The following is a 46,138-nucleotide window of genomic DNA, read 5'->3' as shown; positions in this document are numbered from 1 at the left end:
ATGATCGAAGGCGTCTCCAACAGCGAAACCAGCCTGCTTTTAAGCAGCGTCTGACAAGCACCGGCGACGAGCCACGGCTGTCGTTTCACGTTCGAAACCGCAACGCACGCCGGCAGCAGCGGAAATCTTCAACGATGCGATCCTGAGCCCTTCGTCGCGAACCGCTCGGTTAAGGGCGACCGACTCATAAATCCCGATAATTGGGATTTCTATACTGTATATTGACACAAAAATCTTACTGCCCATGATTGACGGCACGGCTGCAAAAAGGCTGTGGCGCATGAAGGGGACATCGAACAGGCATGCTCGACATCTTGATGATCACGGGCGGTGAAGTCTTTTCGCCAAGGCACATCGGCCGTGCCGATATCGTGGCCGCGGGTGGGCGCACGCTTGCGGTCGGCAGCGATCTTTCCGGCCTTGCGGGCGCCACGCATATTGCCGCCGACGGTATGCGGGTCATTCCCGGACTGATCGATCAACACCTGCACTTCCTTGGCGGCGGCGACGGAAACGGTATTTCCGGCCGCGTGGCCGAGCTCGACGCGGCGACGATCCTCGCCGGCGGCACCACGACTGCGGTCGGTGTTCTTGGCGTGGAAACCGTTACCCGAGGGCTTCTTCTGTTGCTGCGCAAGACGCATGAACTGCGGGCCGCAGGGCTTTCAGCCTTCATGTACACAGCGGGAATGCCGCTGCCCGCCGAAAACATGCTCGGCACGGTCTTCGCCGACGTGTCGCTCATTGATCAAGTAATCGGCGCAAAGACTGCAATTTCGGAAGCGCTGCATCCGAACGCCGATCCGGCGCACCTCCCGGCCCTTGCCGGAGAACTTATGCGCGCGCGGGCGATGACCGGTAAGGCGGCGGTGCTTCATTGCCATATCGGCGGGCTTGCGAGCGGGCTCGAACCGCTTTTCGGCCTGCATGAACGCTTCGGCATGCCGCTTTCCCAGGTCCTGCCGACCCATGTAAACCGGATCGCCGCCTTCTCTCCGGTTTTCGAACATGCGATCCGTTTTACCCGCATGGGCGGAACGATCGACATGACAGCCTGCGTTTCGCAGCTCGACGGCAATCCGACCGGCGTCGACGTGCCAGATGCCGTTCGGCTCTGCCTCGAGCGCGGCGTTCCCATCGGGCGGATCAGCTTTTCCTCCGACGCCAATATTCCGGTTGCCAAACGCGACGCAGAAGGTGCCGTTATCGGCTATCGGGTCGCTCCTTCCGACATTCTCTATCGCGACCTTATGCGGCTGGTGCACGAGGCGGGACTGCCGCTCGAAACCGCGTTGCTGCCGGTCACCGAAAATCCGGCCCGCATTCTCGGCCTTTCTGGCCGCAAGGGTGCGATCCGACAGGGCCACGACGCCGATTACGTGGTGATCGATGAACAGGACCATATCCGCTTCGTGATCGCCGGCGGAAAAATCGTATTCAGGACGGACTGACACCATGGTGCGATACAGCAATCTCGGCGCCGGGCTTTTGCCCGACGCTCCGGCCGACCAGCCGGCCATCGTTGATCTCGGCGTCGCGCCGCCACGCACGCTGACCTACGCCGGTTTCGACGCGCTGTGCGATGCGGCGGCGCGCGGCTTTCGGCGGCGCGGCCTGATGCCCAGCGATCGCGTGGCCGTAATCGCGGCCAACAGTGCCGACTACCTCGCCGCCGTCTATGGTGCACTGCGAGCGGGCCTTGCCATCGTGCCGATCAACACCAAGCAGCCGGCCGCGACCATTGCATTCATGCTGAAGGAAAGCGCCGCGCGCCTCGTAGTCCATGACGAAGCCAATGCTGCGCTGGTGCCGGACGGTTTCACCAGCCAATCCATAAACGACGGCGCTTTCGAGGCCTTTTGCGATCCGGGTCCTTTCGAGATGGTGATCCCCGGCGAAGACGATATCTCGATGATCATCTACACTTCCGGTTCTTCCGGTACGCCGAAGGGCGTGGTGTTTTCCCATCGCGGGCATCTGTGGGGCCTCGACCGGCGCACCGATGCCAGCAGCCCGAGAGGAAGGCGCACAATCGTCGCCGCGCCGCTCTATCACCAGAACGGGCTTGCCTCAGCACAGGCGACACTTGGCAGCGGCGGCAGCGTGTTGCTCCTGCCGCGCTTTGAGACGAAGAGCTTTATTCGCACCGTCGCCGATTACCGCGTAGAGATGGTCACCGCCGTGCCGACCATGATCGCCATGGCGCTGAAGGAAAAGGCGCTAATCGAGAGCCTCGACTTCACGCATGTCCGTCTCGTGCGCATCTCTTCCGCGCCTTCGACGCCCAAGCTGATCGAGGATATCCGCGCGATCTTTCCCAATGCCGCCGTCGTCAACGGCTTCGGCACCACGGAGGGCGGACCGATCTTCTTCGGGCCGCATCCCGACAGGCTGAAAACGCCGCCGATGTCGGTCGGCTGTGCGCATCCGGACGTGGAATTGCGGCTGATGGAAAACGGCCAGGAAGTGGACCGACGCGGCGAGCTTGAAATCCGCAGCCCCGCGCTGATGCGCGGCTATCTGAACCGTCCGGACCTGACGGCCAGGGTGATGACCGAAGACGGCTTCTACCGCACAGGCGACATCTTCGAGCGTGACGCGGACGGTTTCTTCACCTTCGCGCGCAGGGTGGACGACATGTTCGTCTGCGGCGGGGAAAACATATTCCCCGGCGACGTCGAGGCAATGCTGATGCGCCATCCGGCGATCCAGGCGGTTTGCGTGGTGCCGGTGCCAGACGAGATCAAGGGCTTCAAGCCGGTAGCCTTCGTCGTGCCGCGCGCCGGCGAAACGGTCGACCCGGAGGACGTCAAGCGCTTCGCGCTTGAAAATGCACCGGCCTACCAGCATCCGCGTCGGGTCCTGGTTCTCGATGAATTGCCGCTGGCCGGCACCAACAAGATCGACCGCAAGCGACTTGCCGAACAGGCGCTGGCCGCTCTCACCGCAAAAAAAACAAAAGGGCAGGAAAAGGGATGAAGGCTTTCTATATTCGCGAACATGGCGGACCGGAGGTACTGACCTACGCAGACGATTTCCCGACACCTTCCGCGGGGCCGGGCGAGGTCGTCATCCGTGTGCGCGCCACGACGCTGAACTATCACGATATCTTCACCCGCCGCGGCATGCCGGGCATCACGCTCAACCTGCCCGTCATTCCGGGCCTCGACGTCGCCGGCGAGATCGCCGAGATCGGCCACGGCGTTGAAGGCTGGTCTGTAGGAGACCGCGTGGTCGTCGATCCGATCAACCGCCGGGAACGCGGTGTGGTCGGCGAAACGATCAACGGGGGGCTGGCGGAATATTGCCTCGTCCCCGCCCATCAACTGATCGTAATCCCCGACGGCGTCGATTTCGACACAGCCGCGGTCATGCCGACGGCCTATGCGACCGCCTACCGGATGATGTTCACCAATGGCGCCGTGAAAGCGGGCGAAAAGGTCGGCATTCTCGGTGCAAGCGGTGGCGTTGGTGTGTGTTGCGTGCAGCTTGCCAAGATGGTCGACGCGGAGGTGGTGGCCTTTGCAAGCTCGAATGAGAAGCTTGCACGGCTTTCTGCACTTGGCGCCGATCACACCGTCAATTACCGCGCGCAGGACTTTCTGGAAGCCGTCCACGCGCTTTATGGCAAGCCGAGCCGGCGCGGAACGCGCGCAACCAACGGGCTCGACGTGATCGTCAACTATACCGGCGGCGACACATGGGTGAAGTCGCTGAAAACGCTGAAGGTCGGCGGGAGGTTGCTGACCTGCGGCGCAACCGCCGGCTTCAACCCGGTGGAGGATATCCGTTATATCTGGGTGTTCGAGCTGAAGCTGCTCGGCTCCAACGCCTATATGCGCGAGGATATCGAGGCCTGCCTTCGGCTTGCCGCCGAGGGGCGGCTGACGGCGGAGATCGATGAAATCTATACGCTCGAAAATGCTGGCGCGGCCTTCGCCCGCGTAGAAGACCGCAACGTCATCGGCAAGGTTCTGATTCGGCCATGAGCGATACCGCCACGATTGAGAAACTGACGCCTTTTCTCGCCCGTTCGCCCTTCGTCGCCTTCATGGGGATCGAGTTGGCTATGATCGGTGCGGACGGGTTAACGCTGACGGCCCGCTATCGCCCGGAATTTGCTCGCTCTCCGGGTGACGAACCGCAATGGCATGGCGGCGTGGTCGCGGCGCTGATCGACACTGCCGGTGATGTCGCGCTGATCGCAAACCTCGATTTCGCGCCGCCGACGATCAACATGCGCGTCGACTATCTACGCCCCGCAAAGGGCGAAATGCTGCGCGCCGTTGCCAGCATTCGCAAGACCGGCCGCTCCATCGGCTTCGTCGATATCGACGTCTTTGACCCGCAAGACCGGCTGGTCGCGATCGGTCGCGCGAATTACGCAACGACGGCGGGCTAATCCGGCGGACCGCGCCGTGCGAAACCACTTCACCGGCGTGATGTTCAAAGGACCGGCAGCGTCTCCAGCCGTTCGGTTTCCAGCAGACAGCGCATCTCCACTGTGTCCGTCCTGCGAGCAAGCGTGGGCGCAGTCTCGTCGCAGACCGGTCCGATCCGTCGCGGACAGCGCGATGCGAAGGCGCAGCCGGCGGGCGGCGAAAGCCGGCTCGGAATCTCGCCCCGGATCGGCTCCAGCGCGCTGCCGAGCGCCCGGCGCGGCGAGAGCGCGGCCTTTACCAATGCTTCGGTATAAGGATGATAGGGCGGCGGCAGCAGCGGATCGGAAAGCCGCCGGTTTTCCACGATCTGGCCGAAATACATCGTATAGATGCGGCTAGCCACCGAGCGGATCAGATTGATGTCGTGGGTGATGAACAGGTAGGAGGTGCCGAACTGTTCCTGCAGTTGCGCAAGCAGTTCCATGATCGATTTCTGTACCGTGACATCGAGACCAGAGGTGATCTCGTCGCAGATGACGAGCTTGGGCCTGGTGATGAAGGCGCGTGCGATGGCCACGCGCTGCTTCTGCCCGCCGGAGAGTTGGAAGGTGTAGCGGTCGAGGAGGTCGGTTGAAAGCTGGACCAGCTTCGTGATCTCCTCCACGCGTGTGGCGAGTTCTGCCGTCGGGACTGCACCAAGCAATTTCAGCGGCCGGGCGATGAGGTCGAAAACCTTGATGCGCGGATTGAGCGAAAGGTCAGGATGCTGGAAGATCATCTGCACGTCGCGGCGATAACGGCGGTCGAAACTGTCGTGACTGCCATAGCTTGTATCGCCAAGCCGGACCTCGCCCACAAACGGATTGAGACCGGCAAGCGCCCGCGCGATCGTCGATTTGCCGCTGCCGCTTTCGCCGATCAGTCCGACGGTTTCGCCACGGCCGATGTCGATATCGATGTCGCGAACAGCGCTGACTGAACGTTTCGTCGCCCAGTTGAAGCGGCCGGATTTGGTCTTCATTTCGTAGTTGACGGCGAGATTGCGGATTTTCAGCAATGTTTCCGGCGTTTCGACGAGGGTCGCGCCTAACATGGCGGTCGCATTTTCCGGTTCCGGCACGCTGGCCAGCAGCTTCTGCGTATAAGGATGGCGCGGCGCCGTGATGATCTGCTCGACCTGCCCTTCCTCGACGACGACGCCATGCTCCATCACATAGGCCCGGTCGGCAATCTGGGCCATGATCGAAAGGTCATGGGTGATGTAAAGGATCGCGACGCCGAGGCTCTTCTTCAGTTCCTGAAGCTGTTCCACAAGGCTCGTTGCGGTGGTGATGTCGAGCGCGGTTGTTGGCTCGTCCATGATCAGGAGCTTGGGATCGGTGACGATCGCTGCGGCGATCAGGGCGCGCTGCTTTTCCCCGCCCGAAAGCTGGTGCGGATACTTGTCCATCATCGTTTCGGGATCGGGCAAGCCGACCCGGCGCAGAAGCTCCACCGCCCGTGTATGGACTTCGCGCGGCGAAAGCGCGGTGTGCACGCGCACGGCCTCTTCCACCTGATGGCCAATTGTCAGCGTCGGGTTGAAGGACGTCGCCGGGTCCTGAAACACGACCGACATGTCCGAGCCGCGCATCCGGCGCAGATCGCGCGAAGTCAGGCCAGAAAGATCACGGTCATCAAAGACGATACGCCCGCCGCTGACCCGCCCGTTACGGGCCAGATATTGCAGGATCGAATAGGCGAGCGTGCTCTTGCCGCTACCCGATTCGCCGACGACGGCAACGGCCTCGCCGGGCGCAATCGTCAAATTGATATGTTTCAATGCGTGGAACGTGCCGCTTCGCGTTTCGAAATCGACGCAGAGATCCTCGACGCTCAAGAGATTTTCCATTGGCAGTCCTCAGTGTCGCGAGCGGGGGTTCAAGACATCGCGCAGCCCGTCGCCGAGCAGGTTGAAGCCGATGGAGACGACGGCGATGCCGAGGCCGGGCCAGATAACCAGCCAGGGCGAACGCAGGAGATATTGCCGCGCCTCGGAGACCAGCAAGCCCCAGTCCGAGGCCGGAGGCTGAGCGCCTAGCCCGAGATAGGAGAGCGTGGCGCCGAGCATAATCGCGAACGAGATGCGTATCGTGCCCTCGACGATGACCGGCGCGATGACGTTCGGCGCGAGTTCGCGCAACACGATATAGCGGGTGGTGTCGGCGCGCGACTGCGCCGCCTTGATATAATCCGACTGCTTGATGCTGAGCGTGGTGGAACGCGCGACGCGGGCAATCGACGGTGTGAAGGCGACGGCGATCGCCAGAATGGCATTACCGGTCGTCGCGCCGATCGCGATCACGATCAGCATCGACAAAAGCAGGTTCGGAATGGCGATGAACGCGTCGACGAAACGCATGACGATCTCGTCGAAGAGCCCGCCAAGATAGCCCGACGTTATGCCGATGATGGCGCCGGCCAGAGTCCCGATCAGGGTTGCCAGCACGCCGAAGCCGATGGTGGTGCGCGCCCCCGCCAGAATGCGCGACAGCGTATCGCGGCCGAACTCGTCGGTACCGAACCAGTGTGCCGCACTGGGCGGCGCGAGGCGCGTCATATAACTGAATGCATCGGGATCATAGGGCATCAGTGCCGGTCCGAACACGAACAGGAAAAGGTTGAAGCCGCAGGCGATCAGTCCGAGACGGCCGACCGGGTGGGCCCAGAGCTGTCGGAAGACCTCAATCATACTGAACCCTCGGATCGAGCCGCGCATAGATGATGTCGGCGGCGAAATTGGCGAATGCGTAGACGGCGGCAATTACGGCAGCGGTGCTCTGGATCAGCGGCAGGTCGCGGTTGGAAATCGCGAAGATCATCAGCCGGCCAATGCCCGGATAGGCGAATATCTCCTCGATCACGAGAACGCCGCCGAGCAGATAGCCGATGTCGAGCGCGATGATGGTGATTGCCGGCAGCAGGCTGTTGGGCAGTGCATGGCCGAAAAGTACCTTGCGCGGCGAAAGCCCCTTGAGCACGGCGGTGCGTACATAGTCGGAAGCGAGCGCGTCGACCATTTCGGAGCGTACCAACCGCGAGATATGCGCCATCAGGATGAAGGTCAGCGAGAGCGCCGGCAGCGCCAGATAGCGCAGCGCCTCCAGTACGCCGTCCTCGGTGAAGGACGCATAGCCGCCGGCGGGAAAAATGCCGATCGCCGGGCCCGCGAGAAAGGTCAGAAGCAGGCTGGCGGTAACGAATTCCGGCAGCGCGATGCCGAGATAGGAAAACAGGCTGACGATCAGATCGACCCAAGTGCGCTGGCGCGCGGCGGCCAATACGCCAAGCGGCAGCGCGATGCAGACGACGATCAGAAGCGACGTCGCCGCAAGGATCAGCGACCGTCCGAGTGCAACGGACAGCACGTTCCACACCGGCTGCTGAAGCGCGACCGAAGTGCCGAGATCGCCGGTCACAGCATGGCCGAGCCAAGAGAGGTAACGCGTCAGCACCGGCTCGTCGAGGCCGAGACGAGAACGCACGGCAATCAGATCTTCCGGCGTGGCGTGATCGCCGAGCACCATCGTCGCGGCATCGCCGGGCAGCAGATTGACGATGGCAAAAATGATGATCGAGGCCAGCAGCACCACCAGAAGGGTGCTGAGCAGGCGCCTGATCAGGTAATTTGCACTCATGAGATGCGACCCTCGTCCCAAAGCTAGCGGGGGTGTTCCGGCAGGTCGGCAAGGCCGCGTTCGTGCAACGCAAGCGGACGAGCCGGGCCGTTGGTTTCTCAGGCTGGGCGTTCCGGAGCACCTTGCCGCGAAATGAAGTCGCGCGTGTGTCCAGCGATTCTTTCGCGCTTGACCACGGCGTGAAGGGGCCGGCAACCGGGCCGGCCCTCAATCCATGCTCGAAAGATCAGCGCTTGGGCGCCTCTTCCGTCAGCCAGGTCCGTTCCAGACGGTGCGTGTACTGCAGCGGGTGCATTTCGTAGTCCTCCACATAATCCCAGTTGGCCGCCAGATAATCTTGGTAGAACGGGATGATGTAGGGAAGGTCGCGATTGGTCAGTTCCTGCAACTTCTTGAACAGTTCCTTGCGCTTTTCCGGATCGATCGTCTGCTGTTCCTCGGCGACCAGCGCATCGAACTCCTCATTGTGCCAGCCGGTGTCTTCCCAAGGCGCATCGGAGGTCATCAGCGAGGTGTAGTAGGCATCCATCGTCGGCTTCATACCCCACGAGGCAACATAGGCCGTTTCCTTCTTCCAGACCTTTTCGAGATATTCGTCATAGGGAACGCGGCGAACGTCGATATTGAAGCCGGCCGCCTTCGCCATTTCCTGGATGGCGAGCGCAACCTTCATGCGGCCCGCCGGGCGGTCGGCGGTGTAGATGGTGAAGGAGACGCCGTCTTCGTAGCCGGCTTCCTTCAGAAGCTGCTTCGCCTTTTCGATGTCGCGGGTCGGCTTCTCTTCCTGGTAATAATAGGGATAGTCGTCCGAAAGGATGTTGTCGTAGGCGACGCGGCCGTAGCCGTCGAGGACGATCTGGACCATCGCCTCACGGTCGAGCGTATAGCGCAGAGCCTGGCGAACCTTGATGTTGTTGAGCGGTTCGCGGTCGAAACGCATCGTCAGGCTGTAGAAGCGTGAGGTGGTCTGGCGACGCGGCTCCACGCCATCCAGCTGCTCGAAAACGACGAAGTTCGCGTTGTCCGTTTCCAGCATGGCGTCAACTTCCTTGTTCTGGAAGGCGAGCGCCTCGGAGTTGAGGTCGGGATAGTGCAGAACCTCGACGGCATCGACATAGGGGAAAGTCTTGTCCCAGTAGTTCTCGTTGGGAAGGAACTCGATCTTGCGGTCGAGGTCGAATTCGCCGAGCTTGAACGGGCCGCTGGCATCGGCCGCATTGTATAGTCCCTCGACGCCCTGTTCTTCGAGGACCTTGGCCGAAACGATCTTCATGCGCGAATCGCCAATGGCGACTGGCAGGTCGACATAGGGCGTGGCGGTGACGATTTTGATTGTCTTGTCATCGATGATTTCCATCCTGTCGATCGGGCCGATCGTGGAGCGCGAGCCGGAACCCGTTTCCGGGCTCAGGACCGCCTCGATCGAGGCCTTGACGTCGGCAGCCGTCACCGGCGCGCCGGACTGGAAGGTCGCTTCGGGGCGCAGATGGAAGGTGAATTCTGTTGCGGTGTCGTTGATGTCCCATCTTTCGGCCAGATCAGGTGCCGCCTGCAGGCTTCTGTCGACGCGGGTCAGGCCACAGTAGAGCATTTCGGCGATCAGGAAGCCGGTATTGTTGAGGCTGTTGAAAGGCGAGAGATCCTTGGGACGGTTCTGGACACTGATGCGCAGGGTCCCGCCGCGTTCGATCTCCTGAGCTGCCGTGCGCAGCGTGAAGAGGCCATTGGCGCCGATCAGCGCGACCGAACCGCCCAGAAGTTTCAGTGTACTCCGACGATTCATGCTGATGCCGCCCTTGGTTTCTTTTGTCATTAGCTTTTCTCCGTCATTGCCGCGATCTCGACGAGACGCGTCGTGGTTTTTGCTGTTCGTCCTCTGGAAAAAAGAAATCAAGACTCCGCGCTCTTGTCAACATTCGGGAAAGATGTTTCAATTATTGGGATAAATGGGTGGCGAGTCGCGGGTCGTCACGAGATTCTAGGCGTCGATGCAAACGTCCGTTGCCTGTGATTGACGCTAGGAATGGAACCCAACGCACGGGAAAACAGATATGAGTCTCGTTCTGAGCAAAGCCCTGAATCTGATCGATCACGTGGCCGGCGGCTGCGATACGCTTGCCGACCTTGCCGAGGCCAGCGGCCAGTCCCGAAGCACCACGCACCGGCTTCTCGCGACGCTGGTCCAGCACGGATATCTCGATTATTCCGAGCGTCGCTATCAGCTCGGCTACAAGCTTTTCGAACTGGGCGAACGCAAGCGGGAGACCTTCGATTTCGTCCGCCGCCTGCGTCCGATCGCAGAACGCTATGCGCAGGAAACGCAGGACACGATCCATCTGGCGCTGCTCGAAGGAACGGACATCGTCTTGGTCGAGCGCATCTTCGGCGAGCGGCAGTTGCAGCTTCGTTCCTATGTCGGTATGCACAACATCGCCATCACCACTGCTGTCGGCAAGGCGCTGATCTCGCAGCTTCCCAACGAACGCTGGCCGGAATTCCTCGCAACCGTTCCGACCCCCTATCCGAAAACGAAAGACGAACTGCTCGCCGAGCTGCGGCTGGCGCGCTATTCCGAGGTCGCGATCGACTTCGACGAGTGCAATGCCGGCACCTGCGGCATCGCGTCGAGCTTCGTTGCATCGGGATCGCTGCGCGTCGCTTGCTCGATAAACGGGGCCACCGTCTATTTCGACAAAGAGCGGATGAAGGCGCTGGCGCCGACCGTGAAGCAGTTGGCCGCCGACCTCGCCGGCGCATTGCATCCCTGAGCGGTAAGATTGTTGCCGTGCGGCGCTGCGTTTTACGTCACGCGAATGCAGGGGCAAACCCGTAGGCCGGCCGGTTTACGCGCCCCCGGCCAGAGCCTGGCTGGGGAGGCATGGCGATCGAAATACCTTTAGAAGTATCCGTCTTGATCAAGACGGATACTCTAGACGGCAACCTCATTGCGCAATCCGAGGCCCCTGCTCGCGCTCCACGCCCGGCGTCAGCCGGCCGCTTTCTCGCAATCCTCGTAATGAGCGGCAATCTCGCGGCCTGTGGCCATCCACACATCGTCATACTGTCGAACGTGCTGCAGGAAGCGATCGAGGATGTTGATGCGCATCGGTCGGCCGGTGACCTGAGGATGCATGACCATGGTCGTCACCCCGCCCCACGCGCGGGTCTGGTCGAACTCCTCGCGCCAGATCGACAGCACGTGATCGCTGCCAAACATGGCGCGCGGGCTGGTGCGATGGGTGAGGCCGTAGCTCCAGTCGTCAAAGCTGTAATTGACCGGAATCTCCACCGGTCCAGCACCGCTGGCCAGAACGTGGCGATAGGGACGAATATCGTCGCGAAACGAACTGGAATAGCGGATGCCGCGCGACTTCAGCAGCTCCATCTGTTCCGCACAGGTCTCGCCCCAGGGGGCACGATAACCGACGGGCGTGATGCCGAGACGGCTCTGCATCGCCTCGATCGCCCTGTCCATCTCCGAAACCAGCACCTCGGTCGACGCCGTGTCGGGCCGTAAGTGCAGATAGCCGTGATGCGCGATCTCGTGGCCCCCGGCAAGGATCGCCTCGCACGTCGCCGGATGGGCATCAATCGACCAGCCGGTGACGAAGAAGGTCGCCTTCACGTCGTGGCGGGCGAGCAGTTCGAGGATCTTCGGAATGCCGACGCGCGCCTCATAACCACCATACGACATGGTGATCAGCCGTTCGGCATTGGTCGGGTCGGAGCCAAGCCAGACCGATTCCGTATCGACGTCGAATGCGGGAAAGAGGGCGCATTTCGCACCGTTCGGCCAAGGAAACTCCGGTGCGGGCGGCGCGAGATTGGCGGGTACGGGCTTGAGCAGGTCCATAAGGCTTGGTCTCCTGAAAAGAGTCGGACGGAAAACCGGATGTTTTTCCGCGTTTTTACTTGGTAGGCCGACAAGCCGCGCTTTGCATGATGCTTGTCAGCACGATCGATACCGCCGACTGGGTCGGGTCGACTACGACAAGCCCCGTCGCATCTTCAACCGCGGCGATATAACGGGCGAAGCCGGCGCCGGCGAGCACGATCGCCTGGGCGGCATATTCGTCACGCAGCTGAAGTCCGGCATCGATCAGCGCCTTTTCGACTTTTTCCGGGTTCTTGAGGTCGCCATAGTCGAGGCTGAGGCCGCGATGTCCGGCGTGGCGCTCTGAAAGCCCGACCAGCCGCAATTGCCGCAGGAGCTTGCCGCCGGGCCCTCCGGAAACCGAGATCGTGCCGAAGCGGTCGCCAAGCGCCGCAGCGGCGGCAAATCCCGCCTCCCCGATGCCCACCACCGGCTTTCGGGTCAACCCGCGGGCGGCATAGACGCCGGGATCGGAAAAGCAGGCGACGACGAAGCCCGCAACATCCTCGTCTTTTGCCGCGCGTCCGATGTGGCGCAGGATAGCCGGCGCCGCCTCATCGGAATCGCGCGCGGTGGAGATGCCGTTCGGCCCGTCGGCGAGCGTCAGACAGGAAAGCGACGGCAAACCGGGGCCTGCGAGCCAGGAAAGGCTGAACGCCATATCCTCTGTAATGCCGGTATCGGATCGGCTGGAAGGATTCAGTATTTCGATGCGCATACCGCTATTTCCCTGTTCCGGTCGCGCGCTTGCCGGAAAGTGCCTCGAGCGCGCGGAGATCGGCGATCGTGGCGCGTGCGCTTTCGATCGCGTCGGTAACCTGATGGCGAAGCCGGATCAGCTTTGTCCAGAGCAATTTCTCCTCCATCGAACCTGGTTCAGCGGCCTCGTAATCGTCGAGGCAGTGAAGTAGCGGCACCGGTTGAAGCAGAAGGCTGGAACCGTAGCTGTCCTGGCTGTATTTGCCGACCGCCGTTTCGCTGACGAAGGTGAGCTGCCGGGCGACGCGTATGGCGACGCCGTTCACCCGTTCAAGCAGTGCATTGGTTAGCGTCTCGTCCGCGAGCATCGCATCGAGCCAGGCGATTTCAGGTTCCAGGCGGTCGAGCGCCGGCAAGATAATTTCGAGGTTCGACTGCTGGCGGCTCTCTTCGAGGGCAGCGGAATAGCGTGCGCGCATGTCGGCAAGGCGCGCGGTGAAGCGCAAGGGCAGTGCTGGTGAGAGCACCAGACCTTCAAGCGCCCGCGCGGCCCAGCCGGCATCAGCCTGCAGCGAGGACGGGTCCAGCGCTTCGATCGTGTCGAACGGTGTATGATTGTACCAGCCGAGTGTGGCGCCATGATATTCTGAGACGACATCAGGCGAATAGCTGTGACGGCCGGTGATCGCCGGGACGCCGACCCCGAAAAAAGACTGGTCGCCAACGCGGCGCAGCGGTAGGACCTTGCACGGCAGCGCCGGGCCAAAGACGGCAAGCGATGTCCTTTCGGCGAAAGCGCGCAGCTCCGGGCAGCAATTGACGTGGAACTCGCGCGCGCCCCTCATGCCGACGCTGTCGATATTGAGATAGCCGACTGCATCGCGGTTGATGCGCTCCCACTGGCTGTCGACGAAATAGGACGAACCGGCTGCCTCGGCCACCTCGTGCCCGTTCCAGGCGATGAAGACAATCGAACGGCGGAGCGCGTCGCGGTGGCCGGCGAAGCTGCGTGCCAGTTCCATCATCACCGACATGCCAGCGATATTGTCGGTCACGCCCGGCGTCCATGCATCGAGATGGCTGGAGACGATGACGAAACGGTCACGCTCCGGCGCGCCTTCCGGCGCCGTGAGCCACGAAACCGGCTGGTGCAGCGTGCGCCAGACGCGGTTGGCCGTCAGGCGGAAGTGGATTTGCACCGGGCCGGCGGCAAGCTTCTGGCGTAGCGCGAAGCCATCGGTACGCGAGATGCTGATGCCCGGCAGGCGCGGCATTTCGCCGATATTTTCCGGCGTCGGATTGCCCCAGACCGATTTCAGTCCGCGCCACGGAATTTCAGTGCTGTCATCCTTGCCCCAGTTCATCAGCAGGATGGCGCGCGCGCCTTTGGCCGCTGCGATGCGCGCCTTTTCCGGCGTCGCCGGCGCGTAGGACACCTCCGCCAGCACGATCTTGCCTGTGACGCTCTTGCCTTCGTAATCGTCCAGACCGCCGGGACCGACATCGACCAGCTCTGCCGTGATGCCGGCTTCCGGCGTCGGCTCGACATGCAGGCATGGCAAGGAGGCAATCTCCGCGCCGTCGGGTCCGTCCAGCGCGACGAAGGACGTACCGATGTCGCTGTCATAGGTCTCGAAGGGCATCAACGCGGCATCCAACCCGTAGCCCTTCATCTGCTCAACGACATAACGCCCGGCCTCAAGGTCACCGCCGCTGCCGCTCTTGCGGTCGGGGAAGTGCGTGCGCATGTGATCGACATGTTTCATGATGTTGTCGAAGTCGATCGCGGACGGGTTGTCCTGAGGCATCGGGTATTCCTTAGTCAGTCTTGGATGCGAGAAAGCGGCGCGCGAAATCCAAATAAACGGATCGCACCTTCTCCAGCTCGATGAGGTCGACCCATTCGTCAGGACCGTGCATGTTGCCGCCGGAAGGGCCGAAAAGCAGCGTCGGAATGCCGGCCCGGCCAGCCAGTATATTGGCGTCGGATACGCCCCGCCCGATCTCCAGACGCGGCTCTGCGCCGAGAACCAGACGATAGCTCGCGGAGAAGGCATTGACGAAAGCGAGATCGCGATCGAGCAGATAGCCGTCATAGCTGGGCGACCTGGCTGTGATGTCGAATTTCGCCGGGCTTGCGAGGCTGTCGGCAAGATCGCGGATCAGCGACACAGCGCCTTCGGCACTCTCGCTTGGCAGGAAGTGCCAGTTGATGGTGAAGCGGCAACGGTCCGGCACGGAGATAGAATAGGTTCCGTCACCGCTTTCGATGCCGATCACGCAATGGCTGGGCGTTCCGAACGTTGGCTCTGCCGTCCGTTTCAAGTCGCCGATCAGCGCCAGCAGGCGGCCAGCCTCGATAACGGCATTGATGCCCTTTTCCGGATGCGAGGCATGGGCAGCAAGCCCCTGCACCTCGACCACAAGATTGACCTTGCCGAGCGCGCCGATGACGACGTCGGAAAAATGCGGTTCGCACATGATAGCGCCATCGATCTGGCCGCAATTGGCGACATGGGCTTCGGCGCCCCGCGAATAGGCTTCCTCGTCGGAAAGCGAAGCAAAGATAAACCTGCCCGCCCAGTTCGTCCGCATACGATACATGTCGCGAGCCGTCAGCATAGCAGCGGCGAGCCCGCCCTTCATGTCCATCGTTCCGCGCCCGTAAAGCCGGCCCTCGCCGATCACGGGAACGAAGGGATCTCGGCTCCAGCCATCACCGACTCCGACCACGTCGCAATGTCCGCCGATCCAGAGCGTCTGTCCGGGACCGGCGCCATCGATTTCGACCACCACGTTCACCAGCCCATCGGCCGCCGGCTCCAGACGCGTGGCAATTCCTTCAGCGCCGAACCAATCCGCGATGAACGCCTGAACGGCGGCTTCCTGGCCGGAAAGGCTTTCAATGGAAACCAGTTCAGCAACGAGCGCTGCGGTCTCGCCTTCTGCCGGTCGGGCGTTGTGGTCGGCGGCTGCGCTCATGCAGCAACCTCGCGAGTGAAGGGATATGTGCCTTCGGGCAGGACGATATAGCCCTCCTCGACGCCGATCAGCACGTCACCGATCGCCCATACATATTCCACGCAGCCGAGCATGTACTCTTCCATCAGCGCCGTGTTGCCCGGCATGAAATAGACCGAGGAAATGGTCTGGCGCTGCATCGCATGACCGCAATCGCGGGTATAGGCATCAACGCTCATTCCGTTGGGCAACAAACCAGCGGCGCGCAGTTGCCCTTCGAGCGGGCGCAGGCAATCGACGCCGATCGCATGCACATGCGCACCTGACATGCCGGGGCGGATGCGGGGGATAAGGCCGTCGATGAGCGCCGCCCGCAAGCCCTCGTAAATGCCGGTCAGTTCCGGCATTGCGCAGACGGTGCGCGCGATATCGGAGACGGCGCGCACGCAGCCGGCGCTGTCGCGCACAACAATCCCCTGATCGAAGGCGACTGTCCGGTCGTCAGATCCGACGGGATAATTCGCAGCCGTTGCCGGCAGCAATGTGCGCGCGCCGGAATGGATGACGTCGAAATAGGTCGCGGTACGCCCGCCAAAGCCAAAGCGTGCCGCAAATTGTCCGATGGCAGCCTGGCAGACATCCGACAGATCGCGCTCGGTGACTTCGCTCCCGTTGCGCTGCGCAAGACAGGCGCGCGCCGCCGCCATGCCCTCGATCACCGCATTGCCGGCCAGAATGAAATAGCCGAGATCATCGCCGGCGCGGCAGTCCTGAAAACGGCGAAGCACGGCGTCGCCCTCAATGAGCTCGATCCCTGCCGTGGTGAGCACCTGCCAGAGACCGGCGCCCATGTCGTTCTTCTGCGCCGCCACCGCTCCCAGGCCGGAAAGAACCTGCGAAAGCGGCCGGGGCAAGCCGTCGGACTCGAAGCCGTCACGATCGAGTGAGGCAGATGCACAAACCAGAATATCCGGCGATCCAGCGATATAGACCGCAATCAGGCCATGCATGCGAGCGACGATGTCCGGCAGGCCGGTGAAGGCTTCCACCTCATGAGGCGCGGTGATGCAAAGCGCGCCGATGCCACGATCGGCGCAAAGCCCGACAAGTGGCGCGAAACCGGTGGCGCGCGCGAAAAGAGCAGCATTCAGCGCTTCGCCATGGTCGAAATCAGCGAGATAAGGAGCAAGCGGAGCGCAATCTTCCGCACGCGTGGAAATCCACTGCGCCTCGATGTCCGCGATCCTTCTGCGATAAATATGGAGAACAGGGTCTGCCGTGACGCCACTAAAGCCAATCGTTGACGAAGCTACGAGCATTTCATAGCGCGCCTGCGGGATCGACGGTTCGCAGACCAGAGCCGTGGTTCCTGCGGCTCCGAGGACGGCTTCTGCGAAGGTGAGCGCGGCAGTATCGGCAGCGATATCGAAGGTGAAATAGCGACCATAGACAACGGTATCCATACCGACAGGCAAGGCTCGCGCGGCCTCGGAATCCGCATCGGAAATGACGATCGTGCGCCTATGTTCGTTCTCGACGAGAACCGGCGTTACGCTCAGGGGAGCGCCACGGTAGATTCCTGGATAGGTAAGCTGGTCGATGAAGGCTTGACCGGCCTTTCGGGCGATCTTTTCCATGTCTGTGCACAAATATGCGGGCACGAGCTATCCTTCATTCCAACTGCAAACACTCATCCGGCAGGTCCTCATGATCCCGGATGCACCAATCATTCACGGCTTTTGGTTCATGTCAAATAATAGAACATCTATCCCATATAATGGGACATGAAGTGTCTCACCGGCCACTGTCAGCCGCGTCCTCAGACGCGCCGGCCTCTCTCGGAGGAAGGACATTGCCCCAGCCGAACCGATCATACGTTATGAATATGGCGGACCGGGCCGCCCGATTCATCTCGACATCAAGCGCATCGGTCGCTTCAACCGCGTTGGCCACCGCAACACAGGCGACAGGACCGGCCAGAGCAATTCACGCGGCATCGGTTGGGAATACTTTCATGTTTGTATCGACGATGCATCCCGGATCGCCTTCACCAACATCTTCGAGAATGAGAAGGTTGACAGCGCCATCACCTTCCTAAGGGCAGCCGTCGCTCATTACGGAAGCTTCGGCATTGCGGTGAAGCGCATCATGACCGAGAACGGCTCGTGCTGTATCGCCGAAGCCTTCGCCAAGGCCTGCAAGGCGCTCGGTCTGAAGCACATACGCACCAAACCATAACTGCAGAGGTCGCCGCAGAAGCTCGACAAGAATTTGGCATCTCGCGGTCGACGCTACTTCGCCTTGCAGCCAGGTTTCGAAAGACGCGACGCATTTCCAGCCTCAACCCCGGAAAACGCGGCACGCAAGGCGCCTTTTGGCCGGCTGGGGAGGTCTATGCCAGTTCCAGCCGGATAAATTGTTCCGGCGGCGCTCCCTCCTCGCGCATCGTCTGGCGGATGAGGGCCAGCATACGCTCACGCTCTTTGACATCGGTATCCCAAAGGTTCTCGCTCTGAGCCGGATCCTTCTTGCGGTTGAATAGAAAGTTTTCGGTAGTCCGCAGATCCACCGGCATCGGGTATTGCCACATGGGCAGATCGACCGAGGCGTCGAAATAGCCGGAGGCAAGCGGCTTTCGCGGCATTTCGCCGGCGCGTTCCGGCGTCCCGTTGTCGACCAGCATGGTTTTGGCCAGGAAGGTTGAATAGACGTTGAGGGGCCTGTTTTCCTCCTCCGCCGGCGATTTGAACAGCGTATAGGCGCCGTCGGTGAGGCACACGCCCTGGCCGAACGTTCCGTAAAGCACCACGTCGCGATCGGTATCGCCGCCGCCGACGGCGGGAACCAGACTGCGGCTGTGGCGGGGTTCTGCCGAAGGCGTGACACCCGCTGCGTCGAGCACGGTCGCAAACAGGTCGACGGTCTGGCTGAGGCCGGGTTGGCGGCTGCCGCCAGCCGAAAGCTTCGGGTGGTAGATCATGAGGGGAATGTTGGCGTGGGTGTCGTAATGCGGATACTGCTTGCCGAACACGCCACGCGCGCCGAGATCATGGCCGTGATCGGTGGTGAGCACGATCACCGTATCGTCCCACAGATCGAGTTCGTCCAGCTTGTCGAGCAAGTGGCCGAGCCAGCGGTCGGCCATGGTGATCTTGGCCTCGTATTGCGAGCGCAGGAACTCCAGCTCCTCCTCGGAGGTCTGGGCCATGAACTTCCGGAGGTTCTCGTAGTTTTGGTAAGGCGGCCAGATATTGTAGCGGTCGCGCTTTGCGGCATCGTCGGTATAGAGCGAGGCATAGGGTTCCGGCGCGTCGAAGGGCTCGTGAACATCGAAGCTCTCGACATGGAGGAAGAACTTGCCCTCCTTTGCGTGCTTGTCGAGCCAGTTGGCGGCGCCGGTGAAAACCTTGGCCGGGAAATAGTCCTCCTCGCCCGTGAAGTCCTTCACGTTGGCATAATACTGGCGCACCGCTTCCTCGCCACGATATTCGGCGATGCGGGCGGCCCAGGCCGGCAGCGGCTCGTTGCCATCGTAGGATTTCCAGGGGTCCATCTCGTGGCCACGCACGAATTCGATGGAATCGAAGGCTTCGATATAGCCGTTCGCCTGCTCTTCCCAGTAGTGGTAGTGGTCGGTGACGACGGCGGTGCGATATCCGCCCTTCGACATCTCCTTCGGCAGTTGCGCGTCGAACACCTCCATCGGGCCCCAAGGACGCCACAGGAAATCCTTGCGGCCGCTCATGATCTCGCGCCGCGCCGGCATGCAAGGCAGGCTGCCGACAAAGTGGTTCTCGAACACCGTCGCCTTTTCCGCCAGCCGGCTGATATTGGGCGTTTTCACCCGGGTTTCGGGATTGTAGGCGGCGAGCGCGTCGCGGTTCACGCTGTCGATGAGGATGGTGATGATATTCATGGCGCGAAACATCCTTTCACGGGAGAAGCTGGAACGGCCCGGCACAGGGGCCGGACCTGAAAAACACTAGGCCTCGATGCGGTTGCCGGCGGCGTCGAACAGGTGGACTTCGTTGCTGTCGACTGAAAGCCCGGCGACGGAACCCTGGTCGAGATCCACCTCGCCCTCTGCCTTGACCGTGAACGGCGTGCCGTCCGAAAGGTGGCCATAGACCACGCTTTCGTCGCCGAGATATTCCACCATGTCGACGTTGAGCGCCGGAAGGCCGTTGCCGGCCGGCTCGAGGCGGGCATGTTCGGGGCGGATGCCAAGCTTGGCTGAGCCGGCCGCGCCACCACTGACGGCGAGGCTGAGGCCGGAGGAACGGAAGCCCGACGCGTTCATCTCGCCGTCGATGAAGTTCATCGCCGGCGAGCCGATGAAGCCGGCAACGAACAGGTTGTTCGGGCGCTTGTAGAGTTCCTTCGGGCTGCCGACCTGCTGCACATGGCCGTCCTTCAGCACCACGATCTTGTCGGCGAGCGTCATCGCCTCCACCTGATCATGGGTCACGTAAAGCATGGTCGCGCCGAGGCGCTGGTGCAGGTCGCCAAGCTCGACGCGCATCTGCGAGCGCAGCGCCGCGTCGAGGTTCGACAGCGGCTCGTCGAACAGGAACACCTGCGGATGGCGCACGATGCAGCGGCCGATCGCGACGCGCTGGCGCTGGCCGCCGGAAAGGGCGGCGGGCTTGCGATCGAGCAGTGGTTCAAGCTTCAGGATGCGGGCGGCCTCGTTGACGCGCCGGTCGATTTCCTGGCGCTTCTCGCCGGCGATCTTCAGCGCGAAGCCCATGTTCTCGGCGACCGTCTTGTGCGGATAGAGCGCATAGGACTGGAACACCATGGCAAGCCCGCGCTTGGCGGCGGTCACATGGCTGACATCGCGTCCCCCAATCAGGATTTCGCCGCTCGACAGCGTCTCGAGGCCGGCGATGATGCGCAGCAGCGTCGACTTTCCGCAGCCCGACGGACCGACGATGACGACGAATTCGCCCGGATCGATGTCGAGGTTGATGTCGTGCAGCACCTCGACGGAGCCGAAGGACTTGCGGATGTGATCGAGCTTCAGCGAGCCCGCTTCGGTAACGGTATTCATCATATCATCCTTTCACGGCGCCGGAGGTCATGCCGGAGACAAGCCGCGTCTGCAGCGGAATGAAAAGCAGGAGGGCGGGAAGCGTGGTGACGGCTGAGGCCGCCATCACGGCCCCCCAATCGACGGCATCCTCGCCGAAGAACAACGCAAGCCCGAGCGGCATCGTCTTCATCGCGGTCTTGGTCAGGAAGGCGAGCGCGAACAGATATTCGGTCCACATCAGCAGGAAGGAATAGGTCGCGGTCGCGACGATGCCGGGAACCATCAGCGGCAGCACCACATGCCAGATCACCTGAAGGCGCGAGCAACCGTCCATGAAGGCGGCCTCGTCTAGATCGCGCGGGACCGATTGCAGGTAGCCGACCATCAGATAGACCGAGAATGGCAGCGCGATTGCAACATAGCAGAAGATCATGCCGACATAGGAATTCAGCAGTCCGAGCTGAGAAAACAGCACGAACAGCGGCGTCACCAGGATGATCCACGGAAAGAGCTGCCCGAGCACGACACTGCCGAACACGATCCGTTTTCCCGGAAACCGGAAGCGCGAGAACACATAGGCGGCCAGCACGCTGATCGCGGTCACGATCAGGACGGCAGTGATGCACATGAACAGGCTGTTGAAGATGTAGGTGCCGAAATCGGCGCGCCAGATGGTCTTGTAGTTCTCAAGCGTCCATTCGGCCGGGCCGTCCGAAAACAGCGTGGCATTGGTCTGGAACGAGGCGATGAAGATCCAGGCGACCGGGGCGACCAGAAAGATCAGCACAAGGACGGCTGCGACAAGCGAAAGCCCGTCGCCGAGAATGCCGGCGCCTTTCGGGGATGCGTGTTGTTTGCTCATCACATGATATCCGAGAAGTTGCGCAGCGCGACGTAGCGGAAATAGAGCAGGCCGAAGACCATCATGACCGCGACCATGACCATGCCGACGGCCGACGACAGGCCGAGTTCGAAATTGACGAAGCCCTGGAGATAGACCTCGGTCGCCAGCACATTGGTGAAGGTGCCGGGCCCGGCGCCGGTGGCGAGCCAGACATAGACGAAATTGTTGAAGGTCCAGATCGTCAAGAGCAGGCCCATGATCACCAGCGTCGGACGAAGATGCGGAAGCGTGACGTGAAAGAAGCGCTGGAGGGCATTGGTGCCATCCATTTCTGCCGCCTCGTAAAGGTCCTTCGGCACGCTCTGGAGCGCGGCCGCAAGCGTCAACGTCACGATCGGAAGCGTGTTCCAGGTGATGATCAGGATCAGCGCCGGCCATACCCAGGTGATGTCGGCCAGAAACGCGATCGGCTGCTTGATCAGGCCGAAATCGAACAGAACCTCGTTGATGAAGCCGGTGCGCCCGTCGAGAAGCTGACGCCAGACCACCACGGCGACGATCGGCGGCGTCGCCCATGGCAGCAGCATGGCGAGCCTGAGCGGCGTCGTCAGCCGGAAGCGGCGGATTGCCGGCGATTCGATCAGGATCGCCAAAAGCAGCCCGAACACCAGACGGATGCCAACCGAAACGATGGTGAGCCAGAACACCGTGTTCCAGATCACCCGGCGGAAACCGTCGCTTTTCATGAGTTCGGCATAGTTTTCCAGACCGATGAAATCGCCGCCCTCGCGCAGCGAGAGCAGGCTCAGATCGGTGAACGAGACCCGGAAATTGAATACTGAGGGCCAGATATAGAACAGCGCCAGCACGGCAAAGGCCGGCAGCAGCAGCATTGCGATGAACAGACGCTGCGACTTGTCATAGCTAAACATCAATTACTCCAGAGAGCCTTGCCGGAGGTTGCCGCGCGGAGCCGGCAGGCCCCGTTGAACCGGGAGCCTGCCGTCCGGGAGGATGGCTTTGCCTTAGTCGTCCAGCATCTTCTGGATGCCGGCGAGATAGGAGGCGGCTGCCTGCTCGGGCGTCTTTTCGCCGATGAAGACCGAGGCAAATTCGCGTCCGGCATCGGCCTGCATCGTGCCGATCGGCGTCAAGGGGTTGGCATAGGGTCCCCAGCTTCGGGCGTGCGGTAGCTGCTCGGTGTAGCCCTGCATTTCCGGTCCGAATTCGAGCTTGCCGAGAAGCGCCTCATTGGCCGGAAGCTGAACCGTCAGATAGTCGGAGAAGAAGCCGGCGCTCGAAAGATACTGCACCAGTTCCCAGGCTTCCTTCGGGTGCTCGGTATTGGCGTTGATCACCAGCGAGCGCCCTCCGACGTGGCTCGCAACGCCATCCGGTCCGGCCGGATCGGTGGTGGTCATGAACGGCGTTTCGGTACTTCCGGAACGTTCCTGATAGGTCTTCACGATCTCGCGCAGCGTGCCCGGCGGGAAGAAACCGATCGCCTGCTCGCCGGAGGCCATGGCATCCATGATCGAGGGATCGGACCAGTTTGAGCCGGTGATGTTGGCCTCTGGATTGCCGCCGTCGCCCATGAAGGAATTGAAGTATTCCATCGATTCGGCGAGCATTTCCTCGGTCAGGCCGATCTTGTAGCCGCCTTCGCCATCCTCGACGATCAGCGACTGGCCATGCGACCACCAGTAATAGTTGGCGAGGAACCAGATCGTGTTCTGGGCCGCCGAGCCCGCCGGAAAGCCGAAGCCGACCTTGCCGGTTTTCTCGTGAAATGCCTTGCTGGCGGCCTGCAGGTCTTCCCAGGTCTCGGGAACCGTGATCCCGGCCTCGTCCAGAAGATCCTTGTTGTAGGCGATGGTGAACGTGTCGGTCGTCCAGGGCAGAGCGTAGATCTCGCCGTCAGCGGATTCGGCGAGGTCCGGCGCGATATAGCCCTGCAACTGGTCGCTGGTGATGAATTCGTTGAGCGGCAGCACGGCGCCCGCCTGGCCAAGCTCGAGCGGCCAGACAAAGGCCATATGCGCCACGTCCGGGCCCTCGCCGACGGCGGTCTCGCGCAGGAACTGCGTGCGGGCATCGGCCCAGGAAATGCGCTGCAGCTCAACCTTGATATCGGGATGCTTTGATTCGAAATCCTTCAACGCCGCCTCGATGGTTTCGAAATCGGGATCATTGTAGCGGAAAGTAAGTTCCGTTTCGGCAAGCGCCGGGCCGGCTAAGGCCAGCGCGAGCGCCGAGCAGATAAGCCTCTTCATTGGGTCTCCTCCAGATTTTCTGTGCTTGCCGCGAACCACTCCCCGGCGGTCGCGAAAGCGCTTCGGCCGAGCGTGTCACTCTTGCCGAATGTCAAGAACATGGCGACCTTAACAGGGCTATATAATATTTCAAGTGGAATTAATAACTAGGTCGATTGACCGTCGGAAGACCCGTCGCTAGTTTGCGGTCATGGCGGGACATTTCGCAGATCTTGATACTGGCGTGAACCAGAAGCGCGGCGGGCACTTTAACGAGCGTCTGATGATGTCGCTCATTCATCGCCAGGGCGCGGTTTCCGCCGGCCATCTTTCGCAACAGACCGAGCTTTCGTTCCAGACCGTGTCGGTCATTTTGCGCCGGCTGGAGCAGGATGGCCTTTTGAAACGTGGCACGCCGGTGCGCGGACAGATCGGCAAGCCGCTGACGCCGTTCATGATCGATCCTGACGGCGCCTATGCGTTCGGTCTCAAGGTCGGTCGCAGGAGTTGCGATCTCGTTCTGCTCGACCTTTCCGGAGCCTGCCGGGCGATCCGTCGGTTGCGTTATGACCGACCGGAGATCAACGACATCCTGAAATTTCTTCGCACCGCCATGGCGGCGATAAGACGCGGCCTTGATGACGAGCGGAACGCCCGCGTCGTTGGTCTCGGCATCGCCGTGCCCGGCAAGGTCGGCGACTGGCCGGAGCGGTTTGCGCTGCCGTCTGCCGTGCCGACCGTTCCCTGGGACAGCGTCAACCTGACCGCCGAGATCGCGCGCTTCACCGATATACCGATCGTCATCGAAAACGACGCGACGGCTGCCTGCCTTGCCGAATATGCCTTCGGCGAAGGCAAGGACCTGACGGATTTCGGTTATTTCTTCGTCGGCACCTTTGTTGGCGGCGGGCTGGTGATCGAGGACAAGGTGTTTCGGGGCGGACGCGGGCACGCCGGCGCTTTCGGGGCGATACGAGTGACGACAGCGGAAGGCGGCGAGGCCCAGCTTGTGGAATGCGGCTCTCTGCATCTGCTGGAAACCGCGCTGAAGGAAGCGGGCAAGGACCCTTCGATCGTCTACGGGCGGCAGAAGCGCTGGAGCGGATTTTCGCAGATTCTTGATGCCTGGATCGCCCGCGTGGCGCCCGAACTGGCGCGCGGCATCGTCAATGTCTGCGCCGTCACCGACTTTGATGTCGTGTTCATTGACGGCGGATTTCCGGCCCACGTCCGAAGCCAGCTCGTGGAGCGGATCCGAACGGAACTCGACAGTCTGGACACGCAGGGAATACTGCCGGTGGCAGTCAAGGAAGGCAGCATGGGCCCGGATGCGCGGGCCTTCGGTGCAGCGGCCGGTCTTCTCGTGTCGAATTTCTTTCCGCGGTACTGAACGGACCGCGTGTAAGAAGACCTCATAACGTCGTGACGCTCAGTGACGGGAATGCCGAGGTCGAGGACTAGAGCGTCGGGCGATAATCCACTGGCTGGATCGCGGTTGAAGTGCAAAGTTTTGCAAAAAATGCCCGAGTCCCACTTCGAAGTGCAAAACGACACCGGGCGGCAGGGGGGCCGGAGGCGATGAGGGCGGCATTGCGCAGCGAGCCAATCGTGCCGCGGTTGACCTCCTTACCGAAATTCTTTGAGAGTTCAGCGCGGGTGACGGGATGGAAGTAGCCGACGGCCATCAGCACCGTGGATTCGAACTCGGACAGAACCGAAAAGATACAACATCTTACCGCCCCTCCCCTTGAGTTGTTCCCTTTGCCGGCAGCGCTCCGACAGGCGCCATCGCAGCGTTCGGGCTCGCTTTGATCGTGCAAGACGGGCTGCTCTTCATTCTCGCGTGGCTGGGCTGGGCAGTTGCTCTGAGCGGAATACTTCTGGCTTCTCGCAGGGAGCTGAGGGTTGGAACGCGGGTAAAACCGCTGTCCTGCTCGCAGAAACGTCTCAAACGCAAATCGGCAAAAGCCTGGAACATTTGCCCGATCACCCAGTTCGCGGAGTGTCAGAAACAGAAAGGAGGAAAAAATGAAGAATTTAAGCATCAAAGGTTTGGAAAGAACCACAGCTGTGCTTCTTCTGTCACTCGCTTCAGCGACGCCAGTGGTGGCGCAGGCCGATCAAGACGATGCCAAAGGCGGTGCTTCGAAAGGCAATGCAGAGTTCGCAGAGATGAGCCGTGCCGTGTTCGTCGCCTGGGACGCCGACGAGAGCGGCAATCTCGATCACGAGGAAATTCTTCGCGGGGTCTTTTCCACCTGGGACAAGGATGGCAACAACGAGCTGGATCAAAATGAATATAACGCCGGCCTGACCAGTTGGTCCGGCACGGACGCCAAGCCAGCATTCAGTGATATCTCGGGCGACGACGATGTCGCGACGCAGGAGGAGTTCGTCTCCGGGATGCGTGGTTCAGACACGATGGCGCAACTCGGTTTCGATAACGAAAATCTTGATGCCGATGCTTTCAGTGTCGTACTGTTCAGCATCTACGACACGGACGGCAATCAGGAGCTTTCCGAAAACGAGTACGGCTCTGGAAGCGCCAACGCGGCCAAGGTCCGCGTTCCGGGCTCGAATGCGGGCGCGGTTCGTGCGCAGGATGTCATCGCCCTTGCCGACTGGAACACGGATGAGCTCTACGCGAGCGGCGTCAGCGTCGACCACATACTCGATGACGTCGCCGTCTATGGCGAGACGGGAGAGGAAATCGGCAGCGTGGAAAATATCGTGTTCGACCGAAGCGGCGAGATCCGGTCGATCATCGCCGAAGTCGGCGGCTTCTGGGATCTGTTTGATACCCACGTGAACGTGCCCTGGGACGAGGTTCAGTTTGAAACCGACCGCATCACTGTTCCCGTGAACGAGGACAACCTCCCGGATTACGGCATGTTCAAGCCGAGCTATCTCGCTGCGCGGGAAGCTTCGAGCGAGACCCAGGTTGTCGATGATGATCTGAGGACCGGACCGGTCGCCTTCCGCGCAACCGATCTGATCGGTGACTTCGCAAGGGTGGAGGATGGCGACATCTATAGCGATTACGGCTATATCAACGATCTCGTCATCGATGACGGGCGGCTTGCCGCCGTGGTCGTCAGCCCCGAGGACGGCTATGGCGTCCGCAGGCCCTACGCCTATCCCTATTACGGCTACGGCTATGCGCCGGGCAGCAGCTATTACGATATGCCCTATGACAGGGATGAGGCAACCGCCGCCGCGCAGAACGAAGAACAACAGTCAGCGACGCAATAGTTGACGTTGGCGAAAACCGGAGCCGCCGGGTGCGGACTCCGGTTTTTCGTTATCCGCACGGACTGTACGTGCAAGCAGAATGCGCTGCTGCATCTGGCGACAGGGCCCGAGAGGAAAAGTGGAATCCGGTTTTTCGACAACCCGCCGCGGCAAAGCAAAAACTGGATCATCGGGCGCGTGAGAAGACGAGGGGCGTGTCGCGCAAGGCGAACGTTGGAAACCTGTTGGCGCTCCCCGGCTTTTTCTGCCTCTGCATTCGACCACGTTCGGACGTCGCAGCGCGCATCTCCAAAAGCTGAAGGGACAGGTTCATGACCCATCAAACAGAGCATCGACAATCCCGCCACCCCATAGCCCACTGGTATGCCATTCTGCTTGGAGCGCTGCTGGTCCTGCTTGGCGCCGTGATCGGCGCCGGCGGCGTCTGGCTGATTTCGCTTGGCGGCTCCTGGTACTATCTCATCGCCGGATTGGGCCTCGTGGCTTCAGGCGTACTGATGACAAAAGGCAAGGTCTCCGGCGCGCTCCTCTATGGCGCGACCTACATTTTCACGCTTGTCTGGGCGGTGTGGGAAGTGGGGCTGCAGGGCTGGCCTCTGGTGCCGCGCCTTGTGGCGCCCACCGTTATTCTCGCGCTTGTCGCGCTTGCGGTGCCTGAGCTGCGCCGCCGCGATCCGGCGCTATGGCGAGGGGGCCGGAGCACGACAGCGGCGACAGCGGTGCTTGCGGCAATCGGCCTCGGCGCGCTGACCGCGCAATGGTCCGCAGGGCCACCCGCCTTCGCCCAGGCGGACACCAGTGAAGAAACGCAATCTGCGCCTGAAACGCCTGCCGATTTGCGTGGCGGCGTCGTGCTGGAGCCGGAGAACGAGCCGGGCGAGCGATCGATGACGCAGAGCGACGCCGACGCATCGGAAGCCGGCGAAACCCGTCCGGCACTGGCGATGCGCGAGGCGGGAGAAGACTGGCCGGCCTGGGGCGGCAGCATCCACGGCGATAAATATTCGCCGCTCACCCAGATCACGCCCGAAAATGTCGGCGATCTTGAGCGCATCTGGGAATTTCACACCGGAGACCTTCCCGGACCGGAAGCCAAGGGCAAATATTCCCCGGAAAACACGCCGCTGAAGATCGGCGACAAGCTGTTCACCTGCACCCCCATGGGCAATATCATCTCGATCGATGCACAGTCGGGCAAGGAGGAATGGCGCTTCGATCCGGACGTGCCCGCAGATGCAATCCCGTATGGCGCGACCTGCCGCGGCGTCAGCTATTTTGAAGTGCCTGATGCCGATCCCTACGACCCTTGCGCGACGCGCATCATCTGGGGAACGCTCGATGCCCGCCTGATCGCCATCGATGCCGAAACCGGTCAGCGTTGCAACGACTTCGGCGACAATGGCATGGTCTATCTCGAACGCGGCCTCGGCGAGACCGTTCCGGGGTGGTATGCGATGTCCTCTCCGCCGACCATCGTGCGCGGCGTGGTCGTTGTCGGTGCCCAGGTGACGGACGGCAATGCGGAGGATTCGCCTTCCGGCGTCATCCGCGGCTTCGATGCCGTTACCGGCGAATTCGAATGGGCCTGGGACATGGGCCGACCGGGCGATACAAGCCAGGCCGGGCCAGACGAGGTCTATACGCGCGGCACGCCCAATATGTGGACCACCGCTGCCGGGGACGAGGAACTCGGCTATGTGTACCTCCCGCTCGGCAATTCGGCGGTCGACTATTACGGCTCCAACCGCAGTGAAGCGGAGAACGAATATTCGACATCTCTGGTCGCCATCGATGTGACGACGGGCCAGCCTGTCTGGCATTTCCAGACCGTCCATCGAGACGTCTGGGACTATGACCTCGGCAGCCAGCCGACACTGGTTGATTTTCCAACCGATGAAGGCTCCGTCCCGGCACTGGTTCTCGCCTCCAAACAGGGGGATATCTACATCCTCAACCGCGAGACCGGGGAATCGCTGTTTCCCGTCGAGGAACGGCCAGTGCCGCAGGGAGGCGTCGAGCCCGACTATATTGCGCCGACGCAGCCTTTCTCCGCCTATCACACGCTGGCCTTTCCGCGGCTGGAAGAGAAAGACATGTGGGGCATGTCGCCGATTGACCAGCTCTGGTGCCGGATCCAGTTCAGGCGGTCGCATTATGACGGCATCTACACACCGCCCACAACGGATCAACGCTGGATACAATATCCGGGTTACAACGGCGGCAATGACTGGGGCTCGGTCGCCGTCGATCCGGAACGCGGCCTTCTGATCGCCAATTACAACAACATGCCGAACCACAACAGGCTGGTGCCGCGTGAAGAGGCAGAAGAAGCGGGCGTGAGGGCCATTTACGAGCCACCAATGGAAGGAGAGTCTCCGTTGGCCGACGCCGGTCCGCAGATCGGCGCGCCCTATGCGATCGACGTCAATGCCGGCTGGCGCGTCAAATTTACCGGTTTGCTCTGCAAGGAGCCGCCCTATGGCGGGATTCGCGCCATCGATCTGGCAACCGGCGATACGGTCTGGGACCGGCCCTTCGGTTCGGCGGCCAGAAACGGACCTTTTGGCATTCCCTCCATGCTGCCGATCACCATCGGCACGCCGAACAATGGCGGTCCGGCCGTCACCGCGAGCGGACTGATCTTCATCGCAGCGACCACGGATAATCTGATCCGCGCGATCGACTCTGAAACCGGCGAAACGCTCTGGAGCGACAGACTGCCGGGCGGCGGCCAGGCCAATCCGCTCGTGGTCGAGGTCGCGGGGCGGCAGTTCGTGATCATCTACCCCGGCGGTCACCACTTCATGGAAACGCCGATCAGCGACACGATCATCGCCTACGGTCTGCCAGAAAGCTGACGGAAGCTTTCGAGCATTAAACGCGCCATGAATGGTCGACACCGGTCCGCCTCTCTTCCAAGGGAGGCGGACTTCGCTTGTGCGGCGTTCGAGGTCCTGTTCATCGCCCAGCGCCATTGCGGCGGCTGGTCTGGCCGAAACGTTCAAGTACGTCCACTTGGCGCACAATCGCGGTCCAGGATCAGCGCCAGTTAAACAGCTTGGTAACACCTTTGGAATATCGAAAAGGGTTGCAGACGTTGCGATCTCGCTCGACCCGTTCGCAAAACTCGGCGCCAAAGAGCTTGGGGCATTATCTTTAGACACTAAGTCGGTCGCATGTCGGTTTCGCGCTAGCCGTAAAGCATGTCCGGTAGGAATGTGACGATCTGAGGGAACAGGGCCAGCAACAGCACGAACATGATCATGATCACCAGGAAGGGGAAGGTCACCTTGGCGATATAGGCCGTGCTGCGGCCGGTAATGTTCTGTATCACCGCGAAATTAAACGCCACCGGCGGCGTGATCTGGGCCATTTCGACGACCAGCACCATAAAGATGCCGAACCAGAGCTTGTCGAAGCCGGCCGCTTCCACCAGCGGCAGGACCACCGGCAAAGTCGTCGCAATCATCGCGAAGCCCTCAAGCGCCGTGCCGAGGATCAGATAGAGCGCGATCAGCGCAATGATCAGCAGGATCGGCGACAGGTTCATCTCGGTCACGAAGTTGGCGACGGCGGAGGGTATGCCGAGCGTGGAGGTGATATTGCCGAGCACTGAGGCGCCGAGAATGATGATGCCCATGACCGAACATGTCTGCACCGCGCCAAGCACGATGTCGCGCATCACCCGCAGCGACAGTGCCTTCTGGAAAAGGGCAACGAGAAAGGCGCCGACGACGCCGAGCGCCGCGGCTTCCGAGGGCGTTGCGAGACCGCCATACATCGAACCCAGCACGCAGACGATCAGGAACATCGCGGGCGCGAGATCGCGCAGCGCCGCAACGCGCTGACGGAAGGGAATGTGGCGCAGCGCGCGCTCGCTTTCGGGAACAAGGTCCTTCTTGATGCTGCTGCGGATCATGATGTAGGCGCCGAAGGTCGAGGCCAGCAGCAGACCCGGAATGAAGCCGGCGGTAAACAGTCTTACAACGGATTCATTGGCGAGAACGCCATACATGATCATCACCGTCGAGGGCGGGATCAGGAAGCCGAGCGTGCCCGCGCCTGCGAGGCTGCCGATGGCAAGTTCCGGCGAATAGCCGCGGTTCAGGAGTTCCTTCAGCGTCATGCGCCCGACGACCTGCGTGGTCGCCGCCGACGAGCCGGAAATTGCCGCAAAGATCGAACAGCCGACGATGTTGACGTGCAGCAGGCGGCCCGGCAGCAGGCCTGCCCATGGCGCAAGTCCCGAAAACAGCGCCTGTGAAAGCTTGGTGCGAAACAGGAATTCGCCCATCAGAATAAACAGCGGCAGGGCCACCAGATCGGGCGTCGTCAGAATGTTGAAGATATACTGCGGAAACAGCCGGTCGATCGGAATGTGGGTGAAGAAGGCGGCAAGGCCGATCGCGGTCGTCAGCAGCGCAATGCCGATCCATGCGCCTGCGGCGAGAGTTCCGAACAAAAGCCCGAAAAGGCTTGCGACGACCGTTCCCATAAGTTCACCTTTGATTAAAGCTGCGGTCTCTGCCGCACCGGCGCTGTTCCGGTGAAAAAATCACCTCAAATGCGCTTTTCATTGTCTTGGACGTGTCCGGCGGAAAGGCGACATCCGCTCCTGCCGGATATGCCTCAGTCACTCGATGGCGCTGGCCGCGCCCAATTGGGGATCGTTGACCAAATTGCCGCAAAGAGCGGTGATAAACCGCGCGATCATCTGGAAGGCCAGGATGGCAGCGCCAAGCGTCAGCACGGCCTGGGGGATCCACAGCGGCGTGAAACTCTCCTGCGAGACATCGCCATAGCCGTAGTTGCGCAGCGTGAACTTGAACAGCCAGACCGCCAGGGTGACGGTGACGGCGGAACCGAGCGCGGCGGAAACAATCTCGAGAACCCGCACAAGCCCGGCTCGACCCGAAGAAAGAATGATTTCAACGCGCAGCTGCAACCCCGCCCGCAGTGTCATGCCGGAGCCCAGCAGAAAGGCCGCGCCCATCAGATAGGCGCTATACTCCCAGCCAATGCCGGTTCCCGAAGGGACAAAGCTCAGATAGCGGCTGAAGAAGGCGAGCAGGATATCCGTCAGCACCAGCAGTGTCAGGCCTGCGATGCAGAGCCCGGCAAGCCATGCGCCGAGGAGTGAAACCAGATCTGCGGTCCTTTGCAGGACCGCAGCAGGTCCACGAAATCCGCCGAGGGGGCGGGTGTTTTCGCGAGACGGGGTATCACTCATTTCAGTCTTGCGCGCTTTTCGTTGCGAGGAATTCGTCGGCATAGGGCTTGGCGTCCGGAACGCGTTCGAAGAACTCAGACTGTACGGTCGTGGCCTTGTCGGCGATCTCCGCCTTCAGCTCATCCGAAAGCGGGACCAGGATCATGCCGTTTTCTTCCATGACCGCGATGCTCTTTTCGTCGGCTTCACGCGAAACGTCCCAGAACGCGGGCTCCAGTTCGGCGGCGACTTCAAGAATGGCGGCCTGATCTTCTTCGGAAAGATCGTTCCAGACATCCATGTTGATGGTAACCGCGTTGGATCCCCAGGTGTGGTTGGTCGGGTAGATGTATTCCAGGAATTCCCAGAAGCGGCCGTCAACGCCGGAGGTGGCGGAGGTGGCAACGCCATCGACGCGGCCGGAAGCCAGCGCGGGCAGAAGCTCGCCCCACGGCATGACGACGCCGTCCATGCCGATGCTGCTGATGATGTCGACGGTGTTCTTGTCGGCGCCGCGCACCGGGATGCCAGCGAAATCCTCGATGTTTTCAATCTTTTCCTTTAGGTAGACATACTGTGCCGGCGACGGCACCATGTAGATCAGCTTCTGGTTATACTGCTCGAACAGCTTCTCGAATTCGGGACGCAGATAGGTGTGGTATTCCTTCAGCTCATCCATCGAGGTGACCAGGAAAGGCACGCCCTCGGCGCCGAACATGGGATTGGAGCCGACCTGCTGGCTGATGTTAATGTCGGCCATGTCGACAAGACCATCGCGGACTGCGGCAAGCTGGTCGGGGCCTTTGAAGCCGAGCGAACCGGCGGCGTTTACGGTGATGGTCACCTCGCCATCGGTGGCCTTCTCGACGGCTTCGGCAAAGGTCCGGGCATTGTCGACCATGAAGTTGCCTTCCGGAAGAACGTCGGAAAAGCGGAGATTGGTTTCCGCGGCGGCGATGCTCGCAGAGGCGATCAGCGCGGCGGTAGCGATGCCGGTTGTTTTAAGCAGTTTCATACTTCTGTTCCCTACTTCGTTGCGATCAACCGGTGGCGCAAAGGCATTTCACACACGCCCGGAAGACCTGAACCCATTTTTTTTACGCAGTTCCGCAGGTTAGAGATGTTGTTCGTAAAGGAAAAACACTGGTTCGCTCTGATGTGATCGTGAAAACCTATGTTTAGGTCTGCTTGCGCGCCCGGCTGCGCAGCGCCTAAAGTACGATCGACGCCCGGTCCGCCACGTTCGATCGCGCAGCTTCTATCGGGGCGTTTCACAGGAGGCTACAACAAATCGGCGTTTTCATGTATATCCGCCGCAAAAAGCCGTCGTATGTCGTGCCCGTCTCGGTGTCAGTCGTCGCGATACTGCGTCTCAAAGCCAGATAAAACTGCGTATGGCACAAAAGCGCGATTGCAGGGACGAGCGTCATGGATATCCGCAAGCTGAAGTCTTTCGTCAAGATCATCGATATCGGCAGCATCACCCGCGCTTCTGCGATGCTGCATATTGCCCAGCCTGCACTCAGCCAGCAGATCGCAGCTCTTGAGGCCCACTACGGCCGGCAATTGTTGATCCGCTCCAAACGCGGCGTTGTCCCGACAGAGGCGGGCAAGGTGCTCTATCGCCATGCGCAGCGCATCCTGCGCCAGATCGATGAGGCCGAACTCGATATCGCCAGCGCATCCGAGGAGATCACCGGCGTCGTGCGGGTCGGCCTTGCGCCGCTCGGTCTCGGTGCGCTTCTGGCAGCGCAATTGATCAAGAAGATACGTGCGGAGTATCCGGGCATCGTGCTCTACGTCAACGAGAATGTCGGCGGCGGGACCATGAGCGAGTTGCTGATGACCGGCAAGATGGATGTGGCGCTGATCTTCTATCCCGGTCCCATTCCAAGCCTCGGCTTCGAACGCATACTGACCGAGGAACTGCATTTCGTGACGGTTTCGGAGGAATTCGATGAGGGCGCGGATGTTGGCTTTGCCGATGTGGCGCAGCGCGATCTGATCCTGCCGAGCCGGGTTCATACCCTGCGGCAGGTCATCGAGACCAATCTCGGCCGCATGAGCCTTGCCCCGCGCATTATCGCCGAGACGGAGTCGATCTCCGTGCTTTCCAACGCACTGGGCGAAGGGCTCGGAGACACGATCCTGCCGCTGTCTGCCTCCAAGGCCGTGCAGCGCCGATTGCCGGAAGCGCGCAGCTTCCGCATCCGCAATCCCAACATGCGCATCAACATGTCGGTCTGCTGGTCGGCGCAATTGCCGTTGAGCGAGGCGACGATGGTGGTTCAGGAAAACCTCGTCGCACTCGCCCGCCAGAATAGCGAACAGCAGGATTAGCTGAGTTTCGCGACCGCATCCGCGATTTTGGCGCAGGCGGCTTCGATGACTTCCATCGACGTTGCTGTCGAGATACGGAAATAGGGCTCAAGCCCGTAGGCGCCGCCATGCACCGATGCAACGCCCGCCTCTTCCAGGAGGTAAAGGCTGAAATCGAGATCGGTCTCGATGGTCTTGCCGGCCGGCGTCTTCTTGCCGATGACGCCGGCGCAGTTTGGATAAAGATAGAAGGCGCCGTCCGGCAACAGGCAGGAAAGTCCGGGGATTCCATTGATCAGCTCATGCGCGCGATCACGGCGCTCGCGATAGACCGTGACGTTTTCGTCGACGCTGTCCTGCGGACCGGTCAGCGCAGCAGCGGCGGCGGCCTGGCTGATGGAGGAGGGGCAGGACGACATCTGTGACTGCAGCTTGTTGATCGCGTCGATCAAGAATTTCGGCCCGACCGCATAGCCGATCCGCCAGCCTGTCATGGCGTATGACTTGGAAACGCCGTTGACGACCAGCGCCTGATCGGCAAGCTCCGGCATCACGCTCACAATGCTCTGTGCCGGAAAATCTGCAAACCAGATGCGGTCATAGATTTCGTCGCACATCACAAGCACATCGGGATGCCGCTTGATGACCGCGCCGAGCGCGCGCAGTTCTTCGGCGGTGTAGGCAGCGCCCGTCGGGTTCGACGGCGAATTCAGGATCACCCATCGGGTGCGCGGGGTGATCGCAGCTTCGAGCGCCTCCGGCGTCAGCTTGAAGCGGGAGCTCTCGTCGCAATTGACGATCACCGGCGTGCCGTCATTGGCGACGACCATGTCCGGGTAGGAGACCCAGTAGGGTGCAGGCACGATGACTTCCGTACCTGTCTCGACTGTCGCCATCATTGCCACGAACAGGATCTGTTTCGCCCCGCCGCCGACACAGATGCGGTCGAGATCGCAGTCGATGTCGAGCCTGGTCTTGAAGTCATGCTGGATGGCCTTGCGCAGGGCGACCGTGCCGTTGACCGGCGTATATTTGGTGTCGCCTTCAGCGATTGCCTTTACGCCGGCCGTCTTGATCGTGTGCGGGGTGTCGAAATCCGGTTCGCCCACCGTGAGGTTCAGGATTTCGCGGCCTTCGGCCTTGAGATCGCGCACCTTCTGGGCGGCGGCGGTGCTTGGAGAGATGCGGATCGATGTCACGCGCGTGGCAAGTTTTTCTGCCGGCATAATGTGCTCCTCGGATTGCTGTTGTGGCTGCGGGCTATTTGTTGCCGGTGAGGATGACGTCGTCGCCGACGCGTTTGGCCGTCCTCAGGCCGCCCGGGACCTGCAGGGTCGGCAGGAGTTCGATCAGGCCGATATTGACGTATTGCGGCGTGCCGATCGCATATTCGACCGCGTCGGCAATGTCGGAAACCTGCGGCATCTCGAAGCCTTCGAAATACTTCTCGCGGGCTTCCTCGGCGCTGATCTTTTCGACGCGGGCGAAGATATCGGTCTCGACCCGGCCGGGGCTGATTTCGGTGACCCGCACGCGGCGTCCAAAGGCATCGACCCGCAGTTGCCGGGAAACAGTGTGCATTGCGGCCTTGGTGGCGTGATAGGCGATGTGACCGCCGAATTCGTAGTGGCCGGCCATCGAGGTAATGTTGAAGATATGCCCGCGGTCGCGCTCCATCATCTTCGGCAGCAGCAGGCGGGCGAGATGCAGGCCAGCGCGCAAGTTGACGTCGATCTGTTCGTCGATATCGAAGGCATCCGACTGGAGAATGCTGCCAGGCCGCGAGACGCCAGCGCAATTGACCAGCACGTCAATATCAAGCCCGGAGACCACTTTCGTCACCGCCTCGGTATCTGAAACATCGAGCACGTGCGTGACGATGTTGTTGTTCGTCGCGGCAATTTCCTCAAGGCTCTTTGCGTTGCGCGCAACGGCGTGGACTTTCAGCCCCTTTTCGGCCAGCCTTTCGGCGATAGCGCGGCCCATGCCGGTGGAAGCGCCCGTGACGAGTGCGGTTTTGTAATCAGAAGCGGGCATCGGTATTCCTTGTGTTCGATATGTCTCAGAATTCGGCGTCAACGGTGCGACAGCGGTGCAATCGCGCCGCCGGCAGACAGGATTTTCGCTCTCAGCAGGCTTGCCAGTTCGAGCGCGCCGGGCGTATCGGAATGAATGAGGACTGACTGCACCTGCATGTCGATTTCCTCGCCCGTGACGCAGGTGATCTTCTGCTCGCCCAGCACCTGGAAGACGCGCGCTAGCACCGCATCCACGTCTTTGATGACAGCGCCCGGCTGGTTGCGTGGTGCAAGCTGGCCGTTCGGCAGATAGCCGCGGTCTGCGAGAAACAGCCGGACGATCTTGCGCCCGCGCTCAAGCGCCGCCTTTTCCAGCGCGCTTCCAGGCAGGACCAGGAAGGCGATCTCGGGGTCGAAATCGCCCGTCGCGTCGGCAAGCGCCTCGGCGATCGCCGCATCGGCGCTAGCCAGATTGCCAAGCGCGCCATGGGGATTGAGGTGGGTGATCCGGTGGCCGGCGCGGCGCGCAAAGGCATCGAGCGCGCCAAGCTGGTAGAGGACATGGGCCTGCAATTCGCTTAGCGGCATATCCATCTTGCGGCGACCGAAACCCATCCTGTCAGGGAAAGCCACATGGGCGCCGAGATCGACGCCCTTTTCCTTGGCGAGACGGACGGTACGGTCCATGATCACCGGATCGCCGGCATGATAGCCGCAGGCGACATTGGCGGAGGTGATCTGGTCCATCAGCGCTGCATCATCAGCGATCTCGTAAGGGCCGAAGCCTTCGCCCAGATCCGCGTTGATATCGATTTTCATGCCTCAGCCTCCAGTTCGAATACAATATCGCCATAGCCCACCACCGCGCCGGACGTGGCGCCGCCTGCGGCTATGATGCCAGATGCCGGCGCTTCGATCGGCGCTTGCGCGCAGCCGTCGGCGACGTAACCCATGATCTGTCCCTTGCGGACATTTGAGCCGGGCGCGATCGGGGCAAGGCCGTCGCCATCGCCGCACGGCCGAAACAGGCCGAGCGCAGGGCTCTTGACGGAGACGCGCGTGGCGGGAATGAGTCCGCTTTCCAGGGACGCTTCATTTGCCGTTTCAACGGCCGCCTCAGGCAGAACGAGTTCCAGAAAGCCATCGACGCCATCGACCCTGAGCTCCCGGATACCGGTCTTGCGCATGCCTGCGATGAGGTCTTCGAGTTCGGTTTCGGAAAACATCTCAGCTCCAGCTTTGAAACAGTCTGCGGCCGGCAGTCAGTTGCTGCCGGGCTTCTTCGAGAAAGGCCGCGAAGGCTTCTTCGGCCTTTCTCATTGCGTCGAAAGTGAGCGGCTCGAACCGGATCAGGTCACCGGGCCGGGCCTGCGCCACGCGCCAGAGATCGGCGTCGATAACGCAGCCGATCTTGGGGTAGCCGCCCATGGTCGCGGCATCGGCAAGCTGAATGATTGGCTGGCCGGATGCCGGCACCTGGATGATTCCGGGCGCGATGCCATGCGAGCGCAACTCACCTTCTGTCCACCGTTCCAGTATCGGGCCCTCAAGGCGGTAGCCCTGGCGGTTGCTCTGCGGCGTGACCTTGAAGGCTTCGCCGTGAAACGCCTTCAGCGCCGCCTCGGTGAATTCATTGGTTTCCGCCGAGGCGATCACGCGCAGGCGGATTTCCGTCTCTCCGGCCTGGCGCAGCGGCGGTAGATTGAAGCTGATATCGCAAACGCTGTATGTGGGCGTGCGCCCCCGAAGCCGGTCGCCGGGCTTCAGGGCCCGACCGTCAAGGCCGCCAAAAGCCTCGCGCAACTGGGTGCTGCGCGAACCCAGAATTTCCGGCACGTCAATGCCGCCGGGAAGCGCGAGATAGACCCGTGCGCCATCCCGCATCGCGCCGAATTCAAGAATCTGCCCGGCGCGCGCCGTACCTGCAAAGCAGCGGGGCAAGGCGATGCCGTCAAGGGTCGCGCCGCAGGCAGCGCCGGCAATCGCAAATCCGGTATCCTCGATGATCCTGAACCGCCCCGGCGTCAGCGGTATCTCAAGCGTTGCGTCATCATCGGCATTGCCGAGAAGCCAGTTGGCAAGGCAATGGCCAAGCGGGTCCATGGTGCCTGCCGATCCGAGACCCTCGGCCCAGTGACCATGTCGCCCGAGATCCTGAACAGTGGCAAGTGCGGGAAGCGAGACAACCTCGATCATGCGATTACCTCCACCGGCGTGAACCGGATCTGGTCGCCGGGAACGAGAAGGGCGGCAGGGTTGCGCGCAGGATCGAAGAACACGGTGTCGGCCGTGCCGATCGTGTTCCAGCCGCTGGGTCCGGCCGAGGCCGATACCCCGGTCTGCAGTCCGGCGAGCGAAAGCGAGCCGCCCGGAAGGCTCTGCAGCGGCACCTTGCGGCGCGGCGTTTGAAGGCGCGGATCGAGCCCGCCGAGATAGCAGTAGCCTGCATGGCTGCCCACCGCGAATACCGTGTAGCTGGGGGCGGCGTGAAGGCGCACAACTTCGTCGACGCCAAGGCCGGTCATGTCGGCGACTTCGTGAATGTGGGGGCCGCCCACGCCGCCATAGGTGATGTCGATTTCGATCACCTTGCCCGTCAATTCCCTGGTGCGGCCGCTTTTCCATAGCGCATCAAGGCGCATTTCCAGTATATCGAGGTCGGACGGCACATCCGTCAGCCGCAGGGTCAGATTGGTCATGCCCGGCACGGCCTCGGCCACGCATTTCCATGTCGCGACCTCCTCGGCTATGGCCCAGATGCGCTGCTGATGGGGGAGATCGAAGGGGCAATCGACCTGATAGATCAGGGCGCGGCTGCCGATCGGAAACAAGCCCTGTTTACGCATGGTCGCCCGCCTTGTCCTTCAACAGTCGTTCGAGATGGTGGATCGAAACGCCGCCCGCGGCAAAACCCGGCTCGGCGATAAGGTCATGGTGGAGGGAAAGGTTGGTTTTGATCCCCTCAATCCGCATTTCCGCAACCGCCGCACGGGCGCGCGCCAGTGCCTCTGCCCGGTTCGCGCCATAGGCGATCACCTTGGCGATCATCGAATCGTAATGGGCGGAAACCGTGCCGCCGGCATTCATGTGCGTGTCGACGCGGATGCCTGGGCCTCCCGGAAGATGCAACGCGGTAACCTGTCCTGGACTTGGCGCAAAGGTTTCCGGGTCTTCGGCATTGATCCGGCACTCGACCGCGTGGCCGGCCGTTGCGATGTCGCCCTGCGCGAAGGGCAGGGGTTTGCCGCAGGCCATCTCGATCTGTAATGCTAAGATATCGAGGCCCGTGACCATTTCAGTAACCGGGTGTTCCACCTGAATGCGGGTGTTCATCTCGATGAAGTAGAACTGGCCGTCCTCATAAAGAAATTCGAACGTACCGGCGCCGACATAGCCGATATCAATGCAGGATTGTGCGCAACGCGAACCGATCTCGGCGACCAGCGCGCGGTCGATCCCGGGAGCAGGCGCCTCTTCGATGAGCTTCTGGTGACGGCGCTGCATCGAACAGTCGCGATCGCCGAGCCAGACGGCGTGGCCATGGGCATCGGCCATGATCTGGATTTCGACATGGCGGGGGCGCTCGAGGAATTTCTCTAGATAGATTTCGGCATTACCGAAGAAGCGTTCGGCCTCCTGTCGCGTCAGCATGGCCGCCTCGGCAAGCTCTTCGCCGCGCCGCACGACCCGCATGCCGCGTCCGCCGCCGCCGCCAGCCGCCTTGAGGATCACGGGGAAACCTGTTTCTTCGGTCACCCTCAGCATATCGGCCTCATCCGCCGGCAATGCGCCCTTGGAGCCGGGTACGCAGGGAACGCCGGCGGCAAGCATGGCGGCCTTGGCCTCCACCTTGTCGCCCATGCGGCGCATGACGTCGGCATTCGGGCCTACCAGCGTCATGCCGGCCTTTTCCACCGCCTCGGCAAATTCAGGCTTTTCCGAGAGGAAGCCGTAACCGGGATGGATCAGGTCCGCATCAAGCAGGCGGGCAGCTCTGACAATGGCGGCGATATTGAGATAGCTCTTCGAAGCCGCCGCCGGCCCGATACAGATCGCGTCATCGGCAAGCGCGAGATGGGACGCGCCGCGGTCTGCTTCCGAAAAGCCGCAGACGACCCGCAATCCGAGCCGTTTTCCGGCCCGGATAATGCGCAGTGCAATTTCGCCGCGATTGGCGACGAACAGCGTTTTCTGTTTGGTCTCAGTCATCTGCAAATTTCATCAACATGGTGTCGGCATCGACTTGATCGCCGTCGTCGACAAGGATTTTCGCGATCACGCCGTCTTGTTCGGCAGTGATCGCCGTCATGATCTTCATTGCCTCGATAAGGCAAACGGTCTGGCCTTTCAAAACCCGGTCGCCGACCATCACGAAGGGACGCGCGCCCTGCTTTTCGGCGAGGTAGCAGACGCCGCCGAGCGGTGCGGAGATGCCTCTTGCTGCAGGCGCTTCATCCGCGATGGCGGTCAGAGGCGCAGGCGACGTGCCCGCTGCCGGCGAAACAGCGCCGCTCACCAGCGATACCTTGTTGCCGTCCTCCTCGTAAGAAAAGGCGGCAAGGCCGTTCCTTTGGACCCAGGCCATACGGGCGATCAGGTTTTCTGTCGTGATCGGCATAAAGTCTCCGCGTCCTGATTTGCGTTTGGAACCAGTGTTCAATCGAAAACTAGCATCGCAAGCATGCAATGACGTCAGAGCGCTTTGGCATGACGCGGGGCTGCGACATAGGCATTGCCGATTACATCAGATGCACACGGTCTTATCGCCCGGCCCTGCCGCTGCCTATGCTTGTCCGCAACAGGCGGGATACGTCCGCCGTCGCTAGGAAGGGTGAGGAAATGCCGCACATCACGACCAAAATCGAACGCGCCAAGCCGGAAGACGTGGCGGCGCTTGCCAAATTCGGCAGCGCCACGATTCACGAGGCGCAGGGGCGTCTCGGCGCGCTCAGCTCGCGCATCAAGCCGATCGATCGCAACATGTCGCTCTGCGGTCCGGCGTTCACGGTCGAAAGCTCGCCCCGCGACAACATTATGCTGCAGCTTGCGATCCATTATGCCCAGCCGGGCGATGTGATTGTCGTATCCGCCGGTGAATACGAGGAAGCCGGCAGTTTCGGCGATGTTCTCGGCAATGCCTGCCTTGCAAAGGGGATTGCCGGTGTCGTTACCGATACGGGCGTGCGCGATACGCTTCAGCTTATCGAACTCGGACTGCCGGTGTTCTCGCTCAGCGTCTGCATCAAGGGCACGGTCAAGGAAACGCTTGGCCGCGTCAATGCCGACATCATCGTCGGCGGCGAAGTGATCCGCCCCGGCGACGTCATCTGCGGCGATGCCGATGGCCTTGTCATGGTCAGGAAGGAAGACGCAGCCGAGGTGGCGAAGAAATCCCAGTCCCGCGAAGATGCCGAAGCCGGCTTCATCCAAGCCTACAAGGACGGCCGCACCATCATCGATGTCTGCAATCTGGAAGCCGTGCTGAAAGCCAAGGGTCTGACCACCGACCTTTAGGCCTACACTTCATTTTTCGCATGCAGGGAGATTTCGGATGTCGGACATGTTCAGACTGGATGGCAGAATTGCGCTGGTCACCGGCTCAAGCCAGGGGATAGGCAACGCGTTGGCGCAAGGGCTGGCGGACCAGGGCGCCATTCCGGTGATCAACGGTCGCGATGCAGCCAGGACCGAAGCTGCGGTCGAGGCTTTCCGCAAGCAGGGGATCAAGGCCTGGCCGGCGATCTTCGACGTGACGGACCGGGCTTCCGTGGAAGCCAGGATCGCAAAGACCGAGGACGAGATCGGACCGATCGAAATCCTCATCAACAATGCCGGCATTCAGTACCGCACGCCGCTTGAGGATTTCCCCGCCGAGCAGTGGCAGCGCCTGTTCGATACCAATGTTTCGGGCACATTCTACACCGGCCAGGCGGTGGCCCGGCACATGATCGGTCGCGGTCGCGGCAAGATCATCAATATCTGTTCGGTGCAGAGCGAACTCGCCCGGCCCGGCATTGCGCCCTATACCGCCACCAAGGGCGCGGTGCGCAACCTGACGCGCGGCATGTGCACCGACTGGGCGAAATACGGCCTGCAGATCAATGCGATCGCGCCGGGTTATTTCGAAACGCCGCTCAATCAGGCGCTCGTCGATGATCCCGCATTCACCGCCTGGCTTGAAAAGCGCACGCCCGCCGGAAGGTGGGGCAATGTCGAGGAATTGATCGGCGCCGCCGTGTTTCTCGCTTCATCGGCGTCGTCCTTCGTCAACGGCCACACGCTTGCCGTGGATGGCGGCATTACCGTGAGTGTCTGATGGCGGTTCAGGTCGTGGTCATGGGGGTCAGCGGTTGCGGGAAATCGACGCTGGGCCGCCGCCTCGCGGAGGCTTCTCAAGCTCGGTTTGTGGAAGGCGACGACCTCCACAGTGTCGACAACGTCTCCAGGATGCGCGCCGGCATCCCGCTTCAGGATGAAGATCGCTGGCCGTGGCTGGAGCGCATCAGCGAAGAGCTGGCGAGCGCAGGCAAGCAGGATAGCGGGGTCGTGGTCGCCTGTTCAGCGCTGAAGAAATCCTACCGCGATCTGTTGCGCCGGACGGCGGGACCGGGCCTTCGCTTCATCCATCTGCACGGAGAGCGCGCTGCGCTGAAAGCCCGTATGGAACCGGCAAGACCATTACATGCCTGCGGCCCTGCTGGAAAGCCAGCTCGCGACGCTCGAGCCGACCGATGGCGAGAGCGATGTGCTCGCGCTTGATTTCGCCTGTCCTGTCGATCGGCTGCAGACAAAGGCTGCCGCGTTTCTGCGCCAGTCGGCCAATTCCATCATCATCGATGCTTCGTTTCCCGTTCCGGCAGGCTCGGCACGACAATAATTTCCAGCAGGAGCACTTCATGAAAGCCGCCATCATTCATGCCGCAAAGGATTTGCGGATCGAGGAAATTGCGCCGCAACAGGTCGCAGCCGGTCAGGTCGAGGTCCAGATCGGCGTCGGCGGCATCTGCGGGTCCGATCTGCACTATTACAACCACGGCGGTTTCGGCGATGTCCGGATCCGCGAACCGATGATCCTCGGCCATGAGGTCGCCGGCACGGTGACCGCGCTTGGCGAGGGCGTGAGCGGGTTTGCCGTCGGCGACCGTGTGGCGGTGTCGCCGTCGCGGCCGTGCGGTGACTGTGCCTACTGCCAGAAGGGCCTTCAGAACCATTGCGTGAACATGCGCTTTTACGGCAGCGCCATGCCGATGCCGCACATCCAGGGCGCATTCCGGGAGCGTCTGGTTGCCGAAGCCTGGCAGTGCCATAAGGTCGCCGCTGGCGTTTCGCTGGGCGAGGCGGCGATGGCGGAGCCGCTGGCCGTGACGCTGCATGCCGTCAGCCGCGCCGGTTCGCTTCTGGGCAAGCGGGTGCTGATTTCCGGCTGCGGCCCGATCGGCGCGCTCTGCATCGTCGCGGCGCGGGCGCATGGCGCGCGTGAGATCGTCGTGACCGATGTGATGGCAGCAGCCCTCGGATATGGCGAAGCTGTCGGGGCCGACCGCACCATCAATGTCGCCGACAATTCGGAAGCGCTTGAAGCCTTTGGCGCAGGCAAGGGCTATTTCGACGTGATGTTCGAGGCATCCGGCAATGCGCGGGCGCTCGCAAGCGGCCTCAAGGCGCTTGCGCCGCGCGGCATCCTCGTTCAGCTCGGCCTTGGCGGCGATGTCGCCCTGCCGCAGAACCTCGTCGTTTCCAAGGAAATCGAAATTCGCGGCTCGTTCCGGTTTCAAGAAGAATACGGACTTGCTGTCGATCTGCTCAACAAGGGGCTTGTCGACGTCAAACCGCTCATCAGCGCCACCTATCCGCTGGCGAATGCCGTCGAGGCATTCGAAAACGCCGGCAATCGCGCGGGGTCGATGAAGGTGCAGTTGAAATTCGAATAGGCGCGATCGGATCGCTGCCGGGGCGGCGCACAACAATAAGATCAGAGGAAATTCCCAATGTCGAAACCGGATGTACTGCAGCTCGGTCCCTATCCCGAATGGGACATGGCGCGTCTGGACGGTCTTTTCACCATGCACCCCCTGTTTGCGGTTGAGGACAAGGCGGCATATCTCGCCGAACATGGCGGGAAGATTCGCGCCATCGCAACCCGCGGCGAGCTTGGCGCCGACGGGGCGCTGATCGAGGCCTTGCCGGCACTCGAAATCATCAGCGTCTACGGCGTTGGCTTCGATGCCGTCGATCTGGAGGCGGCGCTCGAGCGCGGGGTCCGCGTTACCAATACCCCCGATGTGCTGACCGGCGACGTCGCCGATTTCGGCATCGCGATGATGCTCTGCCTTTCACGCGGCATGATCGGCGCGGAAAACTGGGCGCGTTCCGGCGACTGGGCCGCGCATGGCACATATCCGGCCCAGCGCCGGGTATTCGGCAAGCGGGCAGGAGTACTGGGTCTCGGCCGCATCGGCTTCGAGGTTGCCCGTCGGCTTTCAGGCTTCGATATGGAGATCGCCTACAGCGATATCGGGCCGAAGGACTATGCGCGCGACTGGCAGTTCATCGACAACCCGATAGAACTCGCCGCCCGCTCGGATTTCCTGTTCGTGACGCTTGCCGCCTCGAAGGCGACGCGCCACACCGTCGGCCGCAGCGTTCTCGAAGCGCTCGGGTCGGACGGCATGCTGATCAATATATCGCGGGCCTCGAATATCGATGAAGAGGCTCTTCTTTCGGCGCTAGAGAGCGGAAAGCTCGGCGCCGCAGCGCTCGACGTGTTCGAAAACGAGCCGGATTTCGACCCGCGGTTTCGCGCATGCAGAAATGTCCTGCTTCAACCCCACCTTGCTTCCGGCACGGTTGAAACCCGAAAGGCCATGGGCAGACTGATGATCGATAACCTGGAAGCGCATTTCACCGGCGCCGCCCTGCCGACGCCGGTTATATGAAACGTCGCGGGTGATCAGGATAAGTTCTGGGTCGCAGATGAGGGCCCGTGACAACGGCGCCACAAAAGCTGGTCACGGTGCTGCCACGTTGGTTCTTCGTCAAAGGTTTTGCGGTAGTTGGGTGGCTTGACCTGCGTGTATCCGGCCTACAAAAATCATCGCTTTCTCGTCGACATCCTCTCCTGCATGGTCTGATTGTATTTTCAGTTCAATGTCAGCCTGCGGGAGGTCAACGAAAGGATGCTCGAGCGCGGCGTGGCAGTGTCGCACGAAACGATCCGCCAACGGTGACGGGCATCTGGCGGCACGATCACAGCGCAGTTGCGCCGCAAACCCGGTGCGGTTCAGTATGCCTGGGAATGATCGTCCGTTCGGCCGTCGAAAGATGGAGTCGGTCTCGATATCGACTTTCATGGCGCAATTGCTGGTCAGTTGCATCTCGCGCGGGGTGTTTTGGCGCGGAATAGCAAAAAGGCCTCGCTAGCTGAGAGCGAGGCCTTTGATATGATTGATAAAACATTGTTGGTTGCGGGAGCAGGATGTGGACACTGTTTTATTCAGACATGCTCTTCACGGACCCCAGACAGTAAACACATGACATTACTAGAAAACGCTTGGCACGAGGACTAGAGCATCAGGCGCGATGAATGAATCGTATGGGATTCCGTTTTGGTGTGATT

At 61.5% G+C, this 46,138-nt stretch carries 39 protein-coding genes and 3 pseudogenes; 16 read left to right on the top strand and 26 right to left on the bottom strand.

Annotated features, from left to right (window positions below; genetic code table 11):
* Positions 1-302: 302 nt before the first annotated feature.
* From V6766_RS22455 to V6766_RS22440, 4 genes are read left to right on the top strand one after another with little or no spacing between them, the layout of a single operon-like run.
* Positions 303-1,451, top strand: coding sequence for an amidohydrolase family protein (locus V6766_RS22455; RefSeq protein ID WP_448470376.1), 1,149 nt, complete (start codon positions 303-305; stop codon positions 1,449-1,451).
* Between the two features lie 4 nt (positions 1,452-1,455).
* Positions 1,456-2,979 (top strand): class I adenylate-forming enzyme family protein, encoded by a 1,524-nt coding sequence (locus V6766_RS22450; RefSeq protein WP_448470374.1) that lies wholly within the window; start codon positions 1,456-1,458, stop codon positions 2,977-2,979.
* Positions 2,976-3,989 (top strand): zinc-binding dehydrogenase, encoded by a 1,014-nt coding sequence (locus V6766_RS22445; protein ID WP_448470372.1) that lies wholly within the window; start codon positions 2,976-2,978, stop codon positions 3,987-3,989. Before V6766_RS22450 ends, V6766_RS22445 begins: the two co-directional genes overlap by 4 nt.
* Positions 3,986-4,402 carry a PaaI family thioesterase gene (locus tag V6766_RS22440; RefSeq protein ID WP_448470370.1) on the top strand — a complete coding sequence of 139 codons (417 nt, stop codon included), beginning with the start codon at positions 3,986-3,988 and terminating at the stop codon, positions 4,400-4,402. Before V6766_RS22445 ends, V6766_RS22440 begins: the two co-directional genes overlap by 4 nt.
* A gap of 44 nt (positions 4,403-4,446) precedes the next feature.
* On the opposite strand, the gene V6766_RS22435 is transcribed toward V6766_RS22440, so the two are convergent.
* The 4 genes from V6766_RS22435 to V6766_RS22420 form a co-directional block, all read right to left on the bottom strand.
* A complete protein-coding gene (locus V6766_RS22435) occupies positions 4,447-6,273 on the bottom strand; it encodes a dipeptide ABC transporter ATP-binding protein (RefSeq protein WP_448470368.1) in 1,827 nt (608 codons plus the stop codon).
* Positions 6,274-6,282: 9 nt separating this feature from the next.
* Entirely contained in the window at positions 6,283-7,113 is an 831-nt protein-coding gene (locus V6766_RS22430) for an ABC transporter permease (RefSeq protein ID WP_448470367.1), read from the bottom strand.
* A complete protein-coding gene (locus tag V6766_RS22425; RefSeq protein WP_448470365.1) occupies positions 7,106-8,059 on the bottom strand; it encodes an ABC transporter permease in 954 nt (317 codons plus the stop codon). The genes V6766_RS22430 and V6766_RS22425 overlap by 8 nt, the downstream gene beginning before the upstream one ends.
* Positions 8,060-8,285: 226 nt before the next feature.
* Positions 8,286-9,872: an ABC transporter substrate-binding protein gene (locus V6766_RS22420; RefSeq protein WP_448470363.1), complete on the bottom strand. Its 1,587-nt coding sequence runs from the start codon at positions 9,870-9,872 to the stop codon at positions 8,286-8,288.
* 238 nt (positions 9,873-10,110) lie between these two features.
* Here V6766_RS22420 and V6766_RS22415 point away from each other — a divergent pair, with 238 nt between their 5' ends.
* Positions 10,111-10,827: an IclR family transcriptional regulator gene (locus tag V6766_RS22415; RefSeq protein WP_448470361.1), complete on the top strand. Its 717-nt coding sequence runs from the start codon at positions 10,111-10,113 to the stop codon at positions 10,825-10,827.
* Between the two features lie 218 nt (positions 10,828-11,045).
* Here V6766_RS22415 and V6766_RS22410 read toward each other — a convergent pair whose 3' ends face one another.
* The 5 genes from V6766_RS22410 to V6766_RS22390 are packed head-to-tail and all read right to left on the bottom strand — an operon-like array spanning position 11,046 to position 17,254.
* Positions 11,046-11,912, bottom strand: a complete 867-nt coding sequence (locus V6766_RS22410; protein ID WP_448470359.1) for a polysaccharide deacetylase family protein — start codon at positions 11,910-11,912, stop codon at positions 11,046-11,048.
* Positions 11,913-11,967: 55 nt separating this feature from the next.
* Positions 11,968-12,651 carry an aspartate/glutamate racemase family protein gene (locus tag V6766_RS22405; protein ID WP_448470357.1) on the bottom strand — a complete coding sequence of 228 codons (684 nt, stop codon included), beginning with the start codon at positions 12,649-12,651 and terminating at the stop codon, positions 11,968-11,970.
* Between the two features lie 4 nt (positions 12,652-12,655).
* Complete coding sequence (locus V6766_RS22400) at positions 12,656-14,440, bottom strand: M28 family peptidase (protein WP_448470355.1); 1,785 nt, start codon at positions 14,438-14,440, stop codon at positions 12,656-12,658.
* Positions 14,441-14,450: 10 nt separating this feature from the next.
* Positions 14,451-15,614, bottom strand: coding sequence for a M20 family metallopeptidase (locus V6766_RS22395; RefSeq protein WP_448470353.1), 1,164 nt, complete (start codon positions 15,612-15,614; stop codon positions 14,451-14,453).
* Entirely contained in the window at positions 15,611-17,254 is a 1,644-nt protein-coding gene (locus V6766_RS22390; RefSeq protein WP_448470351.1) for a hypothetical protein, read from the bottom strand. Before V6766_RS22390 ends, V6766_RS22395 begins: the two co-directional genes overlap by 4 nt.
* A 130-nt stretch (positions 17,255-17,384) precedes the next feature.
* Here V6766_RS22390 and V6766_RS22385 point away from each other — a divergent pair.
* Positions 17,385-17,828: pseudogene (locus tag V6766_RS22385) on the top strand (DDE-type integrase/transposase/recombinase); the annotation flags it as partial.
* A gap of 157 nt (positions 17,829-17,985) precedes the next feature.
* Here the strand turns inward: V6766_RS22385 and V6766_RS22380 are convergent.
* The 5 genes from V6766_RS22380 to V6766_RS22360 form a co-directional block, all read right to left on the bottom strand.
* On the bottom strand, positions 17,986-19,509 hold the full coding sequence (locus V6766_RS22380; protein WP_448470349.1) for a sulfatase: 1,524 nt from the start codon (positions 19,507-19,509) through the stop codon (positions 17,986-17,988).
* A gap of 66 nt (positions 19,510-19,575) precedes the next feature.
* The gene (locus V6766_RS22375; protein ID WP_448470347.1) at positions 19,576-20,646 is read right to left on the bottom strand and encodes an ABC transporter ATP-binding protein; all 1,071 of its coding nucleotides are present in this window, start codon (positions 20,644-20,646) and stop codon (positions 19,576-19,578) included.
* Positions 20,647-20,650: 4 nt separating this feature from the next.
* Entirely contained in the window at positions 20,651-21,490 is an 840-nt protein-coding gene (locus V6766_RS22370) for a carbohydrate ABC transporter permease (RefSeq protein ID WP_448470345.1), read from the bottom strand.
* Entirely contained in the window at positions 21,490-22,404 is a 915-nt protein-coding gene (locus V6766_RS22365; RefSeq protein ID WP_448470343.1) for a carbohydrate ABC transporter permease, read from the bottom strand. The genes V6766_RS22370 and V6766_RS22365 overlap by 1 nt, the downstream gene beginning before the upstream one ends.
* A gap of 93 nt (positions 22,405-22,497) precedes the next feature.
* Positions 22,498-23,745 (bottom strand): ABC transporter substrate-binding protein, encoded by a 1,248-nt coding sequence (locus V6766_RS22360; protein WP_448470341.1) that lies wholly within the window; start codon positions 23,743-23,745, stop codon positions 22,498-22,500.
* Positions 23,746-24,007: 262 nt separating this feature from the next.
* Here V6766_RS22360 and V6766_RS22355 point away from each other — a divergent pair, with 262 nt between their 5' ends.
* Positions 24,008-25,114 carry an ROK family protein gene (locus tag V6766_RS22355; RefSeq protein WP_448470339.1) on the top strand — a complete coding sequence of 369 codons (1,107 nt, stop codon included), beginning with the start codon at positions 24,008-24,010 and terminating at the stop codon, positions 25,112-25,114.
* A gap of 67 nt (positions 25,115-25,181) precedes the next feature.
* On the opposite strand, the gene V6766_RS22350 is transcribed toward V6766_RS22355, so the two are convergent.
* Entirely contained in the window at positions 25,182-25,790 is a 609-nt protein-coding gene (locus V6766_RS22350) for a hypothetical protein (RefSeq protein WP_448470337.1), read from the bottom strand.
* 106 nt (positions 25,791-25,896) lie between these two features.
* Here V6766_RS22350 and V6766_RS22345 point away from each other — a divergent pair, with 106 nt between their 5' ends.
* Both V6766_RS22345 and V6766_RS22340 read left to right on the top strand, forming a co-directional pair.
* Positions 25,897-26,976 carry a PRC-barrel domain-containing protein gene (locus V6766_RS22345; RefSeq protein WP_448470335.1) on the top strand — a complete coding sequence of 360 codons (1,080 nt, stop codon included), beginning with the start codon at positions 25,897-25,899 and terminating at the stop codon, positions 26,974-26,976.
* Positions 26,977-27,287: 311 nt separating this feature from the next.
* A complete protein-coding gene (locus V6766_RS22340) occupies positions 27,288-29,834 on the top strand; it encodes a membrane-bound PQQ-dependent dehydrogenase, glucose/quinate/shikimate family (RefSeq protein WP_448470333.1) in 2,547 nt (848 codons plus the stop codon).
* A gap of 332 nt (positions 29,835-30,166) precedes the next feature.
* On the opposite strand, the gene V6766_RS22335 is transcribed toward V6766_RS22340, so the two are convergent.
* The 3 genes from V6766_RS22335 to V6766_RS22325 all read right to left on the bottom strand — a co-directional run bounded on the left by V6766_RS22335 (position 30,167) and on the right by V6766_RS22325 (position 33,200).
* Positions 30,167-31,471 (bottom strand): TRAP transporter large permease, encoded by a 1,305-nt coding sequence (locus V6766_RS22335; RefSeq protein ID WP_448470331.1) that lies wholly within the window; start codon positions 31,469-31,471, stop codon positions 30,167-30,169.
* Positions 31,472-31,609: 138 nt separating this feature from the next.
* Positions 31,610-32,206, bottom strand: a complete 597-nt coding sequence (locus tag V6766_RS22330; RefSeq protein WP_448470329.1) for a TRAP transporter small permease — start codon at positions 32,204-32,206, stop codon at positions 31,610-31,612.
* A gap of 1 nt (position 32,207) precedes the next feature.
* On the bottom strand, positions 32,208-33,200 hold the full coding sequence (locus V6766_RS22325; RefSeq protein ID WP_448470327.1) for a TRAP transporter substrate-binding protein: 993 nt from the start codon (positions 33,198-33,200) through the stop codon (positions 32,208-32,210).
* Between the two features lie 413 nt (positions 33,201-33,613).
* Between V6766_RS22325 and V6766_RS22320 the strand changes: the two genes are divergently transcribed.
* Entirely contained in the window at positions 33,614-34,525 is a 912-nt protein-coding gene (locus tag V6766_RS22320; RefSeq protein WP_448470325.1) for a LysR substrate-binding domain-containing protein, read from the top strand.
* Here the strand turns inward: V6766_RS22320 and V6766_RS22315 are convergent.
* Genes V6766_RS22315 through V6766_RS22280 form a run of 8 tightly spaced genes read right to left on the bottom strand, consistent with a single transcriptional unit; the run spans position 34,522 to position 41,140 of the window.
* Positions 34,522-35,730, bottom strand: coding sequence for an aspartate transaminase (locus tag V6766_RS22315; protein ID WP_448470323.1), 1,209 nt, complete (start codon positions 35,728-35,730; stop codon positions 34,522-34,524). The two genes, V6766_RS22320 and V6766_RS22315, sit on opposite strands and share 4 nt — an antisense overlap.
* A gap of 34 nt (positions 35,731-35,764) precedes the next feature.
* Entirely contained in the window at positions 35,765-36,541 is a 777-nt protein-coding gene (locus tag V6766_RS22310; RefSeq protein WP_448470321.1) for an SDR family oxidoreductase, read from the bottom strand.
* A gap of 38 nt (positions 36,542-36,579) precedes the next feature.
* Positions 36,580-37,341, bottom strand: coding sequence for a LamB/YcsF family protein (locus V6766_RS22305; RefSeq protein ID WP_448470319.1), 762 nt, complete (start codon positions 37,339-37,341; stop codon positions 36,580-36,582).
* Positions 37,338-37,748: a hypothetical protein gene (locus V6766_RS22300; protein ID WP_448470317.1), complete on the bottom strand. Its 411-nt coding sequence runs from the start codon at positions 37,746-37,748 to the stop codon at positions 37,338-37,340. The genes V6766_RS22305 and V6766_RS22300 overlap by 4 nt, the downstream gene beginning before the upstream one ends.
* A 1-nt stretch (position 37,749) precedes the next feature.
* The gene (locus V6766_RS22295; protein WP_448470315.1) at positions 37,750-38,718 is read right to left on the bottom strand and encodes a 5-oxoprolinase subunit C family protein; all 969 of its coding nucleotides are present in this window, start codon (positions 38,716-38,718) and stop codon (positions 37,750-37,752) included.
* Entirely contained in the window at positions 38,715-39,368 is a 654-nt protein-coding gene (gene pxpB, locus V6766_RS22290) for a 5-oxoprolinase subunit PxpB (protein WP_448470313.1), read from the bottom strand. The genes V6766_RS22295 and pxpB overlap by 4 nt, the downstream gene beginning before the upstream one ends.
* Positions 39,361-40,731 carry an acetyl-CoA carboxylase biotin carboxylase subunit gene (accC, locus tag V6766_RS22285; RefSeq protein WP_448470311.1) on the bottom strand — a complete coding sequence of 457 codons (1,371 nt, stop codon included), beginning with the start codon at positions 40,729-40,731 and terminating at the stop codon, positions 39,361-39,363. Before accC ends, pxpB begins: the two co-directional genes overlap by 8 nt.
* Positions 40,724-41,140 (bottom strand): acetyl-CoA carboxylase biotin carboxyl carrier protein, encoded by a 417-nt coding sequence (locus V6766_RS22280; protein ID WP_448470309.1) that lies wholly within the window; start codon positions 41,138-41,140, stop codon positions 40,724-40,726. The genes accC and V6766_RS22280 overlap by 8 nt, the downstream gene beginning before the upstream one ends.
* A gap of 221 nt (positions 41,141-41,361) precedes the next feature.
* Between V6766_RS22280 and V6766_RS22275 the strand changes: the two genes are divergently transcribed.
* The 6 genes and pseudogenes from V6766_RS22275 to V6766_RS22250 all read left to right on the top strand — a co-directional run.
* On the top strand, positions 41,362-42,036 hold the full coding sequence (locus V6766_RS22275; RefSeq protein ID WP_448470307.1) for a 4-carboxy-4-hydroxy-2-oxoadipate aldolase/oxaloacetate decarboxylase: 675 nt from the start codon (positions 41,362-41,364) through the stop codon (positions 42,034-42,036).
* A gap of 37 nt (positions 42,037-42,073) precedes the next feature.
* Entirely contained in the window at positions 42,074-42,838 is a 765-nt protein-coding gene (locus V6766_RS22270) for an SDR family oxidoreductase (protein WP_448470305.1), read from the top strand.
* Positions 42,838-43,399, top strand: a pseudogene (locus V6766_RS22265) (gluconokinase). Before V6766_RS22270 ends, V6766_RS22265 begins: the two are co-directional and overlap by 1 nt.
* 19 nt (positions 43,400-43,418) lie before the next feature.
* Positions 43,419-44,453: an L-idonate 5-dehydrogenase gene (locus tag V6766_RS22260; protein ID WP_448470303.1), complete on the top strand. Its 1,035-nt coding sequence runs from the start codon at positions 43,419-43,421 to the stop codon at positions 44,451-44,453.
* Between the two features lie 57 nt (positions 44,454-44,510).
* Positions 44,511-45,458, top strand: a complete 948-nt coding sequence (locus V6766_RS22255; protein ID WP_448470301.1) for a 2-hydroxyacid dehydrogenase — start codon at positions 44,511-44,513, stop codon at positions 45,456-45,458.
* A 195-nt stretch (positions 45,459-45,653) separates the two neighbouring features.
* Positions 45,654-45,743 (top strand): annotated as a pseudogene (locus V6766_RS22250) (IS6 family transposase); the annotation flags it as partial.
* Between the last annotated feature and the right edge of the window lie 395 nt (positions 45,744-46,138).

It is taken from the genome of Martelella sp. AMO21009 (assembly GCF_053484295.1).
Note: the sequence above shows the minus strand (reverse complement) of the source record. Positions and strands in the feature narration are given on the sequence as shown.

What these genes read in the sequence shown, in the direction of transcription:
- V6766_RS22455 (WP_448470376.1), top strand. Translation starts at nt 303, where the DNA reads ATGCTCGACATCTTGATGATCACGGGCGGTGAAGTCTTTTCGCCAAGG.
- V6766_RS22450 (WP_448470374.1), top strand. Translation starts at nt 1,456, where the DNA reads ATGGTGCGATACAGCAATCTCGGCGCCGGGCTTTTGCCCGACGCTCCG.
- V6766_RS22445 (WP_448470372.1), top strand. Translation starts at nt 2,976, where the DNA reads ATGAAGGCTTTCTATATTCGCGAACATGGCGGACCGGAGGTACTGACC.
- V6766_RS22440 (WP_448470370.1), top strand. Translation starts at nt 3,986, where the DNA reads ATGAGCGATACCGCCACGATTGAGAAACTGACGCCTTTTCTCGCCCGT.
- V6766_RS22435 (WP_448470368.1), bottom strand. Translation starts at nt 6,273, where the DNA reads ATGGAAAATCTCTTGAGCGTCGAGGATCTCTGCGTCGATTTCGAAACG.
- V6766_RS22430 (WP_448470367.1), bottom strand. Translation starts at nt 7,113, where the DNA reads ATGATTGAGGTCTTCCGACAGCTCTGGGCCCACCCGGTCGGCCGTCTC.
- V6766_RS22425 (WP_448470365.1), bottom strand. Translation starts at nt 8,059, where the DNA reads ATGAGTGCAAATTACCTGATCAGGCGCCTGCTCAGCACCCTTCTGGTG.
- V6766_RS22420 (WP_448470363.1), bottom strand. Translation starts at nt 9,872, where the DNA reads ATGACAAAAGAAACCAAGGGCGGCATCAGCATGAATCGTCGGAGTACA.
- V6766_RS22415 (WP_448470361.1), top strand. Translation starts at nt 10,111, where the DNA reads ATGAGTCTCGTTCTGAGCAAAGCCCTGAATCTGATCGATCACGTGGCC.
- V6766_RS22410 (WP_448470359.1), bottom strand. Translation starts at nt 11,912, where the DNA reads ATGGACCTGCTCAAGCCCGTACCCGCCAATCTCGCGCCGCCCGCACCG.
- V6766_RS22405 (WP_448470357.1), bottom strand. Translation starts at nt 12,651, where the DNA reads ATGCGCATCGAAATACTGAATCCTTCCAGCCGATCCGATACCGGCATT.
- V6766_RS22400 (WP_448470355.1), bottom strand. Translation starts at nt 14,440, where the DNA reads ATGCCTCAGGACAACCCGTCCGCGATCGACTTCGACAACATCATGAAA.
- V6766_RS22395 (WP_448470353.1), bottom strand. Translation starts at nt 15,614, where the DNA reads ATGAGCGCAGCCGCCGACCACAACGCCCGACCGGCAGAAGGCGAGACC.
- V6766_RS22380 (WP_448470349.1), bottom strand. Translation starts at nt 19,509, where the DNA reads ATGAATATCATCACCATCCTCATCGACAGCGTGAACCGCGACGCGCTC.
- V6766_RS22375 (WP_448470347.1), bottom strand. Translation starts at nt 20,646, where the DNA reads ATGAATACCGTTACCGAAGCGGGCTCGCTGAAGCTCGATCACATCCGC.
- V6766_RS22370 (WP_448470345.1), bottom strand. Translation starts at nt 21,490, where the DNA reads ATGAGCAAACAACACGCATCCCCGAAAGGCGCCGGCATTCTCGGCGAC.
- V6766_RS22365 (WP_448470343.1), bottom strand. Translation starts at nt 22,404, where the DNA reads ATGTTTAGCTATGACAAGTCGCAGCGTCTGTTCATCGCAATGCTGCTG.
- V6766_RS22360 (WP_448470341.1), bottom strand. Translation starts at nt 23,745, where the DNA reads ATGAAGAGGCTTATCTGCTCGGCGCTCGCGCTGGCCTTAGCCGGCCCG.
- V6766_RS22355 (WP_448470339.1), top strand. Translation starts at nt 24,008, where the DNA reads ATGATGTCGCTCATTCATCGCCAGGGCGCGGTTTCCGCCGGCCATCTT.
- V6766_RS22345 (WP_448470335.1), top strand. Translation starts at nt 25,897, where the DNA reads ATGAGCCGTGCCGTGTTCGTCGCCTGGGACGCCGACGAGAGCGGCAAT.
- V6766_RS22340 (WP_448470333.1), top strand. Translation starts at nt 27,288, where the DNA reads ATGACCCATCAAACAGAGCATCGACAATCCCGCCACCCCATAGCCCAC.
- V6766_RS22335 (WP_448470331.1), bottom strand. Translation starts at nt 31,471, where the DNA reads ATGGGAACGGTCGTCGCAAGCCTTTTCGGGCTTTTGTTCGGAACTCTC.
- V6766_RS22330 (WP_448470329.1), bottom strand. Translation starts at nt 32,206, where the DNA reads ATGAGTGATACCCCGTCTCGCGAAAACACCCGCCCCCTCGGCGGATTT.
- V6766_RS22325 (WP_448470327.1), bottom strand. Translation starts at nt 33,200, where the DNA reads ATGAAACTGCTTAAAACAACCGGCATCGCTACCGCCGCGCTGATCGCC.
- V6766_RS22320 (WP_448470325.1), top strand. Translation starts at nt 33,614, where the DNA reads ATGGATATCCGCAAGCTGAAGTCTTTCGTCAAGATCATCGATATCGGC.
- V6766_RS22315 (WP_448470323.1), bottom strand. Translation starts at nt 35,730, where the DNA reads ATGCCGGCAGAAAAACTTGCCACGCGCGTGACATCGATCCGCATCTCT.
- V6766_RS22310 (WP_448470321.1), bottom strand. Translation starts at nt 36,541, where the DNA reads ATGCCCGCTTCTGATTACAAAACCGCACTCGTCACGGGCGCTTCCACC.
- V6766_RS22305 (WP_448470319.1), bottom strand. Translation starts at nt 37,341, where the DNA reads ATGAAAATCGATATCAACGCGGATCTGGGCGAAGGCTTCGGCCCTTAC.
- V6766_RS22300 (WP_448470317.1), bottom strand. Translation starts at nt 37,748, where the DNA reads ATGTTTTCCGAAACCGAACTCGAAGACCTCATCGCAGGCATGCGCAAG.
- V6766_RS22295 (WP_448470315.1), bottom strand. Translation starts at nt 38,718, where the DNA reads ATGATCGAGGTTGTCTCGCTTCCCGCACTTGCCACTGTTCAGGATCTC.
- pxpB (WP_448470313.1), bottom strand. Translation starts at nt 39,368, where the DNA reads ATGCGTAAACAGGGCTTGTTTCCGATCGGCAGCCGCGCCCTGATCTAT.
- accC (WP_448470311.1), bottom strand. Translation starts at nt 40,731, where the DNA reads ATGACTGAGACCAAACAGAAAACGCTGTTCGTCGCCAATCGCGGCGAA.
- V6766_RS22280 (WP_448470309.1), bottom strand. Translation starts at nt 41,140, where the DNA reads ATGCCGATCACGACAGAAAACCTGATCGCCCGTATGGCCTGGGTCCAA.
- V6766_RS22275 (WP_448470307.1), top strand. Translation starts at nt 41,362, where the DNA reads ATGCCGCACATCACGACCAAAATCGAACGCGCCAAGCCGGAAGACGTG.
- V6766_RS22270 (WP_448470305.1), top strand. Translation starts at nt 42,074, where the DNA reads ATGTCGGACATGTTCAGACTGGATGGCAGAATTGCGCTGGTCACCGGC.
- V6766_RS22260 (WP_448470303.1), top strand. Translation starts at nt 43,419, where the DNA reads ATGAAAGCCGCCATCATTCATGCCGCAAAGGATTTGCGGATCGAGGAA.
- V6766_RS22255 (WP_448470301.1), top strand. Translation starts at nt 44,511, where the DNA reads ATGTCGAAACCGGATGTACTGCAGCTCGGTCCCTATCCCGAATGGGAC.